The 57,671-nt window shown below is 47.0% G+C and carries 51 protein-coding genes (1 of these 51 running past the window's edge); 45 read left to right on the forward strand and 6 right to left on the reverse strand.

Translation table 11 applies throughout. The features are described 5' to 3' along the window. Positions 1-126: 126 nt before the first annotated feature. Both DW835_RS12010 and DW835_RS12015 read right to left on the reverse strand, forming a co-directional pair. Complete coding sequence (locus DW835_RS12010) at positions 127-1,755, reverse strand: ABC transporter substrate-binding protein (protein WP_118731229.1); 1,629 nt, start codon at positions 1,753-1,755, stop codon at positions 127-129. Positions 1,756-1,927: 172 nt separating this feature from the next. Continuing rightward, complete coding sequence (locus tag DW835_RS12015) at positions 1,928-4,054, reverse strand: glycoside hydrolase family 3 C-terminal domain-containing protein (protein ID WP_118731230.1); 2,127 nt, start codon at positions 4,052-4,054, stop codon at positions 1,928-1,930. 250 nt (positions 4,055-4,304) lie between these two features. Here DW835_RS12015 and DW835_RS12020 point away from each other — a divergent pair, with 250 nt between their 5' ends. The 9 genes from DW835_RS12020 to DW835_RS12060 all read left to right on the forward strand — a co-directional run bounded on the left by DW835_RS12020 (position 4,305) and on the right by DW835_RS12060 (position 14,869). After that, positions 4,305-5,138, forward strand: coding sequence for an AraC family transcriptional regulator (locus DW835_RS12020; protein WP_118731231.1), 834 nt, complete (start codon positions 4,305-4,307; stop codon positions 5,136-5,138). 118 nt (positions 5,139-5,256) lie between these two features. Continuing rightward, entirely contained in the window at positions 5,257-6,702 is a 1,446-nt protein-coding gene (locus tag DW835_RS12025) for a family 43 glycosylhydrolase (RefSeq protein ID WP_118731232.1), read from the forward strand. 90 nt (positions 6,703-6,792) lie between these two features. After that, complete coding sequence (locus DW835_RS12030; RefSeq protein ID WP_118731233.1) at positions 6,793-8,058, forward strand: competence/damage-inducible protein A; 1,266 nt, start codon at positions 6,793-6,795, stop codon at positions 8,056-8,058. A gap of 345 nt (positions 8,059-8,403) precedes the next feature. Beyond that, positions 8,404-9,432 (forward strand): recombinase RecA, encoded by a 1,029-nt coding sequence (recA, locus tag DW835_RS12035; RefSeq protein ID WP_022313233.1) that lies wholly within the window; start codon positions 8,404-8,406, stop codon positions 9,430-9,432. A gap of 4 nt (positions 9,433-9,436) precedes the next feature. Further along, positions 9,437-10,066, forward strand: a complete 630-nt coding sequence (locus tag DW835_RS12040; RefSeq protein WP_118731234.1) for a regulatory protein RecX — start codon at positions 9,437-9,439, stop codon at positions 10,064-10,066. A 233-nt stretch (positions 10,067-10,299) separates the two neighbouring features. Continuing rightward, positions 10,300-11,859, forward strand: coding sequence for a ribonuclease Y (gene rny / locus DW835_RS12045; protein WP_242993653.1), 1,560 nt, complete (start codon positions 10,300-10,302; stop codon positions 11,857-11,859). A gap of 367 nt (positions 11,860-12,226) precedes the next feature. Beyond that, on the forward strand, positions 12,227-13,513 hold the full coding sequence (locus tag DW835_RS12050) for an aminotransferase class I/II-fold pyridoxal phosphate-dependent enzyme (protein WP_118731235.1): 1,287 nt from the start codon (positions 12,227-12,229) through the stop codon (positions 13,511-13,513). 33 nt (positions 13,514-13,546) lie between these two features. Beyond that, positions 13,547-14,089, forward strand: a complete 543-nt coding sequence (locus DW835_RS12055) for an NUDIX hydrolase (RefSeq protein WP_022313229.1) — start codon at positions 13,547-13,549, stop codon at positions 14,087-14,089. A 180-nt stretch (positions 14,090-14,269) separates the two neighbouring features. Continuing rightward, on the forward strand, positions 14,270-14,869 hold the full coding sequence (locus DW835_RS12060; RefSeq protein ID WP_182430317.1) for a stage II sporulation protein M: 600 nt from the start codon (positions 14,270-14,272) through the stop codon (positions 14,867-14,869). Positions 14,870-14,913: 44 nt separating this feature from the next. Here DW835_RS12060 and DW835_RS12065 read toward each other — a convergent pair whose 3' ends face one another. After that, positions 14,914-15,942, reverse strand: a complete 1,029-nt coding sequence (locus DW835_RS12065) for a 3-deoxy-7-phosphoheptulonate synthase (protein WP_117466302.1) — start codon at positions 15,940-15,942, stop codon at positions 14,914-14,916. A 237-nt stretch (positions 15,943-16,179) separates the two neighbouring features. Between DW835_RS12065 and DW835_RS12070 the strand changes: the two genes are divergently transcribed. Together DW835_RS12070 and glf are read left to right on the forward strand one after the other, a co-directional pair. Further along, entirely contained in the window at positions 16,180-17,727 is a 1,548-nt protein-coding gene (locus DW835_RS12070) for a Na+/H+ antiporter NhaC family protein (RefSeq protein ID WP_022313226.1), read from the forward strand. Between the two features lie 43 nt (positions 17,728-17,770). Then, positions 17,771-18,886, forward strand: coding sequence for a UDP-galactopyranose mutase (gene glf, locus DW835_RS12075; protein ID WP_117466300.1), 1,116 nt, complete (start codon positions 17,771-17,773; stop codon positions 18,884-18,886). A gap of 99 nt (positions 18,887-18,985) precedes the next feature. On the opposite strand, the gene DW835_RS12080 is transcribed toward glf, so the two are convergent. Further along, entirely contained in the window at positions 18,986-19,669 is a 684-nt protein-coding gene (locus DW835_RS12080) for a phosphatase PAP2 family protein (RefSeq protein WP_118731237.1), read from the reverse strand. 130 nt (positions 19,670-19,799) lie between these two features. Beyond that, positions 19,800-20,759: a diacylglycerol kinase family protein gene (locus DW835_RS12085; RefSeq protein ID WP_118504553.1), complete on the reverse strand. Its 960-nt coding sequence runs from the start codon at positions 20,757-20,759 to the stop codon at positions 19,800-19,802. Positions 20,760-21,023: 264 nt separating this feature from the next. On the opposite strand from DW835_RS12085, the gene glyA reads away from it, so the two are divergent. The 5 genes from glyA to DW835_RS12110 all read left to right on the forward strand — a co-directional run bounded on the left by glyA (position 21,024) and on the right by DW835_RS12110 (position 27,314). Further along, positions 21,024-22,262, forward strand: a complete 1,239-nt coding sequence (gene glyA / locus DW835_RS12090; RefSeq protein ID WP_118504551.1) for a serine hydroxymethyltransferase — start codon at positions 21,024-21,026, stop codon at positions 22,260-22,262. Between the two features lie 137 nt (positions 22,263-22,399). Further along, positions 22,400-24,067, forward strand: a complete 1,668-nt coding sequence (locus DW835_RS12095; protein WP_118504549.1) for a sulfatase-like hydrolase/transferase — start codon at positions 22,400-22,402, stop codon at positions 24,065-24,067. 145 nt (positions 24,068-24,212) lie between these two features. Beyond that, entirely contained in the window at positions 24,213-24,656 is a 444-nt protein-coding gene (locus DW835_RS12100; RefSeq protein WP_022313220.1) for an ACT domain-containing protein, read from the forward strand. Positions 24,657-24,740: 84 nt separating this feature from the next. Beyond that, complete coding sequence (locus DW835_RS12105) at positions 24,741-25,952, forward strand: homoserine dehydrogenase (protein ID WP_118504547.1); 1,212 nt, start codon at positions 24,741-24,743, stop codon at positions 25,950-25,952. A gap of 42 nt (positions 25,953-25,994) precedes the next feature. After that, on the forward strand, positions 25,995-27,314 hold the full coding sequence (locus DW835_RS12110; RefSeq protein ID WP_117466294.1) for an aspartate kinase: 1,320 nt from the start codon (positions 25,995-25,997) through the stop codon (positions 27,312-27,314). 42 nt (positions 27,315-27,356) lie between these two features. Here the strand turns inward: DW835_RS12110 and DW835_RS12115 are convergent, their stop codons facing one another. After that, the gene (locus DW835_RS12115; RefSeq protein WP_022313217.1) at positions 27,357-27,908 is read right to left on the reverse strand and encodes a TetR/AcrR family transcriptional regulator C-terminal domain-containing protein; all 552 of its coding nucleotides are present in this window, start codon (positions 27,906-27,908) and stop codon (positions 27,357-27,359) included. A 241-nt stretch (positions 27,909-28,149) separates the two neighbouring features. On the opposite strand from DW835_RS12115, the gene DW835_RS12120 reads away from it, so the two are divergent. The 29 genes from DW835_RS12120 to DW835_RS12260 form a co-directional block, all read left to right on the forward strand. Then, a complete protein-coding gene (locus DW835_RS12120; protein ID WP_118504545.1) occupies positions 28,150-28,725 on the forward strand; it encodes a manganese efflux pump in 576 nt (191 codons plus the stop codon). Positions 28,726-28,771: 46 nt separating this feature from the next. After that, the gene (locus DW835_RS12125) at positions 28,772-30,136 is read left to right on the forward strand and encodes a radical SAM protein (RefSeq protein WP_118731238.1); all 1,365 of its coding nucleotides are present in this window, start codon (positions 28,772-28,774) and stop codon (positions 30,134-30,136) included. Between the two features lie 154 nt (positions 30,137-30,290). Continuing rightward, positions 30,291-30,683, forward strand: a complete 393-nt coding sequence (locus DW835_RS12130) for a hypothetical protein (RefSeq protein ID WP_118669042.1) — start codon at positions 30,291-30,293, stop codon at positions 30,681-30,683. A 74-nt stretch (positions 30,684-30,757) separates the two neighbouring features. Then, positions 30,758-31,615: a DUF5685 family protein gene (locus DW835_RS12135; RefSeq protein ID WP_117466291.1), complete on the forward strand. Its 858-nt coding sequence runs from the start codon at positions 30,758-30,760 to the stop codon at positions 31,613-31,615. Beyond that, positions 31,605-32,348, forward strand: a complete 744-nt coding sequence (locus tag DW835_RS12140) for a J domain-containing protein (RefSeq protein ID WP_117466290.1) — start codon at positions 31,605-31,607, stop codon at positions 32,346-32,348. Before DW835_RS12135 ends, DW835_RS12140 begins: the two co-directional genes overlap by 11 nt. Before the next feature lie 207 nt (positions 32,349-32,555). Continuing rightward, positions 32,556-34,682 (forward strand): anaerobic ribonucleoside-triphosphate reductase, encoded by a 2,127-nt coding sequence (gene nrdD / locus DW835_RS12145; protein WP_117466289.1) that lies wholly within the window; start codon positions 32,556-32,558, stop codon positions 34,680-34,682. A 32-nt stretch (positions 34,683-34,714) separates the two neighbouring features. Further along, a complete protein-coding gene (nrdG, locus tag DW835_RS12150; RefSeq protein ID WP_022313209.1) occupies positions 34,715-35,236 on the forward strand; it encodes an anaerobic ribonucleoside-triphosphate reductase activating protein in 522 nt (173 codons plus the stop codon). A 69-nt stretch (positions 35,237-35,305) separates the two neighbouring features. Then, positions 35,306-37,720, forward strand: a complete 2,415-nt coding sequence (locus tag DW835_RS12155; RefSeq protein ID WP_118731239.1) for an HD domain-containing phosphohydrolase — start codon at positions 35,306-35,308, stop codon at positions 37,718-37,720. Between the two features lie 388 nt (positions 37,721-38,108). After that, positions 38,109-38,612, forward strand: a complete 504-nt coding sequence (locus DW835_RS12160) for an SEC-C metal-binding domain-containing protein (protein WP_022313207.1) — start codon at positions 38,109-38,111, stop codon at positions 38,610-38,612. A gap of 96 nt (positions 38,613-38,708) precedes the next feature. Then, entirely contained in the window at positions 38,709-39,311 is a 603-nt protein-coding gene (locus DW835_RS12165; RefSeq protein ID WP_022313205.1) for a DUF308 domain-containing protein, read from the forward strand. A gap of 31 nt (positions 39,312-39,342) precedes the next feature. After that, on the forward strand, positions 39,343-39,777 hold the full coding sequence (locus DW835_RS12170; protein ID WP_117466284.1) for a CBS domain-containing protein: 435 nt from the start codon (positions 39,343-39,345) through the stop codon (positions 39,775-39,777). Between the two features lie 31 nt (positions 39,778-39,808). Beyond that, entirely contained in the window at positions 39,809-40,333 is a 525-nt protein-coding gene (locus tag DW835_RS12175) for an adenine phosphoribosyltransferase (protein ID WP_118731240.1), read from the forward strand. 28 nt (positions 40,334-40,361) lie between these two features. Then, a complete protein-coding gene (locus DW835_RS12180) occupies positions 40,362-42,677 on the forward strand; it encodes a bifunctional (p)ppGpp synthetase/guanosine-3',5'-bis(diphosphate) 3'-pyrophosphohydrolase (RefSeq protein WP_118731241.1) in 2,316 nt (771 codons plus the stop codon). Positions 42,678-42,733: 56 nt separating this feature from the next. Continuing rightward, complete coding sequence (locus DW835_RS12185; RefSeq protein WP_118731242.1) at positions 42,734-43,399, forward strand: MBL fold metallo-hydrolase; 666 nt, start codon at positions 42,734-42,736, stop codon at positions 43,397-43,399. Between the two features lie 68 nt (positions 43,400-43,467). Next, complete coding sequence (gene hemZ, locus DW835_RS12190; protein WP_118731243.1) at positions 43,468-44,913, forward strand: coproporphyrinogen dehydrogenase HemZ; 1,446 nt, start codon at positions 43,468-43,470, stop codon at positions 44,911-44,913. A gap of 165 nt (positions 44,914-45,078) precedes the next feature. Next, a complete protein-coding gene (locus DW835_RS12195) occupies positions 45,079-45,819 on the forward strand; it encodes a LytTR family DNA-binding domain-containing protein (RefSeq protein WP_117466280.1) in 741 nt (246 codons plus the stop codon). Beyond that, positions 45,816-47,105, forward strand: coding sequence for a sensor histidine kinase (locus tag DW835_RS12200; protein ID WP_172594721.1), 1,290 nt, complete (start codon positions 45,816-45,818; stop codon positions 47,103-47,105). The genes DW835_RS12195 and DW835_RS12200 overlap by 4 nt, the downstream gene beginning before the upstream one ends. Positions 47,106-47,287: 182 nt before the next feature. Continuing rightward, positions 47,288-47,446: a cyclic lactone autoinducer peptide gene (locus tag DW835_RS12205; RefSeq protein WP_117466278.1), complete on the forward strand. Its 159-nt coding sequence runs from the start codon at positions 47,288-47,290 to the stop codon at positions 47,444-47,446. Between the two features lie 3 nt (positions 47,447-47,449). After that, on the forward strand, positions 47,450-48,037 hold the full coding sequence (locus DW835_RS12210; RefSeq protein ID WP_117466277.1) for an accessory gene regulator B family protein: 588 nt from the start codon (positions 47,450-47,452) through the stop codon (positions 48,035-48,037). Beyond that, positions 48,024-48,194, forward strand: a complete 171-nt coding sequence (locus tag DW835_RS18040) for a hypothetical protein (RefSeq protein ID WP_181968706.1) — start codon at positions 48,024-48,026, stop codon at positions 48,192-48,194. The genes DW835_RS12210 and DW835_RS18040 overlap by 14 nt, the downstream gene beginning before the upstream one ends. A gap of 30 nt (positions 48,195-48,224) precedes the next feature. Beyond that, positions 48,225-50,219 (forward strand): vWA domain-containing protein, encoded by a 1,995-nt coding sequence (locus DW835_RS12215; RefSeq protein ID WP_117466276.1) that lies wholly within the window; start codon positions 48,225-48,227, stop codon positions 50,217-50,219. Positions 50,220-50,333: 114 nt separating this feature from the next. Beyond that, complete coding sequence (locus tag DW835_RS12220; RefSeq protein WP_117466275.1) at positions 50,334-52,502, forward strand: transcriptional regulator; 2,169 nt, start codon at positions 50,334-50,336, stop codon at positions 52,500-52,502. Between the two features lie 42 nt (positions 52,503-52,544). Next, positions 52,545-52,973 (forward strand): membrane-associated protease 1, encoded by a 429-nt coding sequence (locus DW835_RS12225; RefSeq protein ID WP_117466274.1) that lies wholly within the window; start codon positions 52,545-52,547, stop codon positions 52,971-52,973. A gap of 58 nt (positions 52,974-53,031) precedes the next feature. Further along, complete coding sequence (locus DW835_RS12230) at positions 53,032-53,460, forward strand: membrane-associated protease 1 (RefSeq protein ID WP_117466273.1); 429 nt, start codon at positions 53,032-53,034, stop codon at positions 53,458-53,460. A 100-nt stretch (positions 53,461-53,560) separates the two neighbouring features. Continuing rightward, positions 53,561-54,574, forward strand: a complete 1,014-nt coding sequence (locus DW835_RS18455) for a DnaJ domain-containing protein (RefSeq protein WP_243037162.1) — start codon at positions 53,561-53,563, stop codon at positions 54,572-54,574. A gap of 38 nt (positions 54,575-54,612) precedes the next feature. After that, complete coding sequence (locus DW835_RS12245; protein WP_117466270.1) at positions 54,613-55,110, forward strand: FHA domain-containing protein; 498 nt, start codon at positions 54,613-54,615, stop codon at positions 55,108-55,110. Next, on the forward strand, positions 55,107-55,949 hold the full coding sequence (locus DW835_RS12250; RefSeq protein WP_243037164.1) for a protein phosphatase 2C domain-containing protein: 843 nt from the start codon (positions 55,107-55,109) through the stop codon (positions 55,947-55,949). The genes DW835_RS12245 and DW835_RS12250 overlap by 4 nt, the downstream gene beginning before the upstream one ends. Further along, positions 55,950-57,599 carry a hypothetical protein gene (locus DW835_RS12255; protein WP_118504519.1) on the forward strand — a complete coding sequence of 550 codons (1,650 nt, stop codon included), beginning with the start codon at positions 55,950-55,952 and terminating at the stop codon, positions 57,597-57,599. A 22-nt stretch (positions 57,600-57,621) separates the two neighbouring features. After that, a protein-coding gene (locus DW835_RS12260) for a hypothetical protein (protein WP_243029064.1) crosses the window boundary here: on the forward strand, positions 57,622-57,671 show its start. It continues 2,458 nt past the right edge of the window; only the first 50 of its 2,508 coding nucleotides appear in the window; it begins with the start codon at positions 57,622-57,624; its stop codon lies off the right edge, out of view.

Raw genomic sequence — 57,671 nt, forward strand, 5'->3', positions numbered from 1 at the left:
ACGGGGATTTGATAGCATTTCTTTACTAACTTTCCAGTTACCGTAAAAAGCCGTCTCACATTTTTGTGAAGCGGCTTTTTTAGTGCGCCCGGCGGAGCAGGTTGCTAATCGGTTATTTTTTACTATTTAGTCTGCATTCAGCTGTCCGAGGATCTCGTCTACCATATCCTGGGTAGTCCTAACATAATTGTCCATAGCGGCATCTACATCTCCGCCCTTTACAACAACCTCGGCGATGACTACGTTCTTAGCATCATTGATCGTACCGCCGTAGTTGGTAATACCGTCACAGGAAGCAGAGTGGGGAGCGTCTACGCTGTGTTCGGAGAAGAACTCGTTACATTCCTTGGTCAGATCGGTAGCGGATTCAAAACCATTCTCTAAGGAGCAGATCATGGAAGAAGGATCGATAGCATTCTTTTTCCATAATGCACTGGGATCGGAAGGATTCAGACGCAGATGGAACTCACCGTCCTTGTATTCATAGGTCTTTTCCTTATCAGTGCCTTCGCCGGTGACAATGGTCTCAGCTTCGGTAGACCAGTGGTAGCCTTCTGCACCGTATACCCACAGGGTTTGTACAGTACCGCCGTCGAACATGGTCTCGAAGACTGCATCGAAGATTGCCTGTTCTCTGGAATCATCGCCGTCACCGTCATCAATGATGCAGTATACAGGAGATTCTCTGTTCAGGTAGCCATCCATTTCAGCGATGGGGGCCAGTCTTGCCAGTCCGGAATCTACACCGTTCTTATCCATGTTGTTAACCAGGTTATCGTTCCAGTAACCGGACCAGTAGGTGAAAGCACCGAAGGAACCGGACTGATCGGAAGACCACCATTTTTCACGGACATCCTTGGTACCCATGGTCAGGGATTCAGGATCAATGACGCCGTCAGCGTAAGCCTGCTGTAAACGAAGCAGAGCATCCTTGGTCTCCTGGGTGTTGAAACCGTCATACCATACACCATTTTCATCATAGGTGAAGCTGGGGTATGCGTTCTGCCAGAACTGAGGCAGATAGTTGGTGTAAGGAGCCTCGGAACCGATAAAGCCTGCTGCAGCTACGCCGTAGGTATCGTTCTTGCCATTGCCGTCAGGATCCTGCTCGGTGAATGCCTTTAACATTGCATAGTAGGAATCCCAGTCGGTAATATCCTCAGCCTTCATGCCGACTGCATCCAGCCATGCCTGCTTTACATAAGTGATACAACCGCCGCCAAGACCGGTGGACAGACCATACTGTCTGCCGTCGATACGGACATTCTCGTTTACTGCGGGCAGTACCATATGGCTCTGGAACTTTGCATTATCATAAGCAGCTGTCATATCCCACAGAAGACCTGTTTTTGCATATTCTGCATACTGACCGGCATTCAGCAGAATGACATCGGGGTAATCACCGCTGGCAAACAGACGGCCAACGCCATCTACATAGCTGGAATGGTCTAACTGCTGGATATTCAGACTGATGGGATGGCCCAGTGCTTCACTGACAGCTGTGTCCCATTGTTCGACGAATTTGTCCTGATAAGCATCCACAGATGCATTAAAGGTACCGTCTACGACGAGAGTGACCTTGTCCAGTACATAACCGTCATCAGAAGAAGCGGTACTCTCGGCAGCAGAAGAAGCGGTGCTTCCGCTATCGGTGGTGGATGCTGCGGGAGTATCGGAACCCTGACTTCCGCAGGCGGTGAGTGCAGTCAGCATGGAAACTGACAGCAACAGGCTTAAGATCTTGTTTCTTTTCATTGTAATCCTCCTTGTTTTCCGAAGGAAAATCCGAGCCCCTATGGCGAGGAGAGGATTTATCCTCCTTGTTTTCCGAAGGAAAATCCGAGCCCCTATGGCGAGGAGAGGATTTATCCTCCTTGTTTTAAAAATACATCTCTCTATAGCAAATGGTTTACCACCATAATGCTCATTATAAAGTGACCGCGAATACCTGGCCTCTGTTGCCTGTATAGATCTTCTGATCTTCTTCTGTGAAGTCCGGCTGGGAAAATCCCAGATAAAGTGTAGCAGAAGTGCCATCAAATACTCTGTTGCCGGAATTGTCTACCGTGGTAAAGGCCATGGGCGGAATGGTGATCCGGAATTCTTTGCTTTCTCCGGCATCCAGACGGATCCGTTCGAACGTAGCCAGCTTGTGGTTGGGAACTTCGTTGGAAGAACCGTTTACATGGGCATATACCTGTAAAACATCACTTAAGTCACGATCCGTGGGATTCTGGCAATGTATTGTGATTTGTGCGGAAGGAATCTCCTTCGTGTAATCAACTTCAGTTACTTTTGCTTCTGTGATCTGTAATTCTCCGTAGGTGAGTCCGAAACCAAAAGGCTTCCAGGGTCTGCCTTCAAAATAACGGTAAGTGCGTCCGGTCATATGATAATCGGTAATGTCTGGCAGCGGTCCGTCATTATAATAGAAGGTAAGGGGCAGCTTGCCGCCGGGAGATACTTTGCCGAACAGGATGTCTGCAATGGCCCGTCCGCCTTCTCCGCCGGGATACCAGGCATGCAGTATTGCAGGCACCTGATCTTCGTAAGCGGACAGATCGATGGGGCTTCCGGCCAGATCAATCAGAATCACCGGAGTACCGGTAGCGATGACCTGTTCTACCAGATCCCTCTGGATCTTGGGAAGCAGCAGATCTGGCTTGTCTCCACTGGCAAATGCATTACCCACATCTCCCTGTTCTCCTTCCAGTGTGGAGTCGAGACCGACACATACAATGGCGAGGTCACAGGATTCTGCCAATGCCACAGCTTCGGGGATACGGTAGTTCTGGAATACCTTTCGTACGGAAGGGTCATCATAGAGCAGACATCCCTCTGCATAATTGACATCCCAGCCGGTATCCTCGCAGATTCTCGTAATTCCTTCCACTACAGTGATGGAACGGGGCGGGGTACCGTTGTAGTTACCAACCAGTGCGGCATGACTGTCGGCATTGGGGCCGATGACAGCCATGCGTTTGTGATCTTTCAAGGACAGAGGCAGTGTACCGTCATTTTTCAACAGAACACAGCTTTCCACAGCGGCCTGATAAGCCAGTTCCCGATGTTCTTTACAGCCCACCACATTGTAGGGAATTTCGTCCAGGGAACTGTGATCGAAGAGTCCTAACAGGTATCTGGTGGTGAAAAGACGTTCTGCACTGCGGCGGATTTCTTCTTCGGTTACCTTACCCTGTTTATATGCCTGTAAAATATATTCATAGGTACAGCCGCAGTTTAAATCACAACCCTTTTCCAGGGCAAGAGCGGCGGAATCCTCCGGAAATGCAGTTACATGATGTCCCTCGTGGAAATCACGGATCGCCCAGCAGTCGGAAACGTAATGTCCTTCAAAATGCCATTTGTCGCGAAGCACCTCCTCCATAAGATAGGAGTGAGCACAGCAGGGTTCCTCGTTGGTACGGTTATAAGCACCCATGACAGCTTCCACATCAGCCTGTGTCACCAGAGCTTCAAAAGCGGGAAGATAAGTTTCCCACAGATCCTTCTTCGTAGCTTTGGCGTCGAAACTGTGACGCAGAGCCTCGGGACCGGAATGCACCGCAAAATGTTTGGCACAGGCGGCAGTGGTCAGGTAACCGTCTCTTTTGGTCTGTAATCCTTCCACAAAGGCACAGCCAAGGGAAGCGGTAAGTACGGGATCTTCTCCGTAGGTCTCCTGGCCTCTTCCCCAGCGGGGATCACGGAAGATATTGATATTGGGAGACCACATGGTCACACCTTTGTACCGGGTGCGGTCTCCGAGGCGGGAATAAGCGTTATATTTTGCCCGGGCTTCCAAAGCGATGGAACCGGCGATTTTCTGTAATAATTCACGGTCAAAAGTTGCACCCAGGCCAATCGCCTGCGGATAACAGGTGGCAGTACCGGCTCTGGCAACACCATGAAGGGCTTCACTCCACCAGTCATAGGCGGGAATGCCCAGACGGGGAATCGCGGGAGACGAGTGTAACAGCTGGGAAGCAGCTTCTTCTATTGTCATTTGTGTTACCAGTGCGGTAGCTTTTTCTCTGGCTTCTGTACGATTCATAGACTATCTCGTTTCTTTGTTTCAAGGTTATAGGTTTTAAGATTGAAACCTCTTTCATTTAAACTAATTGTACGTGAAAAATATGTGGACTGCACGACAAAAAGAAATTACATATGAGACAAAAATTGCTATTTATAGAAAAAACAGTGGAAATCTGAGACGGAATATGATATGTAGAATACAGAGAGCACAAATTTGATTCGAGATTCCTCCGACGGAAGGAATCGTCTGCGGAATTGGAGAGATTGGTATGAACACAGTAAAACCGTTTTATGAGAGCCGGAAAAAGGTCTATGACTGTCATGTCTGGTGGCACCCGAACTTCCCGTTTCATCTGCATAAACATATGGAATTCGTCCATGTGACGGAAGGGGAGATGGATGCCACGGTAGCTGGTGTGAATTATCATCTGATTACAGGAGACTGTCTGATGATCTACCCGAACCAGATCCATTCCTACAGTTCTGTGGGAGAGGTGGGAATGCTTCTGATCATTGCAGATATGGATTCGATTGGAGAATTTCAGAAGGAATTAACCTATTATGATATGGAATCTCCCCATTTTCGTAAGAACGCGCTCAGCAGGTATGGTCAGATGGTGTTAGACATTCTGTCGGATATTGGTCTGAATAAGGAGTTACGACCGTTCAGGCAGGACAAGGGACTTCTGATGGCGCTGCTGGCTGATATGTATGAAAATGTTCCGGTCATTAAGAAGGACAAGCCTTCAGACCTGAATATCACGCAGAAACTTCTGCAATATATTAACGACAATATTACCGGAGAACTGACGGCACAGAAGGTGGCAAAAGAGCTGGGAATCAGTCCGTATTATCTGTCCCACATTTTTTCTTCTCAGTTGAATATTTCATTTCCATCTTATGTGGCGCAGCAACGGATGATCATGGCCTGTAATCTGCTGAAGGACAGCAGGAAAACGGTGACCGAAATCAGTTATGAATGCGGATTCCCTAATATGCGGACATTCCATCGCTGTTTTCAGAAAAGGTATGAATGCACTCCTACCCAGTGGCGGGAGTGGAGTCACAAGGGAATGGATGAGAAACTAAGGCATCAGCTCTGAATAAAAGGTGGTGAATGAAAATCTGAAAGTGGGCAGACGGAAGCCGGAATTTCGAGAAAAAATAAATAGAAAATGAAAGATAGAAAACTGAGAGAGACGAAAAGAAAGGATAACTATTATGAAAAAACAGGTCTATAATCCTTATTTGCCAAGCTATGAATATATTCCAGATGGGGAACCGAGGGTGTTCGGTGAAAGACTCTATATCTATGGAAGTCATGATCGCTTCGGAGGTAATTATTATTGTGAAAATGATTATGTCTGCTGGTCGGCTCCATTGTCTGATCTATCGGATTGGAAATACGAGGGTGTAATTTTCCGGCACACAGATCATATAAAGGATGAATGCCATAAGAAGGCGGAAAAGAATGGACGCTATTACTTGTTTGCACCGGATGTGATCCAGGGAAGAAACGGCAGATTCTACATGTATTATTCTATCGCGGATTCCTCGATCATCTCTGTGGCAGTCTGTGATACCCCGGCGGGGCATTATACTTATTTGGGAGATGTAGTCTATCCGGACGGTCAGATTCTCGGGGAAGCAGCAGGAGAATATTTTCAGTTTGATCCCAGTATTTTTATTGATGACGATGGACGAATCTATCTTTATTCTGGGTTCTGCCCCACAAACCGTGAAGTGGATAGCTTTGGAAGAAAATTTGTGGGATGCCACATGTGTGAACTGGAACAGGACATGCTGACGGTACGGAGAGGCCCAATTTTGACCATTTCCAGAGAATCCTCCGCCGCAGCGGGGGCAGTCTATTTCGAAGCACCGTCCATGCGAAAAATAAATGGACGCTATTATCTTGTCTACTCCGCAAGAAATACGGGATTGTATTATTTTATCAGTGACAGACCAGACAAAGATTTTCGGTTCGGCGGCCGGATCCATTCCACTTCCGATGTGGGAATGAATGGCTATTCCGAGGAGGAACCTTGCTATCCCATGGGAAATACCCATGGAGGACTGGTGGAGCTTAACGGCAGATACTATATTTTTGACCATAGGCATACAAACAATAGTTCTTTCTGCAGACAGGGTGTAGCGGAACAGATAAACATTGATGCACAGGGGCTGATTGCCCAGGTGGAGTCTACCAGCTGTGGGCTGAACAACGGATGGCTTATAGGAGAGGGGACTTATCCGGCGTACATTGCCTGTGTATTATATTATGAAAAGACAGTACCAATAGATGATAGAACCGCATGCATCACACAGGATGGGGAGGACAGAGAGAGCCTGCCGGGACAGTACATTCGGGGAATAAGCGACGGTTGTATTGTGGGATACCGTTATTTTCAAGGAAAGGAGTTATCAAATATCCGTCTGACATTGCGGGGGAGGATGAAAGGAACCTTGTATGTCACCTGCCATGAGGAAGGAGGAAGGATGCAGGATCCCGAAAAAATTGCAGTAGGAAGCTGCATCTGCGACATTGCTGCTGGGGACTGGGAGGCGATTACGATTCCGGTACAAGTCAGGGCCGGAGTGTATCCTTTGTATTTCCGGTTCCGTGGGGAAGGCAGTTTAGATCTGGCTGAATTTACACTGGAGTAAAAGATTTCCTTTTCTCTGCTTTGGAAGTGTAGTATACTGTCTGTGGATAACTTTATGACAAGGATAATGTTAGCGAAAGGCGGTAAATCAATGACAGCGGAAATCATCTGTGTAGGTACCGAATTATTACTGGGGAACATTGTGAATACGAATGCAGCTTATCTGGCGGAAAAGCTGGCGGGAGCCGGACTGGACTGTTACTACCAGACAGTGGTGGGAGATAATGTGGAGAGACTGGCAGGTGTGTTGAAATGTGCCATGGAGCGTTCGGATGTGATCCTGTTATCTGGTGGACTGGGACCCACGGAGGATGATCTGACCAAGGAGACTCTGGCGGAAGTCTGTGGAAAGAATCTCTCGGTGGATGATCACAGCATGGAGCGCATTGCCGAATTTTTCGCAGTCAGAGATATTCAGCCCACGGAGAACAACTGGAAACAGGCCATGGTGCCAGAGGGAGCGAAGGTGCTGGACAATGATAATGGAACAGCGCCGGGCATTATTCTGGAGACGGAGAAGAACCGTATTGTGTTGCTGCCGGGCCCCCCTGCGGAACTGGTTCCCATGTTCGAACAGCAGGTGCTTCCTTATCTGGATACACTGACTCCCGGGGTGATCTGTTCTCAGATGGTAAAGCTTTGTGGTGTGCCGGAGAGCCAGGTGGAGGATACCCTGAAGGATCTGATCGACGGACAGACCAATCCTACGATAGCTACCTATGCCAAGACGGGAGAAGTACATATCCGTGTCACCGCTTCCGGGGAAGATACCAAGGCAGCTGGAAAAGCCATTAAACCTGTGGTGAAGGAACTGAAATCCCGTTTCGGAGCGGATATTTACAGTACCAAGGCGGAGACTACCCTGGAGATGGCGGTAGCAGATCTGCTGATGGCCAATGATCTGACGGTGACAACCGCGGAATCCTGTACCGGCGGCATGATCGCGGCAAGGATCATCAATGTCCCCGGGGTATCGGAGTGCTACAAGGCCGGACTGGTGACTTATTCCAATAAGGCAAAACGGAAATTCCTGGGAGTGCGTAAGAGCACGTTGGACAAATACGGTGCCGTCAGCAGCAAGACTGCCTTAGAGATGGCAAAAGGAGCCGCACTGTTAATGAAATCGGATGTGGCTGTGGCAGTGACCGGAATTGCGGGACCGGACGGCGGAACCGAGGAAAAGCCGGTGGGACTGGTATATATCGGATGCAGCGTAAAGGGAGAAGTTACGGTGAAAGAGTATCATTTCTCCGGAACCCGCAGCCAGATCAGAGAGGCAACTACCTCTGCAGCATTGATTCTTATGCGCAGCTGTATTCTGAAATACTTCAGTAAAGTTACTTTTGGTAAAAAGTAACAGAAAAATATTTTGTGAGATACCCTCAAAACGAAGGGGTAAAAAATTGTAGATAGTGACGAAAACACAGGAAATGTATCATGCGTCCTTGCGGGAAGCGGGGATGTGTGATACATTCTTTTTGTATCTTTTATCTCTGATTATCGACAGACATTTCAGGATGTTCAGGCATTCGCCAAAATTTCAGACGATCATCGGAACGAAAAAATAAGGGGGAATGCTTATGAGGGAGCTTTAATGTACACAAAATATGTATAATAAAAATAGACATTGACAAACACGAACAAATGTTTTATCCTAAATAAAAAGCAGAACATTTGTTCCTTGAACAAAAAGGAGATTGACATGGAAAAAGACGATAAGCTTAAAGCATTGGATGCGGCGCTGAGCCAGATCGAGAAGCAGTACGGAAAGGGCGCGGTAATGAAGCTGGGAGATCCCACGGCACAGATGAATGTGGAGACCATCCCCACCGGTTCTTTAAGTTTGGATATAGCGTTAGGACTGGGCGGTATTCCCAAGGGAAGAATCATTGAGATCTACGGACCGGAATCCAGTGGTAAGACCACCGTTACCTTACATATGATCGCAGAAGTACAGAAAAGAGGCGGTATTGCCGGATTCATCGATGCGGAGCATGCTCTGGATCCTGTCTATGCGAAGAACATCGGCGTAGATATTGACAACCTGTACATTTCCCAGCCGGATAACGGTGAACAGGCACTGGAGATCACGGAGACCATGGTACGCTCCGGAGCCATTGACATTATCGTAGTGGACTCCGTAGCCGCACTGGTACCCAAGGCCGAGATTGACGGTGATATGGGAGACAGCCATGTGGGTTTACAGGCACGACTGATGTCCCAGGCGCTGCGCAAGCTGACCGCTGTGATCAGCAAGTCCAACTGTACGGTTATCTTTATCAACCAGCTGCGTGAGAAGGTAGGTGTAATGTTCGGTAATCCTGAGACCACTACTGGCGGACGTGCGCTGAAGTTCTATTCTTCTGTACGACTGGATGTCAGAAGGATCGAAGCTCTGAAGCAGGGCGGTGAAGTGATCGGTAACCGTACCCGTGTCAAAGTCGTTAAGAATAAGATTGCACCTCCTTTCAAGGAAGCAGAGTTCGATATCATGTTCGGTGAAGGTATTTCCATGGTAGGAGATATTCTGGATCTGGCAGCCAGCTGTGACGTTGTGGCAAAGTCCGGTGCCTGGTATGCCTACGAGGGCAACAAGATCGGACAAGGCCGTGAGAATGCCAAGCAGTATTTAAAAGACAATCCCGCCATCTGCGATGAGATTGCCGAGAAGGTCAGAGAGCATTACGGACTAAAGGCAGATGTCACTGCCGCAGCAGAGAAGGAAGAGTAGATCCATGCTGGTAACACAGGTTACGGAACTTTCCAAATCGAGAAGCAAAGTATATATTGATCAGGAATTCGCCTTTGTATTGTACAAAGGCGAATTGCGTCTTTACCATATAAAGGAAGGACAGCAATTAAGCGAGGAAGACTATCGGACTATCATGCAGGAGGTACTTCCCAAGCGGGCGAAGCTTCGTGCCATGAACCTGTTGCAGGGAAGAGAATATACCACGGCACAGCTGCGGACAAAATTACAGCAGGGCTTTTATCCGGTGGAGATCATAGAGCAGGCTATCGCTTATGTGGCGGGCTTTCATTATATCGATGATCTGCGATATGCCGTGGATTATATTACTTATCACGAGGACAGCCGCAGCAGGCGGCGGATTGAACAGGATCTGCAGGGCAAGGGAATCCCGGCAGCTACCATGGAAGAGGCCTGGCAGGTCTGGCGGGAGAAGGGCGGAGAGCAGGACGAACAGGGTATGATCCGTGAACTGCTTCATAAGAAGCATTATGATCCGGAAGCAGAGACAGACTGGAAGGAACGCCAGAAGATCTACGCATTTCTGATCAGAAAGGGATTCTCCGCAGAAGCTATCCGCAAGTCCATCGGTGGCATGCATAGCGATGATTTCTGAGAATACCGGACGACGCATAACAGCAAGAAATAATGCACAAAGATTGTTTTGATATAGGAACTATTTTTGGACTAATTGCGACTTGTACTTGACATGGGTGTAATTTCAGTTTACACTAATACTGTTGTGAATTGCTTGTTAGAATGTACATAAATTGCATTCTATTATGAACGATAATTTGTATTATCGGAGCAAAATGTACAATGAAAATTTCATAAGGAGGTGCTCCTGTAGTGGACACTAATATTGTAATAGTATTAGTGGTTTCTGTTATTGCCATTATAGCTGCAGTGCTGATCACAGCAAAGGTTACCACGAACCGTCTGAAGAAGAACGCGGAGGGAACCATCGGCAACGCAGAGGAGAAGGCAAGAGAGATTATTGATGAAGCTCTGAAGACTGCAGAGAACAAAAAGCGCGAATCACTCCTGGAAGTCAAGGAAGAGTCCATTCGTACCAAGAATGAACTGGACAAAGAAATCAAGGAACGTAGAGCGGAAGCCCAGCGGTATGAGCGCAGAGTTCAGCAGAAGGAAGAGAACATCGATAAGAAAGCAGATGCCATCGAGAAGCGCGAGGCAAGTTTAGCATCCAGAGAAGAATCCCTCAATCGCATGAAGGAAGAAGTCTCCAGACTGAATGAGCAGCGTGTGCAGGAACTGGAACGAATTTCAGGATTAACCTCTGAACAAGCAAAAGACTACTTATTGAAAATTGTTGAAGATGAAGTGAAACATGAATCGGCCGTGATGATCAAGGAAATGGAGAGTCGGGCCAAAGAAGAAGCAGACAAAAAGGCAAAGGAATATGTGGTTAACGCTATACAGAGATGTGCAGCAGACCATGTCTCTGAGACTACAATTTCCGTTGTACAGTTACCGAATGACGAAATGAAGGGACGTATCATCGGACGTGAGGGACGTAACATCCGTACCCTTGAGACCATGACAGGTGTAGACCTGATCATAGATGATACACCGGAAGCAGTAATCCTGTCCGGATTTGATCCGATTCGTCGTGAGGTAGCGAGAATTGCGCTGGAGAAGCTGATTGTGGACGGACGTATCCATCCGGCCAGAATCGAAGAGATGGTAGAGAAGGCGCAGAAGGAAGTCGAAGTAATGATCAAGGAAGAGGGAGAAGCCGCAACTCTGGAGGTTGGTGTACATGGCATTCATCCCGAACTGGTAAGATTACTCGGTAAGATGAAATTCCGTACCAGCTATGGTCAGAACGCATTAAAGCATTCCATCGAGGTTGCACAGTTGTCAGGTCTTCTGGCAGCGGAGCTGGGACTGGATGTGAGACTTGCCAAGAGAGCGGGACTGCTGCATGATATCGGTAAGGCAGTAGACCACGAGATGGAAGGTTCCCATATTCAGCTGGGTGCTGAACTGTGTCGGAAATATAAAGAGAACGCTACGGTTATCAATGCCGTGGAATCTCACCATGGCGATGTAGAGCCTACTTCCCTGATTGCATGTATTGTACAAGCTGCTGATACAATATCCGCTGCAAGACCGGGAGCTAGAAGGGAAACACTGGAAACCTATACTAGCAGATTAAGACAGTTAGAAGATATCACAAACAATTTCAAAGGTGTAGATAAATCTTTTGCTATTCAGGCAGGTCGTGAAGTTCGTGTTATGGTAGTGCCCGAGCAGATTTCAGATGCCGATATGGTATTGTTGGCAAGAGATATTTCCAAGCAGATCGAAGCTGAATTGGAATATCCCGGACAGATCAAGGTAAATGTGATCCGTGAGAGCCGCGTAATTGATTACGCCAAATAACTGACCAGTCAGAAATGACAATTTCATACGAAGTAAGAAAAGCTGTTGTGCTGTTAAAGCACAGCAGCTTTTTTGATAAAATTTGTAACTATTCAGAGCCATGCAAAACTGCGTTCTGCGAATGCTTGCATTCAGGCAGATAAGCAGTTTTATATGGCGAAGTAACCACATGAGAAAAAAGAAAGCTACGAAGTAGCGGTTTTGCGAATGGGGTTCTGAATAGTTACTAAAATTTTATAAAAAAGGTATTGTACAAAGAACTTTCTTATAGTATGATATTCGAAGTGTATGATTGTATACGATTATCCAACGTCCACAGAAGAAAGCGTATTCCCTATGGGAAAAAACGAGAAAGGTATGGTACGAAATGAAAGCATATCAGGAATTATCCAAGGAAGAACTTTTAACATTGAAGGCAGAGCTGAACGCTGCATATGAAGATGCAAAAGGCAAAGGCCTGAAACTGGATATGTCCAGAGGAAAACCGGCAGTTAACCAGCTGGATATGACAATGGATTATCTCGATGTTGTAAATTCTCAGAGCGCTATGAAGGCTGAGGATGGAATGGATGTTCGAAATTATGGTGGCCTGGACGGTATTCCTGAGGCAAAGAAACTGATCGCTGACATTCTGGAAGTGAAGCCGGAAAATGTGATCGTTTGTGGCAATGCCAGCCTGAACATCATGTATGATACTGTATCCCGGGCTATGACTCACGGACTTTTGGGCAATACCCCCTGGTGCAAGCTGGATCATGTAAAGTTCCTGTGTCCCGTACCCGGATATGACAGACATTTTGGAATCACAGAGCATTTCGGAATCGAAATGATCAATGTGCCCATGACACCCGAAGGACCGGATATGGATCTGGTAGAGAAACTGGTGTCTGAAGATCCCGCTATCAAGGGTATCTGGTGCGTACCCAAATACTCCAACCCTCAGGGATATTCCTACTCCGATGAGACCGTAAGACGTTTCGCAGCCTTGCAGCCTGCTGCATCGGATTTCCGTATTTTCTGGGATAATGCTTATGCAATCCATCATTTATATGATGACAGACAGGATCAGCTGTTAGAGATCCTTTCCGAGTGTGAAAAGGCAGGACATCCGGACATGGTATTCGAGTTCTGCTCCACCTCCAAGGTAACCTTCGCAGGAGCCGGCATTGCGGCTATTGCATCTTCCAAGGCAAACCTGGATGATATGCGCAAGTCCATGACGATCCAGACGATTGGTTATGATAAGATCAACCAGTTACGCCATGTACGTTATTTTAAAGATGTCAATGGCGTACGTGAACATATGAAGAAGCACGCAGCTCTTATGAGACCTAAATTCGAGGCAGTATTACAGGTACTGGAAGATGAACTGGGAGGTCTGGGTATCGGTACCTGGACAAAGCCCAACGGCGGTTACTTTATTTCTTTTGATGCCATGGAAGGCTGCGCCAAAGCCATTGTGGCAAAGTGTAAGGAAGCAGGCGTCACTCTGACCGGAGCAGGCGCTACTTTCCCCTACAAGAAGGATCCCAAGGACTCCAATATCCGTATTGCGCCTTCCTTCCCCACACCGGAGGAGATGGCAATGGCTACGGATCTGTTCGTGCTTTGTGTCAAGATGGTGAGCGTTGATAAATTACTGGAAAACAGGTAAGTATTCGATTTGGATGAGAAGGGATGATAAGTTATGGAAGAATTCAAGCGTATCAGCCGTGATCTGGTAGCAAAGGGTGCTATTATCGACTATTATCAGGACACCATGCAGATTCCCAACGGTAATATTGCAAAATGGGATCTGATCGACCATAAGGGTGCAGCTGCGGTGGTAGCCGTGAGAGAAGACGGTAAACTTCTGATGGTGCGTCAGTACCGCAATGCCCTGGAGCGTGAGACGTTAGAGATCCCGGCAGGCGGACTGAACGGGAGAGAAGAGCCCACGGATCAGGCAGCTATGCGGGAATTGCAGGAAGAGACCGGGTATCATACTGACCATGTGGAACTGTTGACCTCTATTTATACCACAGTGGCATTCTGCAATGAGAAGATCGATATTTATCTGGCCAGAGGACTGAAAGACAGAGGAAACCAGCATCTGGATGAAGATGAATTCATCAATGTAGAGGCTTATTCCGTAGAAGAATTAAAGCAGATGATCTACGACTGCAGGATCCAGGATGCCAAGACAATCTGCGGCATTTTAACTTACGCGTCCAAATACCTGAGTGAGTAATTCCGTTACAGACAAAAGCAGCCACGACAGGCTGCTACATAATGATTTTAGGAAAGCCCATCCAGACAGGCAGTACCTGTCCGGATGGGCTTTTTCTTTTCTGAAAGACGAATAAGAAAGCATGATTTTCCATGTTGTCCGCATATATTACTAACAACGCCTGACGGGAGACGAGAATATATGAAATGGAACAGATCCATGTTGCCTGCGGGAAAACTCCCGCTGCACTTTTTGTTTTTGACGGGATTTGTGGTGGGATTGTTTGCGGTGTATTTCGGACGGGGAATTCTGTTAAACCGTGCGGGAATGCTGGATGAGGACACGTTATATCGCATGAAATATATGACCGTGGACAGCAGTATCCTGTTCTGGTACGTTCTGTGCAAAAGATGTCGGAATTTTCTGGTGCTTATTATCATGGCAACGACTTATCTGGGATGGATTTTCTGCGGAGGAGTCACCGTAAAATACGGATTCTCTGTGGGCTTTTTTCTGAGTACGGCAGTGTTTAGGTATGGAATCAAGGGGATCCTTCTGGGGATCGTGAGCATCTTTCCCCATTATCTGTGTTACCTGCCGGCTATGATCCTGTTACTCAGATGGTGTGAAGATATGCACCGGAGTATTTATTTTTACCATAACACAACCGGGCAGGGAAAAAAATCCCTGCCCGGCAGATTGGGAAAACTGGCGCTCATATGGATCGCACTGGTCTTCGGATGTTTATTGGAATGTTTTGTGAATCCTGCGTTATTAAAAGGATTCCTGCAGTTTTTTTGAAACTGTTTTAACTATTCAGCACCCCATTTGCAAAATCGTTCTTTTTATTCGTACTCAGCGATATCGTAGATCAGACGCTCACTGTCTTCCCAGCCCAGACAGGGATCGGTGATGGACTTGCCGTAGCAGCCGGCACCCACCTTCTGGTTGCCTTCCTCGATGTAGCTCTCGATCATGACGCCCTTGACCAGCTTGTGCAGATCGGGGCTGAGTTTACGGCTGTGCATGACTTCCTTGGTGATACGGATCTGCTCCCTGAACTGCTTGTTGGAGTTGGAGTGGTTCGCATCGATCACGCAGGCAGGATTCTTCAGATCCATTTTTTCATACATATCCCACAGACGGATCAGATCCTCGTAATGGTAGTTGGGGATATTGGCACCGTGCTTGTTGGTAGCACCGCGCAGTACGGTGTGTGCCAGATCGTTGCCGTGGGTATTCACCTCCCATCCGGTATAGATGAAGGAGTGGGGGTGCTGTGCCGCATATACGGAGTTCAGCATTACGGAGAAATCTCCGCTGGTAGGATTCTTCATACCGGCAGCTACATCGAAGCCGCTGACGGTCAGACGATGCTGCTGATCCTCTACGGAACGGGCACCGATGGCCACATAGGAGAGGATATCGGATACATAACCCCAGTTCTCCGGGTATAACATTTCATCTGCGGCAGTGAGACCGGTCTCTTTGATGGCGCGGATGTGCATTTTACGCATGGCCATCAGACCTGCCAGGAAATCCGGTTTCTTCTCGGGATCGGGCTGGCTGGTGATACCCTTGTAGCCTTCGCCGGTGGTGCGGGGCTTGTTGGTGTAGATTCTGGGCACCAGGATCAGCTTGTCCTTAACTTTCTCATTCACTTTGGCAAGACGATTGACGTAATCACATACGGAATCTTCGTTATCGGCGGAGCAGGGCCCGATAATCACCAGAAACTTATTGCTTTTGCCGGTGAGAACGTCACGGATCTCTGCGTCTCTTGCTTCCTTGATCCTGACTAATTCTGCCGGAAGGGGCAGCTCCTTGCGGATCTCCGCAGGAGTGGGCAGTTTTTTGATAAATTCGAAACTCATGGTATTCCATCGTGCGCAGGGCACGTCCTTTCTGCTAAATGTCATTGCTCATTATAGCCCAGATCGTGCGAGGATGCAAGAGAATTTAGCGATTTAAAGCGAAAAAGAGAAATGGAACGGATAAATTGCTGTGCTAAAGCGTTAATTTGGAAAATTATATTGACAGGTATACGGGTTTGCCATAAAGTAAAAATGTATCTGAAATGTTACAAAAAAAGTACGAGAGAGGGCAAAATTATGTACGGAACAATTTGGGCATTGCTGCCGCCTGTGGTGGCAATCGTATTGGCACTGATCACAAAAGAAGTATATTCGTCACTGTTTATCGGCATTGTTACGGGAGCTTTGATTTATACCGGATTTTCTCCTATTGCAACGCTGGATACGGTGATCAATGAAGGATTTATCAATTCCGTGGCGGATGCATGGAATATCGGTATTTTCATGTTCCTGATCCTGTTGGGCACCATGGTGGCACTGATGAACAAGGCAGGAGGCTCTGCAGCTTTCGGCGAATGGGCGAAAAAGCATGTAAAGACCAGAGCGGGAGCGCTGCTTTCCACCTTTTTATTAGGTGTTCTGATTTTCGTGGATGACTATTTTAACTGTCTGACTGTAGGCTCTGTTATGATGCCGGTAACAGACGGACATAAGATTTCCCGAGCAAAGCTGGCATACATTATTGATGCCACCGCAGCACCCATCTGTATGATCGCACCGATCTCTTCCTGGGCGGCCGCAGTATCCGGTATGGTGGATGAAGGTGTTTATTCCGGTATTGAACTGTTCGTAAGAGCTATTCCTTATAACTATTATTCTCTGTTGACCATCGTATTCGTCATCGGTATGGCGCTGATGGGCTTCGACTACGGCCCCATGGTAAAGCATGAGCGCAATGCCAGAGAAAAGGGTGACCTGTTCACCGAGGGAGAGCGCGTGGTCAATGCAGACAATGCACCCAAAGGTTCCACCAGAGGCAAGGTCTACGATCTGTTGATCCCGGTAATCGTACTGATTGTCTGCTGTGTCATCGGCATGATCTATGTCGGCGGCTTCTTTGAAGGCGTGGGCTTTATCGATGCATTCAGCGCAACGGATGCTTCCGTGGGACTTCCCTGGGGATCTTTGATTGCATTATTATTTGCCATTGTATACTATATGTGCAGAAGACTGGTATCCTTCAAGGAGGCCATGAACTGTCTGACGCAGGGCTTCATTGCCATGGTACCTGCAATGCTGATCCTGACCTTTGCTGTTACCCTGAAGACCATGACCGGTCTGCTGGGTGCGGATGTCTATGTGGCTGGTCTGATGCAGGGAGCATCAGCAGGGCTTACCAATATGCTTCCGGCCATCATTTTCCTTGTAGCATGTTTCTTAGCCTTTGCTTCCGGTACCAGCTGGGGAACCTTCGGTATTCTGATCCCTATCGTTACCGGCGTATTTACCGATCCCACGACCGGAGCTATTGTACCCGGAGCCGAGCATCTGATCATCATCGGCGTGGCTGCATGTCTGGCAGGTGCCGTTATGGGTGACCATTGCTCCCCCATCTCCGATACGACCATTATGGCTTCTGCGGGAGCGCAGTGTAATCATATCAACCATGTATCCACCCAGGTGCCTTATGTGCTGACTGTGGCGGCAATCTCTTTTGTGACTTATATCATTGCCGGTTTTGTACAGAATGTGGTGATCTGTCTGGTGATCGGTATTCTGCTGACACTGGCTACGCTGGTGGTTCTGAAACGTGTCTTCGGTGAGAAGGCTGTCGTACGGAAATAACGTAGGCGCAGGAACGCGACTGTGAGAAAGGAAATATATAGAAATGAAATACGACTATCTGGTGGTCGGCTCCGGATTGTACGGAGCGGTGTTCGCAAAAGAAGCGACTGACAGAGGGAAAAAGGTTCTGGTCATCGATAAACGCCCTAATGTGGCGGGAAACATTTATACGGAAACCGTGGAAGGAATTCATGTCCATAAATACGGTGCCCATATTTTTCACACCAATGATACAAAGGTGTGGAAATACATTACGCGATTTGCGGAGTTCAACCGTTTCACCAATTCTCCGGTGGCCAATTATCACGGAGAGTTGTACTCACTGCCTTTTAACATGTACACTTTTAATAAAATGTGGGGCGTGGTGACTCCCGAAGAAGCTGCGGCCAAGATTGAAGAGCAGCGGCAAACTGCCGGGATCACGGAACCGAAAAATCTGGAGGAACAGGCCATCTCTCTGGTGGGTAAGGATATTTTTGAAAAACTGGTAAAGGGCTACACCGAGAAGCAGTGGGGACGTGACTGTAAAGATCTTCCGGCCTTCATTATCAAACGTCTGCCGGTGCGTCTGACTTTTGACAACAACTATTTCAATGCGTTGTATCAGGGCATTCCCATTGGCGGTTACACGAAGCTGGTGGAACATCTGTTAGAGGGCATTGAGGTACGCCTGAACACAGATTATCTGGAGCAGAAAGAGGAACTGGATAAACTGGCAGAGACTGTTGTCTATACCGGCCCCATCGATGCCTATTTCGGCTACTCTCTGGGAGCACTGGAATATCGTTCCGTCAGGTTCGAGACAGAGGTGCTGGATATTCCCAACTTCCAGGGAAATGCTGCGGTGAATTACACGGATCGTGAGACTCCCTGGACCCGGATCATCGAGCACAAATGGTTCGAGTTTGGCAAGGACGAACAGGGACAGGATCTCCCGAAGACGGTCATCAGCAGAGAGTACAGTTCCGAATGGAAGCCGGGAGATGAGCCTTATTATCCGGTCAATGATGAAAAGAACGGCGCTTTGTATGCAGAGTATAAAAGGCTGGCAGATACGGAAAAGAACGTGATCTTCGGCGGAAGACTGGCGGAATACCGCTACTATGATATGGATGCGGTCATTGCCTCGGCATTGAAGAAGAGCGAAGAAGTATTGTAATGTAACAGATCATAAATGAGGGCAAAAGAAATGCAGTGGCGTAGGTAACGTCACTGCATTTTTATAGCTGCGCCGTCGGCGCACGTTTTGAAACAACCTTTAGCCGATCTGCGGTTTTGCTTTTCTCTTATTTCGGAACTCTCTGACAGCGATCAGCAGATCATAACGATATACCAGTGTGTACATCACAGCCGCCATGACGAAAGCGGTAAGCACATCAAATACGGAATGCTGTTTGATGAACATGGTTGCCATAATAATGGAGACAGCCAGGATCAGGGAACCGATGCGGATGCCCTTTTTCTTCTCAAAGCATTTGCTGCGGATAATGGCAAAGTGTGCACCCAGAGAATTATATACATGAATGCTGGGCCACAGGTTGGTAGGAGTGTCTGTCCGATACAGAGCGGCTACCATACGGGTGAAGATATTGTCTCTCGGCATAACAGCGGGACGAAGGTGCTGTCCGTTGGGCCACAGGGTGGATACGATCAGGAAAACCGTCATGCCAGTGAAGAGGAAGATACAGGTGCGGTAATAATCCTCTTTGTTCTTGAAAAAGAAATAAATGACCACAGCCGATACATAGGCAAACCACAAAAAGTAAGGGATGACGAACACTTCACAAAAAGGAATATAATCATCCGCCGCCATATGTATGATCCGGTAATGTCCGGTAGTATTTTTCTCCAGCCAGGCGAACCAGGTCATGTAAATAATGCCATATATAATAAGAGGAATGGCATGTTTATATTTCAAATAGAAGATCCGTAATTTTTCCATAAAAACCTCATTTCTCTAAAAACCTATGTTCTAAAATCAATTTTAGTATAGCTATCGGAACAAAAAAATCAAGGCTTTTTTGGAATACTTAAGCATTCTTAAGAAAATCTTTAGAGTGTGTTAAATCTGTTTAAGGTGTGATCATCCGGATGGCACCGGGGAGACATTCCACCCGGAAACCGCGGCTCTTTCTTGTCACTTCTCCGTCTGTATGCACCCACAGAGGAGCGGAAGCTGTTATGGACATCTGTGTGGCGGTATGGGCATTGATGCCTTTGACAAAATAATGTTTGCCGAAAAAGGCAGTGGGCAGGGCCAGCAGAACCAATCCCTTGGAAATATTGCCTACGGAACAGAGATCCAATACCCCGTCATGATCGACAGCGGGAGGGCAGAACATGAAACCGCCGCCCTCGTAACGGTGACTCATACAGGTCACGAACAGAAAACGGGGGAGTTCTACGGATTCCTTTTTGTCATGTACCTTGTCCTCCAGTGTCAGCGTGCAGGAGACCTTGCGGGCAGTGATCAGCTGTTTTAAGGCGATACCCAGATAGGTCAGCTTTCCTAAGCCGATCCGGTTCATGGTATCCTTGATCCGGGAACTCATGGCTTCCGCACAGACGGCGGCATCAAAGCCGATCCCGCAGCTGACGGCAAAAAGCCTGGATTCTTCCGGCTGGTCTTCGTCCAGATAGGTCAGTCTCCCCAGATCCATGGCTCTGGGAGTATTATTATGAAGGATCAGATTGAGAGCAGCCTTTGGATCCTTGGAAATTCCCAGATCTCGAGCCAGATCATTGCTGGAGCCGGTGGGAATGTAGCCGAGGATGACTTTGGAAGGATCTGCAATGCCCTGAAGGGCCTCGTTTATCGTGCCGTCACCCCCCAGAACGATGAGCGTTAAGTCAGGCTCTGCAGCATGCTCTGCGGTGATCTGTGCGGCCAGCTGTCGGACTTCTCCGGCTTTCCCGGAAAAATAGGTCTGATATTCGGTATTGCCTGCTTTCAGAGCCGGCTCCACCTGTTCGGCCCAGATCTTTGCCCCTCTTCCGGAGCGGGAGGCGGGATTGATAATAATATGATACATGAGGATTCCTCATCTTTCGTAAAGTTGTAACTATTCAGAGCCGGGAAAATTTGCATAAATTTGCGAATCCTGCTTGCATGAATGAGCATAATTTTGAAAATTTTTATGGCGAATGAGGCTCTGAATAGTTATGTTAAAGTTTATTCTAACACACCAGGGGGCTTCTGCCAACATTGTTCATTTTCCATCTTTGCAATTAAAAGGTTCTATGCTATACTAAACCATAAGTTTAGCGAATTAACGTAACATAAGGAGGAATGAGGCATGTATTCATTGGATGAAGTAAAAAAAGTAGATCCCGAAGTGGCACAGGCCATTATTGACGAGGAGAATCGTCAGAACAGTCACATCGAGCTGATCGCATCTGAAAACTGGGTAAGTAAGGCTGTTATGGCAGCTATGGGAAGTCCACTGACCAATAAATATGCGGAAGGATATCCCGGCAAGAGATATTACGGTGGTTGTGAGTGCGTGGATGTCATCGAGAATCTGGCGATCGAACGTGCCAAGAAGCTGTTTGGATGTGATTATGCCAATGTACAGCCCCATTCCGGAGCACAGGCAAATATGGCAGTGCAGTTCGCTGTGCTGAAGCCCGGCGATACCATTATGGGTATGAATCTGGATCACGGCGGACATCTGACCCATGGTTCACCCGTCAATATGTCCGGTAAATATTTCCATGTAGTACCTTACGGCGTGGATGACAACGGTTTCCTGGATTATGACAGAATGAGAGAGCTGGCCCTGGAATGCAGACCCAAGATGATCATTGCAGGTGCTTCTGCATATGCACGTACCATTGATTTCAAAAAGTTCCGTGAAGTAGCGGATGAAGTCGGTGCGGTACTGATGGTAGATATGGCACATATCGCAGGCCTTGTGGCAGCAGGCCTTCATCCCAGTCCCATTCCCTATGCGGATGTAGTGACCACCACCACCCACAAGACACTGCGCGGACCCAGAGGCGGTATGATCCTCTGCAACAAGGAAGCCAACGAGAAATTCAATTTTAATAAAGCTATTTTCCCCGGCATTCAGGGCGGCCCGCTGATGCATGTCATCGCAGCCAAGGCTGTCTGCTTCGAGGAAGCATTAAGCGACGACTTTAAGGTATATCAGAAGAACATTGTGGACAACGCACAGGCATTGTGCAAGGGCCTGATGAGCCGTGACATTAAGATTGTCTCCGGCGGTACCGACAATCATCTGATGCTGGTAGACCTGACCCCTTACGGGCTGACCGGTAAGGCAGTGGAGAAGCTGTTGGATGCAGCTCACATCACCGCCAACAAGAACACCATCCCCAACGATCCCCAGTCTCCGTTCGTGACCAGTGGTATCCGTCTGGGAACCCCTGCGGTAACTTCCAGAGGTCTGAACACCGAGGATATGGATCAGGTGGCAGAGGCCATTGCCATGGTCATCAAGGGCGGCGAGGAACAGGTTCCCGCAGCCAGAGCCATCGTTCAGAAATTAACAGATAAATATCCTCTGATCTAGGCAGAAGCTGTTTGCAAAGGTCAGCCCGTACATGCAAATGTGCAGGCTGGCCTTTATTTATGTTGGAGTTGAGTTTATACAGGCGTCGTGTTAAAATGTTGGACGGAATACAAAAGAACAGCAGATAGAGGGAACAGATGAAAAAAGAGAAATGGAAAACCTTTGTGACGGACAGGTGGAAGGTGGCAGCGCCGGGACTGCTGGCAGCTTTTGCTGTCTGTTTTATTTTTTTTATTTATGCACCGTTGGAATTGTATGTTACGAACCAGACAGAATTCTGGTTTGATTTTTATAAGATATTAAAAGCGGTTCTGCAGAATTTTGCACTTTTTTTTGGACTGAATGTGTTGGGAATCCTTTTGGCAGCCTGTATCTCCAAAGTTTTTTGCCGGTTCGTTACGGCAGCGGAACTGGTGGTTTTGCTTACTTTATATGTGCAGGGCAATTTTCTGGTGAATCATATGCCGCCTTTCGACGGCACGGAAATCGTATGGGAGGACTACCGGGGAGAAAATATAAAGACAGCGATAGTGTGTATTCTCATAGCGGCAGCGGTCGTGACCATGGCAAAGCTGCTTGGTGCAAAGAGATTTCAGGGAATCTGTATGGCTGTGAGTGCGGGACTTTCGGGAATCCTCATGATAACGCTTGTGACGATGACTGTGACCACAGGGGCTTACCGGGAGAGAACCACTTATTATGCACTGGAGAACGGACAGTACCGTCTGTCACAGGATCAGAATTTCCTGGTATTGCTGTTGGATGCGGTGGATGCGAAGACTTTTGAAGAAGTGATGGATTCGGATCCGGCCTATACAGAGACATTTGCTGATTTTACTTATTATCCGGATATGGTGGGAGCATATCCCTGGACGGCGTTTTCTGTTCCGTATATCTTATCGGGCAAATGGTATGAAGGAGAAGAATATTATCTGGATTACGCGGCGGCAGCTGTGGATGAATCAGGATTGTTCCGGGAACTGTCTGAGAGGGATTATGACATCGCATTGTATGAGTCTGATCCGTGGGTGACTTCGTATACCTATCAGTTTTCCAATATGGTGGAACTGCAGCATGAGGCGTATGTCTGGAAGTATTTCAGGCGGGCAATCTGCAAGCTGGGCGGCATCCGCTACGCACCGTTTTTCCTAAAGGAATACTGTTATCGGGCCATTGTACAGACGCAGGGGCAGCACAATGCCTTTGTGGACGAGAGCAATCCTCTGTATACCTGGGATCTCAAAGAATTTGCCACACATATGCAGGAAGAAGAGGTGACGTATCAGGAGGGAAAGTGTTTCCGGTATTATCATTTGCAGGGAGGGCATGTTCCTTTCCTGTATGATGCGGATCTGAATGCGGTAGGAGATTCTTCGTATACGGAGACGCTGGAGGCCAATATCAGGGTGATCGGTCAGTTTCTTGATAAGCTGAAACAGTCAGATCTGTATGACAATTCGGTTATTATCGTTATGGCAGATCATGGCTTTGATCCTCAGAATGAGGTCTCGGCATATGACAGACAGAATCCTCTGTTCCTGGTAAAAGGTGTGGGAGAGAGCCATCCGTTACAGACATCGCTTGTTCCTGCAGCTTACGAGGATCTTCAGGATGCATATGTGAGACTGATGGACGGAGCGGCGGGAGATGCGATTTTCCCATATCAGGAGGGAGAAAAAAGAGAACGCCGGTACATTTTTTATGAGAATACAGAACACGTCATGTATGAATGGTTACAGACGGGACCGGCATGGGATTTTAACGCATATCGGGAGACGGGGAACAAATATCCCCGCAAGAATTAGAGACAACCCCTGTTTTGAACTTTTTGGAATTTACAGCAAAAGGTTAAAAATGGGGGTTGTCTTTCATGCTTTACTGTGCTAGAATATCCCTCGGTGAAAAACAAGTGTCCGCACTACAGATACGAACCGGAAGAAAGGATAACATATGGGAGAAACGACCAAGTATTTTGTGGTGAAGCAGAAGGCAATCCCCGAAGTACTGTTAAAGGTAGTGGAAGCAAAGCGGCTTCTGGAGTCAGAGAAGGTTCTGACCATACAGGAAGCGGTTGATGCGGTAGGTATCAGCCGCAGTTCTTTTTATAAGTACAAAGATGATATTTTTCCCTTTCATGACAATTCCCAGGGAACGACCATCACTCTTACCTTTCAGATGGATGATGAACCGGGTATATTGTCGGATGTGCTGAAGATCATCGCAGAGTACCGGGCCAATATCCTGACGATCCATCAGAGTATTCCCATCAACGGAATCGCTTCTCTGACATTGAGTATTCAGGTATTGCAGACCACGGGGGACATTTCCCGGATGATTGAGCAGCTGGAGGGACAGCCCAGTGTACATCATGTAAAAATACTGGCAAAAGAATAAAATTTTTCACACGCAATTTGTGCCTGCGCAAGGTACTAAAGTACCTGAAGGTTTGCAGGCTATGAGAAAGGCAAGGGTTATGATATGATCAACGTTGCAGTATTAGGCTACGGCACCGTGGGCAGCGGTGTGGTGGAAGTTATCGAGAAAAACAAGGACATGGTGAACAAGAAGTCCGCACAGGAACTGGAGGTAAAATACATCCTGGATCTGAGAGATTTCCCCGGAGATCCTTACGAGGACAAAGTCATTCATGATTTCAATACGATCTTACATGACGACAGTGTGACTATTGTCTGTGAGACCATGGGCGGTGTCGGAGCCGCTTATCAGTTCACGAAGCAGGCTCTGGAACGGGGCAAGAGCGTCTGCACCTCCAACAAGGAGCTGGTAGCCAAGCACGGTCCCGAACTGCTGCAGATCGCCAGAGAACATAATTGTAACTATCTGTTCGAAGCCAGTGTGGGCGGCGGTATTCCCATTATCCGTCCGTTGAATTATTCCCTGACAGCAGAAAAGATCGAGGCTATCAACGGTATCTTAAACGGTACTACGAATTATATCTTAAGTAAAATGGAAAAAGAGGGTGCGGACTTTGCTGCGGTTCTGAAGGAAGCGCAGGACAAAGGCTATGCGGAGCGCAATCCGGAAGCGGATGTGGAAGGTTATGATGCCTGCCGTAAGATTGCAATTTTGTCTTCCCTGATGTTCAGTAAAAATGTGGATTCCGAGAAGGTTCCCACCGAAGGTATCACTAAGATCACAGCAGCGGATTTCGAATATGCCAATGCCACAGATCATACCATCAAGCTATTGGGCAGAAGCAGGGCCATTGATGATAATACCGCAGAGGTTATGGTAGCACCGTTTTTACTTTCCAAAGAACATCCGCTTGCCATGGTACATGGTGTATTCAATGCTGTATTTGTCACCGGCAACATGCTGGGAGATTCCATGTATTACGGACGGGGCGCAGGTAAGCTTCCCACCGCCAGCGCGGTAGTATCAGATGTCGTCGACTGTGCAAGACATCAGGGCAAGGTGATCATGTGCTTCTGGGACAAAGAGGAAGTAAAGCTGGCAGACATCGGCGAGGCCGAGAGAAGTTTCTTCATCCGGGCAAAGGCCGGAGCGGAAGATGCGGTTACAGCAGCGTTCCCCGGAGGCCGGGTGGTACATCTTAAGGACCGGAAGGAAGACTTCGGATACTTCACGCAGAGTATGAAGGAAAAAGATTTTCAGGCAAAATACGAGGCACTGGGCGAGCAGATGCTCGGCAGGATCCGTCTGGTATAAAAAGGATATACTATTATTAGATAGAGTTGAGGAGAAAATGTTATGTCAAAAGTAGTGAAATTCGGTGGAAGTTCTCTGGCAAGCGCAGAGCAGTTCAAAAAAGTAGGAAACATCATCCGGGCAGATAAGGAGAGAAAATATGTGGTACCTTCCGCACCGGGGAAAAGATTTTCCGATGACACCAAGGTAACGGATATGTTGTATGCCTGCTATGATCTGGCAGATCAGGGCAAGAGCTTCAAGGCAGAACTGGATGCTATCAAAGCCCGTTATCAGGAGATCATCGACGGACTGCAGCTGGATCTGGATCTTGTCGATGAGTTCAAGACTATTGAGAAGAACTTTAAGGCAAAGGCCGGCAGCAATTACGCGGCTTCCCGTGGTGAATATCTGAACGGTATTATCATGGCAAATTATCTGGGCTATGATTTCATTGATGCGGCAACCGTCATCTTCTTCGATGAGAACGGCGAATTTGACGCAGCAAAGACCAATGAAGTACTGCGTGCCAGACTGGCAGAGAGCAAGGAAGCAGTTGTACCCGGCTTCTACGGTGCCATGCCCGACGGAACGGTGAAGACTTTCTCCAGAGGCGGTTCCGACATCACCGGTTCCATCGTGGCCAAGGCTGCCAAAGCGGATGTCTATGAGAACTGGACCGATGTATCCGGTTTCCTGATTGCGGATCCCCGCATCATTGATCATCCCGAGGCTATTGAGACTATCACCTATCGTGAACTTCGCGAGCTGGCCTATATGGGTGCTACCGTTCTTCATGAGGATGCCATTTTCCCGGTACGTCAGGAAGGTATCCCTATCAATATCCGCAATACAAACGCTCCCGAGGACAATGGTACCTGGATCGTGGGAAGCACCTGTCAGAAGTCCAAATACGTGATCACCGGTATCGCCGGAAAGAAGGGCTTCTGCTCCGTCAATATTGAAAAAGATATGATGAACTCCGAGATCGGTTTCGGCAGAAAGGTATTGCAGGCATTTGAAGAAAATGGTATTTCTTTCGAGCATGTTCCCTCCGGCATTGATACCATGACGGTATTCGTACATCAGGATGAGTTCATGCACAAGGAACAGAAGGTAGTGGCAGGCATCCACAGACTGGCCAATCCCGACGCCATTGACATCGAATCCGACCTGGCATTGATCGCTGTCGTAGGCCGTGGCATGAAGTCCACCCGCGGCACTGCAGGCAGAATCTTCTCCGCACTGGCACACAAAAATATCAATGTCAAGATGATCGACCAGGGATCTTCCGAGCTGAACATCATCATCGGTGTGGCAAATGAAGATTTTGAGACTGCAATTCAGGCAATCTATGATATCTTTGTGATCACAAGATTATAAGTTTATCAGATATAAAAAGACAGGTCAGTTCGACCTGTCTTTTTATGGTTCCGGATATTGGATCATATCCAGTATCGGAGTTCGTATAATATATTGGTAGGCCTCAAAAATTTTCTCCGCAGGGACTTCTTTCGGAGAGGAGAGCCATAACTTTAGAATTTCAATTAATAAGAGGGCATTATAATGTGCCAGTGACTGCGGTGTGATAAGTTCGCAGGGCATTTTCCTCATAGGATGTCTGGACAGAATCCGGAAAAAGGTCTGTTCACAGTAGTGTGAAAAAAATTCTCCGAAGCAATTCTGGCCTGTGGTTTCAAAAAGTCGATGATAATATTCCTTATTTTTTTCAAAACAGATAAACATCAGCTTGATGGCTTCCTGTTCCATATCGTTTTCGATCATGACTTCGACTTTGCTGCCGATGTCCTGGTCGAACAGAAACTCAATCACTTCGTATTTATCCTGAAAATAGTTATAGAAAGTAGGGCGGATCACATGTGCACCATCCGTGATCATTTTGATGGAAATCTTCTGAAAAGGCATGGTAAGCACAAGAGAACGAAAACTGTCTGCCAATAATTCTTTTGTCTTCATCACAGGACTCCTTTTCCTATAAAAGAACCGAGATAGAAATATTATAACCAAAAAACTTTCTTTTCTCAACTTTAAACGACACTTTTGCCAAAATGTCGCGGAATATTTACAGTTATCGAAAAAATGTAAGAGCAGGAAAAACGCTGTGCAAGGGTTGTATCTTACCATATGCCGGAAAATTGTTTAAAGTAAAAAATGAAAAGAGATAAAAACATTATAACGGGAGAAAGGGGCTGCATGGATGGCATGGTATGAAATTTTCATTGTATCGGTGGGACTATCCCTGGATGTCTTTACCTATGCATTATACAAAGGCGCTATGCTTTCCAGACTGGACAAAAAGCAGATCCTGAAAATGATCCTGCTGTTCACAGGATGGCAGAGCGGTGCAATGCTTTTAGGAAGCCTGATTTCGGAACTTCCGTACATTGCAATGAACTATCAGCGGACAGAAAGACTGTTCAGGGCGGCATCGGCAGTTATTTTTTTCCTGATCGGGATATGGCTGATCGTCCGGGCACTACATATGCGGGACCCGCTGGAACGAAGGGAAGATGCCTTCGCCTGGAGACAGCTATGCATTTGGGCCATGCTTACCAGTGTGGACAGTTTTCTGACGGGAATTGGCATGGGCTTTTTAGACACCAGAGTAACGGTGCAGATCATTCAGCTGGCAATTATGGCTGCGCTGGCGGTCATCGTCGGCATCTATGCGGGATATCGGATCGGGTGTCATGGAAGAAACCGTGTACTGATCAGTGGAGCGCTGATCTTCCTGCTTGCCGGCGTGGATGTATTGTTTCGATATTACATCTGAAATACCGTGATTCATAGAATAAATAGACAAAAGTGAGGTAAATCGTATGGCAGACGCAAAACACAAAGTTGAGAGAGCTGCATTTGGCGCAGCAATCGACGGAATTCTGAAGTATGTGAATAAGGACGAAGCAGACAGAGAAAAGGCGTTCTTAAAGCTGGTAGATCTGTCGGAAAAATTTATGGGAGATACCTTCCGCAAGGAAAGCTATGATGCGGCAAGACGTATGATCCAGGATCCGGACAGCAAATGGATGCAGTATGTGAACCGGATCTTAAACGAAGTGGATCCCCATGTCATCAAAATGTCCGCACTGGACTATGGTTTTGAGGCGGCGTTCTGCGGTAAAAAAGAGATTAACGAGATGCGTGTGAAACATCAGTGCAATATCCCCTGGCTGATCCTGATGGATCCCACCAGTGCCTGCAACCTACATTGTACCGGCTGCTGGGCGGCAGAGTACGGCAATCGTCTGAACTTAAGCTTTGAAGATATGGATCGCATCGTTACCCAGGGTAAGGAACTTGGTATCTATCTGTATTTCTTCACCGGCGGCGAACCTCTGGTCAGAAAGGATGACATCATCCGTTTGTGCGAGAAACACGATGACTGTGGCTTCCATGCATTTACCAACGGCACGCTGATCGATGAGAAATTCTGCCAGGAGATGAAGCGGGTAGGCAACTTCTCCGTAGCTATCAGTCTGGAAGGCTTCGATGAAGTGAACGACTTACGCCGCGGCAAGGGCGTGTTTGATAAAGTAATGCATGCCATGGATCTGATGAAGCAGTACGGTCTGATCTTCGGAACTTCCATCTGCTATACCAGCAAGAACTATAAAGTAGTCACCAGTGATGAATTTCTGGATATGATCATTGAAAAAGGTGCCAGATTCAGCTGGTATTTCCATTATATGCCCGTAGGCAATGATGCATCTACCGAATTGCTCTTAGATCCGGACCAGAGAGAATATATGTATCACCGTATTCGTGAAATCCGTGCCATGAAGGGCGGAAAACCTATCTTTGCCTTCGATTTCCAGAACGATGGAGAATATGTGGGCGGATGTATCGCAGGCGGCAGAAACTACTGCCATATCAATCCAAACGGCGATGTGGAGCCCTGTGTATTCATCCATTATTCCGGTGCCAATATCAAGGAAGTAGATCTGCTGACTGCGTTGAAGCAGCCACTGTTTATGGCATACCGTGCGAACCAGCCTTTCAACTGCAATCACTTAAAGCCCTGCCCGATGCTGGAAAATCCGGAAATCTTACAGCGTATGGTGCATGAGACCGGAGCACATTCCACTGATTTACAGTCACCGGAGTCTGTGGAGCATCTGTGCGGAAAGTGCGCAGAATACGCGAAAAACTGGGATGAACGGGCCCAGAAACTGTGGAATAAATAATAGTTCTTTTACAAAAGTTTATACTTAGTTAATTGCTTTTTGCCTTTCGGCATACCATAATGTAGGTAACATTCAGAGGAGACTTCGCGAAGGAGACTCTGAAAGATTTGGATAATGTGTCCCCTGTATGGTGGCGGACGAAAGGTGGTACTTCATGAAAGAGAAGTTACAGCGTTTCATGTGGGGGCGTTATGGCAACGACCGCTTCAATCAGTTTTTGATGATTGTGGCTCTGGTCTGCCTGACGCTCTCTTTTTTTGGTCTGAGAATATTTTATGTGCTGGCTCTGGCCCTGTTAGTCTATGCGTATTACCGGATGTTTTCTAAAGATCTGAGTAAGAGGAGTGCCGAGAACCAGTGGTATCTGAAGAAAGAAATGAAGGTTCGCGGATGGTGGCAGCGAAAGAAAAAGGCTATTGCCGGTCGTAAGGAGTACAAGATCTATAAATGCCCGAAATGCGGACAGAAGATTCGGGTACCCAGACATAAGGGGAAGATCGCAATCCGGTGCAGAAAATGCGGTGAAGAATTTATCCGCAAGACCTGACGGGAAAATCCTGTGGCAGGATCACGGAAAATGAAAATTGGAATACAGAAATATAGGAAAGGGTGGTGAGCCAGATGTTCGGATATATTGTGATCAATCAGTCGGAAATGAAATTTAAGGAGTATGATGTTTATCGATCCTATTATTGCGGATTGTGTCAGAGCCTGAAGGAACGTTACGGTGTCCTGGGGCAGCTTTCTCTGAATTACGATATGACTTTTATCCTGATGCTGCTCACCGGCTTATATGAACCGGAGGAGCAGGAGGCCCAGTGCAGATGTGTGGCCCATCCTTTGGAAAAACATCCCACAAGAAGAAATCTGTTTACGGATTATGTGGCAGATATGACGGTACTTTTTTCCTGCTATAAAGCGGAGGACGACTGGGAGGACGAGCATAGTCTGAAGGGACTGGTGTACAGTTATCTGTTGGGAAGAAAATTCCGTAAAAAACCGTTATTATATCAGGAAAAAGTAAGAACTATCTCACTGGCCATGCAGGATTTTGCGGATGCGGAAAAGCAGGGCAATGCGGATATTGATACCATGGCGGGATTGTTTGGCAGAGTCATGGCACAGATTGTATCCTGTCGTGAGGATGAGTGGAAGGACAATCTGGAGAGACTTGGATTTTTCCTGGGAAAATTCATTTATCTGTTGGATGCCTATGAGGATATCGAGCAGGACCTCAAAAAAGGAACCTATAATCCGTTAAAGAAACGGTATGAGGAACCGGGCTTTGAGGAGGAATGCCGGCAGATCCTGACCATGATGATGTCGGAGTGCTGTAAGGAGTTCGAACAGCTTCCTATTTTACAGAATGTGGATATTCTGCGGAATATTCTGTATTCCGGTGTATGGTGCCGTTATGAGATCGTGCGGAAGAAACGGATGAAAGACAGTGCAAAAGAGGTAACGGGAAATGACTTATGATCCATACAGTGTTCTGGGAGTGAGCAGAGATGCCTCCGAGGAGGAAATAAAAAAAGCATATAAGGCACTGAGCCGGAAATACCATCCCGATGCCAATATCAACAATCCCAATAGGGATCAGGCGGAAGAAAAGTTCAAGGAGATCCAGGCAGCCTACCAGCAGATCATGAAGGAGCGGACCGAAGGCTACAGTTACGGTGGCGGATATGGCAGGCAGAGCTATGGTGGTAGCGGAAGCGGCTACGGTGGAAGCCAGGGATATGGCGGCTACGGTCAGGGATTTGGAGACTTCTGGCAGCAGGCAGGCTGGCAACAGCAGACTTCTGGCTATGAAGAAGAGCCCAGACTGCGGGCAGCCGGTAATTATCTCAGAAACGGCTATTACAGAGAGGCCAGAAATACGTTGGACGGCATGGGAGAACATGAGAAGACGGCCAGATGGTATTACTACAGTGCCATGGCACACATGGGCCTTGGAAATAATGTAGCAGCGCTGGAACATGCAAACAAGGCGGTGGCGCTGGATCCCCAGAATATGGAATACCAGATGCTCCTGCAGAGACTACAGAGCGGGGGACAGTGGTATGAGAGCAGACAGGCAGCCTATGGCTATCCCCATGTGGGTGGCAACGACCTGTGCCTGAAAATTTGTCTGGCCAATCTGTTCTGCAACCTTTGCTGTGGCGGTGGCGGTTTATGCTTCGGCGGTTATGGTGGAAGAGGAATGTTTTAAAAAAGATACTTGCTTTTTCCATGTATCCTCACTATAATATTAGATACAAGATGTAGATACGAAATTGCTTGAAAAACACAAAATCTAGTGAGACACTATGATTTGCAGAAAAAGTCGTGTCGGGAACTTGCTTCCGATGCGGCTTTTCTTTCGGCTTATGCAGAAATTCGTATCTTATGGGAATGATATAAAGTGAGGGAAACAGCAATGAAGATTCAGAAGAGAGACGGCAGAGTAGTGCCTTATGAAGAGGAGAAGATCCGGGAAGCAATCCATAAGGCCAACAATGAAGTGGAGGAGCGGTATCGTGCCAGTGAGGGACTGATCGAGGAGATTCTGGAGGATGTACAGCAGGAGGGCAGACAGACCCAGACCGTGGAGCATATCCAGGATATGATCGAAGAGCATCTGGTAGAGCACAATAAATATACTCTGGCAAAGAAGTATATTGTATACCGTTACCAGAGAAGTCTGCTCAGAAAGTCCAATACTACGGATGAATCTATTTTAAAACTGATCCGGAATGAGAATAAGGAGCTGGCGGAGGAAAATTCCAACAAGAATACCCGTCTGGCTTCCACTCAGAGAGACTATATTGCGGGCGAAGTGTCCCGTGACGTTACCAGACGTCTGCTTTTGCCGGAGCATATTGCCATGGCGCACGACAACGGTGTGCTGCATTTCCATGATGCGGATTATTTCATCCAGCCGATCTTCAACTGTTGTCTGATCAATATCAAGGACATGCTGGACAACGGCACTTCCATCAACGGCAAGATGATCGAGTCTCCCAAGAGCTTTCAGGTGGCATGTACCGTGACCACCCAGATCATTGCGGCAGTGGCCAGCAACCAGTACGGCGGCCAGAGCGTCAATATCAAGCATCTGGGGAAATATCTGCGTAAGAGTAAGGAAAAATTTGCAAAACAGCTGGAGGAAGAATTCGGGGATACCCTGGATCAGGCAGCCAAGGACAAGATCGTGCAGATGCGCCTGCATGACGAACTGAAATCCGGTGTGCAGACCATCCAGTATCAGATCAATACTCTGATGACCACCAACGGACAGTCTCCTTTTGTCACACTTTTCCTGCATATCGATGAGAATGACGAATATGTGGAAGAGACCGTGCAGATCATCATGGAGATCCTGCGTCAGCGGATCGAGGGGACCAAGAATGAGAAGGGCGTCTATGTGACTCCTGCTTTCCCGAAGCTGGTCTATGTATTGGATGAAAACAACTGCTTAAAGGGCGGAAAATATGACTATGTGACCAAACTGGCCGCACAGTGCTCTGCCAAGAGAATGTATCCCGACTATATCTCCGCGAAGAAGATGCGCGAGAATTACGAGGGAAATGTATTTTCCTGCATGGGCTGTCGTTCTTTTCTGTCTCCCTGGAAGGATGAAAACGGAGAGTACAAGTGGGAAGGACGCTTCAATCAGGGCGTTGTCAGCATCAATCTTCCGCAGATCGGTATTCTGGCAAAAGGAAATGAAGAGAAATTCTGGAAACTGCTGGACGAGCGTCTGGAACTGTGTTATGAAGCATTGATGTGCCGTCACAAGGCACTGGAAGGTGTGGTATCCGATGTGAGCCCCATCCACTGGCAATACGGAGCCATCGCCCGTCTGAAGAAGGGCGAGACCATCGACAAATACTTGCACAATGGTTATTCCACCATGTCTCTGGGATATATCGGACTGTATGAGACTACGTATCTGATGAAAGGATGCAGCCAGACCGTGGAACCCGGCAAGGAATTCGCCCTGCGTGTCATGGATTATATGAAGGAACGCTGCGCAAAATGGAAAGAGGAGACCGGTATTGCATTCAGCCTCTACGGAACTCCTGCTGAGACACTGTGTTATCGTTTCGCAAGGATCGACCGGGAAAAATACGGTGATATTTCCAATGTCACCGATAAGGGATATTACACAAATTCCTATCATGTGGATGTCCGGGAGAAGATCGACGCTTTCACCAAGTTCAAGATCGAGAGTGAGTTCCAGAATAAGTCGTTGGGCGGAGCTATCTCTTACGTGGAAGTACCGAACCTGACCAATAATGTGGAAGCCATCGAGGAAGTCATCCGTTTTATTTACGATAATATCCAGTACGGTGAGTTCAACACCAAATCCGATTATTGCCACGTCTGTGGCTATGATGGTGAGATCATGATCAATGATAATATGGAATGGGAGTGCCCTCAGTGTCACAACAAGGATCATGCGAAAATGAATGTCACCAGAAGAACCTGCGGTTATCTGGGAGAGAACTTCTGGAATGCCGGCAAGACCAAGGAGATCAAGGCAAGAGTTCTTCATCTGTAATATGCAGATAGTAAAAGGGAAGGAAATGTCCTATGAATTATGCGACGATCAAGAAAACGGACGTGGCAAACGGTCCCGGCGTGAGAGTATCGCTGTTTGTCAGCGGTTGTACCCATCATTGCAAGGGATGCTTTAACAGTGTGGCCTGGGATTTTCAGTACGGACAGGCTTACACGCTGGAAACAGAACAGGAGATTTTACAGGCACTGGCCCCGGACTATATCCGGGGCTTAAGCTTGCTGGGCGGCGAACCTATGGAACCGCAGAACCGTGCAACGGTGCTTTCTCTGGTAAAGAAAGTAAGGGAAATTTATCCCCGGAAGACGATCTGGTGCTATACCGGCTATGATTTTGATAAGGATCTTCTGGCCTGGATGGAAGCGGGAGATCCGGTGATCACGAAACTTTTACCGCTTCTGGATGTTATCGTGGACGGAGAATACAAGGAAGAGTGCCGTAATTTACGTCTACCTTTTCGCGGATCAGAGAATCAGAGGATTTTGGACGTACCATTGTCTTTAAAGGAAAAATGTGGTATAATTTTACATACATAAGAGGATTCGGGTTGAAAAAGGGATATCGGTTCGAAAATAAAAACAAAAGTGTGAGGGAGTAATACAAGTATGGAGAGCTTTCTGGATATGACATTAGATAGAAATCTCTACATCGGTGTTCCGGTGGGAGCCTTTTTGTGCTCCCTTTTTCTGTTATTCTGCTTTTTCAATACCATGAAGAGCCGGACAGTCCGTAGTCTGAGGGCAGTGCTGACTTCCTGCCTGGTGTGGACCGGTGGGGCGATTCTCATGCGGCTACAGGTATTTCCGGGAATTCGTTTCTGGCATAATTTTGCACTGTTTGGTCTGCTGGTGATTCCAGTGTTTATGTATGCATTTCTATTTGCTTTTCTGGAAATTACGGAGCATGATGCGCTGATCTATATCTATGGAGTCCTGACGACAGCTCTGGTTCTGGGCAATGCCTGGAGTGGTGCGATCCTGCCGGCACCGGAAGTGATGACCCGTGCCGATGGAACTTATGTCTATATGTATCATGCAACATCCGGAATCTGGGTGTTGACGGTATGGGAGGTCTCGGTATTGGTCTATGCCACTTATCTGGCTCATTGCAAGATCGGTGGAGACCTACAGCTGCGTAAAAAACTACAGCCGCTGTTGCTGGGAACCCTGTTTGTTTTGATGGGAAATCTGCTCTGCCTGATTCCGGGAAGCGTCTTTCCGTATGATATGCTGGGCGGCGTTGGTATGGCGGTGTGCATGGTCTATATCATGTACAAGCAGTATCTGTTTGATTTTTCCTATCGTGTAACGGTAGGTGCAGTATATTTTCTGGCAGTTGTGGTGGCATCCCTGCCGTTGGTCATCCTGTCTCATAATCTGGAAAATGTGCTGGGAAGTCTGGAGCGGGCGGTAACGCAGAAACTGCTGATCTATATCATTCTGCAATGTGCCTGGACGGTGCTGGTGGTAGCTTTTGCCAGAAAGCGTCTGGAGGATATCCTGAACCAGAAGCTGAAGCATATGCTGGAGGGACTGCGGAAATTCCAGGACAGAGCGGCATCCATTTTAAACCGTAAGGAATTGTTTGCCAATATGCATGACATTCTGGATGATGCAATTCCGGGCTGGGAATCCAGAATCTTTGAGAAGAATATAAATGATGACGGTTACCATGAGGTGGTACAGAGCGGACATATCCCGCTGGGCGAAGATGAGGTGGAGAGAGTCTGTGGCATCGTAGAGCAGGAAGAGACAAAAGAGACACCGGAGATCGCCCTGTTAAAATATGATAATATGGTCTGTGGATTTGTATATATGGAGCGTCTGCGGGAGAGTAAGCTCAATTACCGCGAGGCGGACTGCATCCGGCAGATGGCAAATATTGCTTCCGGCAGTCTGAAAAACATTGATGCTTATGAAAAGGTATATCAGGTATCCATTCATGACGAACTGACCGGCCTGTATAACCGCAGCTATTGTGGAGTGTATCTGCGCCGCGATGGTGCCTTGGGAGAAGAACGGGGCTTTTTATACATGGACATGGATAATTTTAAGTTATACAATGACCTGTACGGAGAACAGACCGGCGACCGGATTCTGCAATGGTGCGCGAAGAGATTTTTGGATCATGTGGAGAACGGAGAGGTATTCCGGGTAGGATCCAATGAGTTTCTGGTCTCGGTGCCGGAGACCGGAAAGGACGCACTGGTGGAGCTGGCGGAGAAGCTGACCCGGGCAGTACAGGAGAATGCTACAAATAAACCACAGGTCATGCAGCCCATTACATTCAGCGTTGGTGTGGCATGGTATCCCGGTCTGGCAGCGGATGCGCTGGAATTGTTCCAGCAGTCCAAGCGGGCGGCCTTTTATGCGAAGCGTAATGGTAAGGACCGGATCCAGGTATATGAAGGCGGTATCAATGAGGAGAGCCAGGATAAGGAGACCGGTTACGAGCAGGTGGCGCCTACGGTGTATGCACTGGTGGCGGCTATTGATGCGAAGGATTCCTTTACTTTCCAGCACTCCACCAATGTATCCCAGTATGCGGTATTGCTGGCCCAGAAGCTGGGCTTGTCCAGAAACGATATCCAGACCGTAAAGGTGGCAGGCCTTTTGCATGATATCGGTAAGATCGGTATCCCGGAGAGCATCCTGAAAAAGGCTGGAAAGCTTACGAATGAAGAATATGAGATCATGAAGAGCCATGTGGAGAAATCCATCGAAATGATCCACTATCTGCCGAATATGAACTATGTGATCCCCGCAGTCGTTTCCCATCACGAGAGATATGACGGCAAGGGTTATCCCAGAGGAATCAAGGGAGAAGAGATTCCGTTTCTTGGCAGGATCCTGGCGGTGTGCGACAGCTTTGATGCCATGATCTCCAAGAGAGCATATAAGGAGCCCCTGAGTGTGGAATACGCTATGGGGGAACTGGAGAAAAATAAAGGAACCCAGTTTGATCCGGAGGTGGCAGATGCTTTTATTGAACTGATCAAAGAAGGAAAAGTTCCCCTGTAGGAACTGATAGCAAAAAAAGAGGCACCCACGGGTGCCTCTTTTCAAAAGGGGAGGATTAAGTATTATCGTATCTTTCGTAAGATCAAAGGAGGGGGTCCGATGATAGTAGTAGTCTGTCCCGGATTTGTGGGTTTATACATCCCCGATTGATATTTTTTTGTTGTTTTTGAGGACGAGTTGTTATATACTATGATTAATAATTCTGCCAATAGGTGAACTGCCTGACTGCTTGCAGGCAAGGCAGTTCACCTATTGAGCGGATAAACAGACATGAGCATGGAGGACGCCAGTCCGAAATGCGAATGGATGTGACGATTTCGAGAGCCCGAAGGGCGGAGAAATCGTATTATTAAATATTTAATTATTATGTAAGGATGGTATTACAATTATGAATTTAATGGAACAGTGGAGATCAGTAGCATATAATGAGGCAACCGGCAAAGAGAAGCTGCAGCAACTCTGGGCAGCTTATTTCCAGGAGGAGAAGGAAATCTACGCACAGCTTCTGAAGAATCCCGATGAAGTAGTAAAGGGTACCGTGAAGGAACTGGCTGACAAGTTCAAAGTATCTCTGATGACCATGACCGGATTCCTGGATGGCATCAACGACAGCCTGGTAGAGCAGAACCCTATTGATGATCTGGAAGAGGATACTCAGGTAAACTTAGGCTTCGATAAGGCTCTTCTGTACAAGAACATGGTAGCAGCAGAAGCCGACTGGCTGTACAATCTGGAAGAGTGGAACGATATCTTTGACGAAGAGACCCGTAAGGAACTCTACAAAGAGCAGAAGTCTTCCACTACCATTGTGAAGGAGCAGAAGGTTTATCCCAATGATCCCTGTCCCTGCGGAAGCGGCAAGAAGTACAAGAAGTGCTGCGGCAGAAAGTAAATTGAACATAAAGGGGGTTTTCCGCAGGTTTGCAGAGAGCCCCTTTTTCGTTTTCCCTGAGTTTAACATTGTTTTACAGGAAAGGAAGGGTTACATATGAAAATGCTGAAAGAATTGAAATGGGAAGCAATTCTTACCGGTGTGCTGTATATTCTCTTAGGAATCGTGGCACTGGTGATCCCGGAGACCATGCAGAAGACACTGGGGTATCTGATCGGTATCGTATTGATCGTGGCAGGACTGGTATCTATTATCTGCTATCTGCTCAGGGATGCCAGAGAGAACTATTATCACAATGAGTTTGTATTCGGTATTCTCGGAATCGTGTTGGGAGCAGTAGTCCTGTACAAGGTAGAGATCGTCATCTCCCTGATACCCTTTATTCTGGGAGTACTGGTTCTGTGTAGCGGATGCAGCAAACTGCAGGATGCCATTGACCTGAAAAGACTGGATTACGGCAGCTGGCTGGGACTTCTTATTGTGGCGGCAATCAACATCATTCTCGGAGTGGTACTGATCTACAATCCGTTCAAAGCAGCGATTCTGTTGTTCCGTGTTCTGGGAGTGGTACTGATCCTCAGTGGTGCCGGCGATTGCTTTTCTACGATTTATTTTGCGCGCAAGCTCCGGAGATTCAAACAGGAGCAGGATGCCTTGGACAGTACCTTCGAAGAGGTCGATCCTAAGGATCAAAATTAACGGACACAAAAGAACAAGCAGGAGGAACATTGTGAATATTGCATCTTTTTTGTCCCCGAAGGAGGAGGTTACTTTTCTTCGGGACGATATGACTATCAGACAGGGGCTGGAGAAGATGAAACGCTACGGTTACACAGCGGTACCGGTGATCGATGCCGAGGACCGGTATGTGGGCGTAGTCAGTGAGGGAGATTTTCTGTGGAATATCTTGAACCACAATAGTGAGCTGGATACTATTACCATGAAGAGTCTGGAAAAGCTGTCCGTGAGGGATATCATACAGAGTGGCAAGATCCGGCCGGTATGTATCGATACCAACATGGAAGAACTGCTGGGACAGGCACAGATGCAGAACTTTGTACCGGTGATCGATGACAGAAATGTATTTATCGGCATTATTACCCGAAGCGAGATCATCAAATATTTTATCAAGAAACAGATTGAAATAGCAGAAAAACAGATATAATTCGTTAAAAAAGAGAAAGGTGTGTAGAAACATGAAAAAGTTGGAAGAATATGTAAAGAGCATTCCCGATTTCCCGGAGAAAGGTATTATTTTCCGTGATGTGACAAGCGTATTGCAGGATGCGGACGGACTGCATCTGGCGATCGATACCATGCAGGAGAAGATCAAGGATCTGGACTATGATGTGGTAGTAGGCCCTGAGTCCCGCGGATTTATCTTCGGAACCCCGATCGCATACAATAATCATAAGCCCTTTGTACTGATCCGTAAGAAGGGCAAGCTTCCCAGAGAGACTGTTTCCACCACTTACGATCTGGAGTATGGTTCCGCCACCATCGAGATGCACAAGGACAGCATCAAGCCCGGACAGAAGGTTCTGATTGTGGATGATCTGATCGCTACCGGCGGTACTACCGAAGCCATGATCAAGCTGATCGAGTCTCTGGGCGGAGAAGTAGCTGGTATCGTGGTATTGATCGAACTGGCAGGCTTAAAGGGCCGTGAGCGTCTGAGCGGATATCGTCTGGAGTCTGCGATCTGCTACGAAGGAAAATAAAAATATTTTATATGGAGCTGTTTCGTCTATGACAGAAGAGAAGAACGAAGTCATTTTTGATGATGACAAGATAAGTAAATCAGAAGAATTCGTGAATCCGGATGAATTATATCAGGAGCTTATTTGCTGTGTGCAGAAATATCACCCCAGTGATGATATTTCCATGATCGAGAAAGCCTACAAGGTAGCCAGCGAGGCACACAAGAACCAGTTCCGGAAGTCCGGGGAACCCTATATCATCCATCCTTTGAATGTGGCTATCATTCTGGCGGATCTGAAGCTGGATAAGGAGACCATCGTGGCAGGTATTCTGCACGATGTGGTGGAAGATACTGTGATGACGGAGGATGATCTCAGGAGAGAATTCGGAGATGACGTGGCGCTTCTGGTAGACGGCGTGACGAAACTGGAGAAGATCCCGCTGTCCGGCAATGGAGAGCAGTCGGATGCCAAGCTGGAGATGCAGGCGGAGAACCTGCGTAAGATGTTCCTCGCCATGGCGAAGGATATCCGTGTCATTATGATCAAGCTGGCGGATCGTCTGCACAATATGCGTACCTTAAAATACAAGACGCCGGAGAGCCAGCAGAGGATTGCCAAGGAGACGCTGGAGATCTATTGTCCCATTGCCCAGCGACTTGGTATCAGCAAGCTGAAAATCGAACTGGATGACTTGTCCTTAAAATATCTGGAACCGGACATCTATTATGATCTGGTGGATAAGATCGCGGTGCGTAAGAGCGTCCGTGAAAAATATATCCAGGGCATTGTGGATGAAGTCAGCGAACATATTAAAAATGCGGGGATCGATGCGAAAGTCGATGGCCGTGTAAAGCATTTTTTCAGTATCTACAAGAAGATGAAGAACCAGCATAAGACTTTGGATCAGATCTATGATCTCTTCGCTGTGCGTATCATCGTGGAGACGGTGAAGGACTGTTATGCGGCACTGGGTGTGATCCATGAAATGTATAAACCCATTCCGGGGCGCTTCAAGGATTATATTGCCATGCCCAAAGCAAATATGTACCAGTCCCTGCATACGACGCTGATCGGCAGCAACGGGCAGCCTTTCGAAATCCAGATCAGGACCTTCGAGATGCACCGCGTGGCGGAATACGGTATTGCCGCCCACTGGAAATACAAGGAAGCTTCCGACGGTAAGAAGCCGGAAGTCCAGGAAGAAGAGAAGCTGGTATGGCTGCGTCAGATCCTGGAGTGGCAGCGGGATATGTCAGACAACAAGGAGTTCATGAATCTGCTTAAGAATGATCTGGATCTGTTCTCTGACAGCGTGTACTGTTTTACCCCTACCGGTGAGGTCAAGAACCTTCCGGCAGGATCTACCCCGATTGACTTTGCTTACAGCATTCATTCCGCCGTGGGTAACAAGATGGTGGGAGCCAGAGTCAACGGGAAACTTGTGACCATCGATTACAAGATCAACAACGGAGACCGGATCGAGATCATTACCTCCCAGAACTCCAAGGGTCCCAGCCGTGACTGGCTGAATGTGGTAAAAAGTACCCAGGCCAAGAACAAGATCAATCAGTGGTTCAAGAATGAATTAAAGGAAGACAATATTTTAAAGGGCAAGGAGCTGCTTTCCACCTACTGTAAGGCCAGAGGTGTGAATCTTGCCAACCTGCAGAAGCAGGAATATATGGATGCCATTATGCGAAAGTATGGATTCCGGGACTGGGATTCCGTACTGGCAGCCATGGGACACGGGGCTCTGAAAGAGGGCCAGATCGTTAACAAGATGCAGGAACTGTACGACCGTGACCACAAGAAAGAGATGACCAATGAGGAGGTCCTGGCAAGCATTGCGGAGAACAATGCGGCAAATGCACAGAATGGTGCGGGTAAGCCGGTTCTCATGAAGTCCAAGAGTGGTATCGTGGTAAAGGGTATCGCAGATCTGTCGGTGCGTTTTTCCAAGTGCTGTTCCCCTGTGCCGGGGGATGAGATCGTGGGTTATGTGACCCGCGGAAGAGGTATCTCTATCCACCGTACCGACTGTATCAACATCATCAATCTGCCGGAGATGGAGAGGGCGAGACTGATCGATGCGGAATGGCAGCCGGAGGAGGCACATGCGGAGAAATATCTGGCGGAGATCAAGATCTATGCCAACAACCGTAACGGACTGTTAGCGGATATTTCCAAGGCCCTGACGGAGAAAAATATCGATATCATGTCCATGAACACCAGAACCAATAGGCAGGGGCTGGCTACTCTGCAGACGACCTTCGAGATCAGCGGCAGGGAGGAACTGAACCGTATTATTGACAAGATCCGGGGCATCGAGAGCGTCATTGACATCGAGAGAACCACAGGCTGATAAGGTGATGTCCGGAAAACGGCGGAACCTGTCGGGAAACAGAAAGTGAGATTATTATGAGCAATATCCGTATTGGACATATGACGCTGGGAATCTATCAGACAAACTGTTACTTTGTATACAGAGAGAACAGTGATAAAGTGCTGGTATTCGACCCCGCGGATCATGGAGAGAAAATTGAGGAGGCGCTTGGGCAGCACGGACTACATACAGCAGCGATCCTTCTGACCCATGGACATTTCGACCATATCGGTGGCTGTGAGGAATTGAAGGCGGCAGCGGATGCCTATGCCGGGGAGCATGGTTGGGAACCGGTGAAAATTTATGCCGGGGAGGCGGAGAAAGATTTCCTGCGGGATACGAAGAGCAACCTGTCGAAAGATATGGGGCGTCCGGTAACGGTTACTGCGGATGTGTATCTGCAGGATGGTGAGGAACTGAATCTGGACGGCATCCGGATCAAGGTTCTGGCAACTCCCGGACATACCGCGGGCGGTGTCAGCTATTATTTTCCGGAGGGTGGTTTCCTGATCTGCGGTGACACTCTGTTTCAGGATTCCGTGGGCAGAACCGATTTTCCCACCGGCAGTATGAGTACGCTGGTGCGTTCGGTGAAGGAGAAGCTGTTTACTCTGCCGGAGGAGACGGTAGTCTATCCGGGACACGGCGACAGCACCACCATCGGACATGAGAAGAAATATAATCCGTTTTGCGTTGATTAAATCAAAAAGTATTCGGGCACAGAAAGAGTTATCTCTGTGCCTGTATTTATGTAAATGAGGAAAATACAATGAAAGTAGTGAAATTATCCCATCCTAACTATGAATATGATGTACATTCTCTGGTGAAGGCTTTTTATGCGGAGGACCAGGTCACGGTCATCACCCCGGAGACAAAACCGGAGAAGCTGGCAGAGTTGGAACCGCAGGTCAGTCTGGAAATCGAACTGGGGGACACCGGGGCGAAGATTCGTGTGGGAGAAGAGATTTTTTTGTGGGAGGCAGCATCGGAGGCAATCGCGGATGGCTATAAGAACGGTCTGAAACGTTTCCTGTACCGCACCTTAAGCAAGGTGACCGGGCAGAAACTCCCATGGGGAAACCTTACCGGCATCCGTCCCACGAAGATCGCCTACGGTATGCTGGATGAGGGCAGAAGTGATGCAGAGATTCTGGATTTCATGGAGCAGAGCCATTACGTCAGCGAAGAGAAGGCACTTTTGGGAATCGATATTGCGAAGAGAGAGCGGGATCTGTTAAAAGAGATTCATTATGAGGGCGGCTACAGTCTGTACATCGGGATTCCGTTCTGCCCTACAACCTGTCTCTATTGCTCCTTTACCTCTTATCCGATCGCTGCATTCCGCAGGCAGGTGGACGCCTATGTGGACGCTGTGATCAAAGAGATGGATTATGTGGCGGAGAACTTTCAGGACAAGGTACTGGATACCGTCTATATCGGCGGTGGTACGCCCACCACACTGGAACCGGAGCAGCTGGACCGTCTGATCACGGCATTAAAGTCCAAGTTTGATTTCTCTACCGTGAAGGAATTCACTGTGGAAGCCGGTCGTGCCGACAGCATCACCAGAGAGAAGCTGGAGGTACTGTACCGTCATCAGGTCAGCCGCATCTCTGTGAATCCCCAGACTATGAAGCAGGAGACACTGGATATCATCGGCAGGAAGGCCAGCGTGGAACAGGTACTTACGGCATATCGGCTAGCGAGAGAGGTCGGATTTGATAATATCAATATGGATCTGATCCTGGGGCTGCCGGGAGAACTGGAAGCGGATGTACAGCGCACCATCGAAAAGATCGTGGAACTGTCCCCGGACAGCCTGACCGTGCATTCCCTGGCCATCAAGCGTGCATCCCGCCTGAACCAGTGGATCCAGGAGAACGGCGTCTCCATGCTTCACAACACCGACGAAACCATGAAGATCGCGGCGGCGGGAGCTGAGAAGCTTGGAATGAAGCCTTATTACCTCTACCGACAGAAGAACATGTCCGGCAATTTCGAGAACACCGGCTACGCCCGTCCCGGCAAATATGGACTGTACAACATCCTCATCATGGAGGAGAAACAGACCATCGTGGCTTTGGGAGCCGGAAGCATCACCAAGAGAGTCTTCCCCGACGGAAGAATCGAGCGGTGTGACAATGTGAAGGATGTGGGACTGTATATTGAGAAGATTGATGAGATGATCAAGAGGAAGAGGGAATTGTTTACGTAAAACAGGAGAAATCGTTTGTATAGTAATAATATCAAAAAAATAAGAATAGTTGCTGATGTTGCCAGTGTTTTTGCGGAAAGTCTTGAAAGGAGGAAACTATATTGGGCTGAACAGTTGCATACTGGCATCGTATTATAGCATGCGAAGGAGAAAGGGGAATTCTCAATGTTAAGAGTTGCTATATGTGAGGATGTTTTATCTGAGTTGCAGAAGCAAACACAGATCATACAATCCATCATGGCAAGGCTATCCAAAAATGTGAAATTTTTTTGCTTCCGGAGTGGGGAAGAATTATTAATGGAAACAGACACCACGGGAAATATGGACATCGTTTTTTTAGATGTGGAAATGCTTGGTATCAGCGGAATTGAAACCGCGCGTATCCTTAGGGAAAGAGACAGCAGGGTAATTCTGATTTTTGTATCCTGTCATAACCAGTACTGCAAGGAAATGATTGAAGTGCAGCCATATGCATTTATAGATAAGCCGGTGTCTGAAGAAAAATTGGAGAAGATCCTGAAACGGGTGTTTGAAACACATTTGAATTCCGATGACAGTTATTGCTTTTCTTATAATAAAAGGCAATACAATATTCCACTGAATCAGATCCGGTTTTTCCAAAGTGATAAAAGAATCGTACAGATCAATGCAGTACAGCTGGATATGCCTGAATTGGAATACTTATTTTATGGAAAATTGGAAGAAGTGGAAAGGAATCTGCGGAAAGCAAATGTAAAATTCCTGAGAATCAGAAAATCGTTGCTCGTGAATACTCGTTTTATTAAGGAGTATTCTGCGGACAGGGTTGTTCTGGATAATGGACGGGAAGTAGAAATCAGTAAAAATTACAGAGATCATGTAAGACAGCATTATATTTCAATGTTAAAGGGGAGAAGATGGGAATGATGCTTGTTCTGGCTATTGTGGAGATTTTTTCTGTAATACTGCAGCGTATTTTTTGTGACAGTACATTGAAAAAGAAGAAAATTCGCAGGTATACAGACTATCTGGTATGGGGAGGATATTTTGCGGTCTTCAACGGTGTTACATATGTTTTAACGTATCTGGGAGATGGCACGAGTAATATCTGGCTGAATATATTACTTTTTGTATGTATTTTTTTTGTGACGATCAGAATCCTATATACTGATTCAGTCAGAACATTGATGGCGACGACTATATTTATGTATATGAGCGGCATGTGTGCAGAATTGCTCGTGTATTACGGAAAAGAATTTCTGGCATGGACAGATGATGCAGAAGTAACCTTGCTGTGCACAGTGTTATCTAAAATTGTCTGGTATTTGATTATTAAATTTACCTCTCTCATTATAAAACTGAACAGAAAAGCGGAACTGAATCTTCAGGATTGGTTGGAAGTATTTATCGTTCCGGTCTGTAGTATATGGATCCTGATTTCCGTTTTTATCACAGGAACCCTTGAAAACTATTTCTGGGGATTTATTGTAGTATTCATGATCCTGCTGATCAACGTCTTTACCTACTATCTGTATGATAAAGCAAAAGAAAATATGGAAAAACAAATGCGGGAAGAAATCCTGAAAAATCAGTGTGAGTACTATATTCGCCAGAACCGGGAAAGTAAGGAATGGTGGGAAGAATTAAGGAAGCTGCGTCACAATATGAAGCAGCATTACATATTGGAAAATACTTATTTGGAAAAGGAAGATTATGAAGCCCTGAAAAGATACTGCAGTGAAAATCTGAAGTTTTTAGACAAAAAAGATTTTATTTCCAATAGCGGAAATCTTTATATTGACAGTGTGGTTAATTACAAGGCAGATATGGCGGAAAAGGCAGGAATAAAGGTGACAGCCAATACGGAAGTGCCGCAGGATGCGGAGATGAATGCAGAGGATATCAGTATTTGTCTGGGCAATCTATTGGATAATGCCATAGAAGCTGTAAAGGAACTGACCGAAGATAGGGTGATCAGGCTATGGATCACCACAGACGGTAATAATATAGCCATCAGTATTAAAAACCGGTATAAAAATGCATTGCATAAAAGCGGGGGACGATATCTGACAAGCAAGGAAGACGACAGGATGCATGGAATCGGTCTTTCGATCGTCAGACAGATCGTGGATCAATATGCCGGTGAGATGGAGATACGGGAGGAAGATAATGTTTTTGATGTAATGATATTAATGTATGATTTTTTAACATAAAAAGAATACGGAATATGTGAATACCCGGATTAAGATATGCTTTCCAAGAGAAACGTTTTGAAGCATATTTTAACCCGGGTATTTTTATCCAAAAGTTACATATAACCCGGTCGTTTTTGACATCTAAGGTTATGACTTGTCGATATGTGTTATAATCTGCAAAAAATAAGGAGGAAACACATATGAAGAAATTCAAAGAATTTTTCAAGAAGTACGCATGTAATGCATCAGCAATTTTGTTGACGGGAGTGTTGGCCGGAGTAGCAACAAGAGGATGCTATTTTGTGTACTATCAGCCTGAGGTACCCGAAAATCTGAAAAACTTTTCAAAAAATAAGTAAGCAATGGAACGATTTTTTGAAAAGATAACCAGGGCATTGGTTGAGAACGGTAATATCCGTGAGGAAGAAGAGGAAGTATATCAGTACGCCTTGAAAAGTATGCTGATATTAGGAGGAAATATTCTTCTGAGTCTGATGATAGGAGTTTGTATGGGAATGCCGGGATACTGTGTATTGTTTCTGTGTATGCTTGTTCCCCTAAGATCAGATGCAGGCGGATATCATGCTCCTAACTTGTTTATCTGTTATTTACTTTCTTTTGCATCCTTGATTTTGACAATGTTTTGGGCAAAAGAGACAAGTGTATTTCAACTTGCCATCGTATCAGCACTTGCATTGGGCTCATTATTATTAATTTTTCTGTTTGCACCTTTGGACAGTAAAAACAGACCGCTGGAAGGTCAGGAGAGAAAGTGTATAAGGAAACGAGCCAGAATAGTTGTGTGTCTGGAGTGGATCACAGGGGGACTGCTACTGCTTGTCAGCCCTCCTGCCGCCTATACAGTATGGAGCGCAATTGTGTGGAGTGGAGTGGGATATATAGCATGGTATCTGGAAAGAAAAATAGAGGCAAGAGATGAAAAGCATTAAAGGATATAAAAAGAGATGTTTACCTGTCTGTTTACTGCTTATGCTGTTCATAAATGTTTTGCCTGCTAAGGCAGCCTTGGATGCAGCGAAAAGGGCAGATTACACTGTATCAGAATTTGGTCTTTTTCAGCCTAAGAAGCCTAAAAAACAGAAGTAATAAGTAAGGTAAGAGAAGGGGAGGACGGAGATGAAAAGAATAGGGATATTGCTCTGCTGTATTGTCCTGTGTCTGCTCTTTCCTGAAAAGGTGCATGCAGAAGAGATAGTCTCCGAAAAGGAACCTGTTGATATTATTTTTGTTATTGATTGCAGCGGGTCCATGAAAACCAATGATGTATCACGAATGGGCCTGAGTATGGTACAGGCATTTGTGGATACAGTACAGGCTGAAGATATCCGTATTGGATATGTGGCTTACAATGACAGCATTTTATCTTATTCTGCACCGAAATCCATAGCATTGGCTGAAGAAAGAGAAGCCTTGAAGGAAGAAATAGGAGCAATAACTTATTCCCGGGATACGGATATTGGATTAGGAGTCTCCTACGCCTGTGAGCTGCTGTCTGCGGAGAAAAACACCAGAAAAATCATGGTGTTGATCTCGGATGGAGAAACAGATCTGCCGCAGGGTAAGGAACGTACGGAGGAACAGTCCAATCAGGAACTGGAACAGTGCGTCTGTCAGTGTCAGGAAGAAGGCATACAGATCTATACAGTGGCTTTTGGTCAATATGACGGTAGCAAAACGGTCTTAGAAGAAATAGCAATGCAGACAGAAGCAGAAAGCTATTCTGCACAAGGGCCGGAAGACCTGATAGAAATATTGTATGGAATTTTTCAGGACAATCTTATATACCAAATACAAAAATTTTCCAGTGGAACTTATGCGGGAGGAAGTCAGGAAATCAGGTGTGTGCTGGATGCACTCTATCTGGATGAAATTAACATAGTATTGATTTCCTCAAAACCTATAGGAGAAGCAACCGTTCAATATGGCGGGGAGGAAATCCTGCTGACAGGGCTGTCCCATTATGCCGTAGGAAAGATTGAAAATGTCGGAGAGAATCAGACAGGAAAAGAACTGATTATTCACTCGAAAACAGAGGAAGGACAGGATCTTCAGGTATATGTTATCAGCTACCGGGGGCTTACACCGGTATTGGAGATGACAACGGATGCCGAAAGAAATCAGCATCTGGAATATTGGGTTTACTTTAAAGACCGCAATGAAAACATTATAAAGAACACAGAGTTTTATAACAGCTTTCTTTGGAAACTTGCCGACGATGATGCGGACATGGTACAGGAATATGTGAATGTGTCAGAGGGTGTCCTGAAGGGGAGTCTGCAATTTCCTCATTCCGGTATTTATATGTTGAGAGGAACACTTTCGGATGATTTTGGAAACTATTCATTTTCAGCTCAGGTCAAAGTGATAAATGAGATTCCAAACGGGAGCATACCGGAAGAAGATTGTACGGTTTTAGACGGTGAAAGAATTCTTAATCTGGATGAATTTTTCACAGATCCTAACGGGGATATATTGACCTATTCTGTTACAGGTGTGCAGGAAGGTGTTGAAGTTGGCCTGGAGGGGAATCTCCTGACGATTACTCCAAGGAGTGCAGGGACACATATTGTCACATTGCAGGTCAGTGACGGTGAAGATGCGATACAGTATGCCTATCGGATAAAGGTAATTCCGATATGGCAGGCATATTGGTGGGTGGCTGCACTTATTCTTATAGTCGGCATATTTGTTTTGTGGAAGATTTTACATAAACCCAGGCCTGAATTGGAGCGCCTGACGGAAGAGAAAAAGCAATACCATTTCTGTGGGAAATTGGATGCCTATTTTGTATTGCAGCCGGAAGATGAGGAGGAGATTCCACCACTTTCTTTTTCCATGAATAAGGTGAAGGACGGCAGGGTATCATTGGGAGCGCTTTTTGGTACTTATCCGGAACAGGCAAAAGCACTCCAGTTGGAAGATATTTTTCTGATTGCTGATGAAAACCGCAACATAATCTTATACCACAGATCAAAATCCGGTGTCATGGTGGGAAATGCAATTGCATGTATGCAGATACAGTACAGTATTAGTTTTGGAGATATCATCTACATTACTTCATCCGATGGGAGATATGATCTGGAGATCCACTATGTTGCAGTATTTGAATGATATTTATAATATTACGGCATTTATTGTACCGAGAAGCAATTGTAGACATCAGTTGTGGACAAAAATTGCTCACAACTTTTCAATAAATCAAAGTAAAAGGAGGATGTGATAGCCATGGAGACAATCACACAGACAAACAGAACAATACTGTTTGCCGAAATTAATCCGGAACGACTCAATCTGCTGACTTTAGTAGGGGATGTGCGGGGAAAGAGCAGTCTGGATGACGACAAGATCAAAGAGATCAACGAAGAGCTGTTGGTCTCAAGCTTTGAGGAATTTCTGGAAAAGTTTACTCCGGTGGTATATTCCTGGTGCGACGCAGCCACAGGAACCATTCAGTACAGTCTGACAAAGCCGGAAAATATTCCCCAGAACTGTATCACGGAAATACCGCTGAATGAATCCAATGATCTTTTAAATATGTTGACGACACTGATGAGCGCAAGAGATGCGCAGGGCGTGGCCAATGCAGATTTCCAGTTCAGCAATATTCTGGAGATGATCTCCCCTAAGAAAATCATGGATGACATCCGGCAGGTCCGCAGGGAAATCCAGTATACCTACAGTAAATATGTAGAACTGGATGAGGAAGATCCCAAACGTCTGGATCTGGGCGATAAACTGAACTATCAGTTTGAACAGGCAAGTCAGAACTACAACAATGTTCTGGCCATGCTGCCGTTGGCGATAGAAGACATTAAGACCCGGTTGCTGCTTGGAGACAGTGAAGCAGGGCAGGGACAGTCTGAATTCAAGGCCGGACTTCTGAGTATGGGAGATGATGGAGAACTAAAGATTCTGGAGATGAAGCAGGAGGAGAGTACCCAGCTTGCGGTGGTGGATGATCAGGTTAATACAAGTCTTATGGAGACCTTCCGGGAGGATTATGATGCATTAAATGATAATCCGTCCGACTATGTGAGGGATCTGGTGGTGCGGACATTCTGCCCGTTAAACTCCACAATGGAGAGCAGCATCGACAGGGAGTTGGAAGTACGCAATTATAACAGCTATCTGGAGTTTTACAAAAAAAGTAAGGATGATTTTATAAAAGTTGTCAAGCCCCTGATGGAAAAAATATTGGGAGTGAAGACCTTTTTTGACCAGTATCAGGTCAAGGAAAGGGGGATGCAGCCGAAGCTTCTGATTACGAACCTGCCCCTTGAGATGATGGTAAAGGCCAGCAATCTGCCCCGCCTGATCACATACCTGAATACCACTAACGACAAGAATGAATTTGACAATACAATCTGGTTTGGAATCGTACCTGATGTGGAGTTGAATCAGACAGAAGGAGGCAGACTTCAGAGAGTTCGTTTTGCAGGCAACAAGCGGGAGGAGAAGAGCGGTAATAATACCATGGAGAACGTGGCAACGCTGATGAATGCGTTGCAGCCCTACCGCATTACAACCTTCTTCAGCTTTTGTTCCGGCGAAGAGTCCACCTTCAGTTATATTGCTACAGAAGGTGTCAACATCTATAAGGAAAAGTGTGCGCCTCTAATGAAGAAGGCATACAGTGAGTTTGCCGTGCCGTGCATTCCCAACGCAACCATCATTCCCAAGGACAAGTCCGGATTGGTTCTCGATAAGCGGATGGTCATGGATGAGGATGGAAATGTTTCTCTCTCTGCGGAGAAAGATGATGTGATGAAGATGTGGCTGGAAGGAGTCTATGTGGGTGCGGCCTATGAAGCGGCAGGCATTGTGGCAGCATGGCAGTGTCCGGAGTATCTGAAGCAGCGTTTCAGAAATACAAGCATGGAATATCCCGGTGTGCGGTTTGATGTGGAAGCCAATGACAATGCGCTTCTGGCGACCACCAGCATGACCAAAGAGATCTCCGGCTTTACCAATACCATCAAGAATGCCATCAACCGCACCGGCTTCGGCTTTGTATTCTCTTCTGACAATGCGCAATACAAGGGCCGGAATGTCAAGAACATAACGGTTTACAAGGCACGCAACCTGTTAAGTAACGGCAATGAGTTTGAACCCATCTATAAGACGCTGGTCGTTACATATATTGAGCGTATGCTGCGATTCTACAGTGGCGATTTTAAGCAGGATAAGATTCTGACATTTTTCAGCAATAATCCCAACAGCCAGAAGAGCAGATGGGATGCAGACCGTCAGTATGTTAATTCTATTCTTCAGGACGGGGATGAACTGGATTTCAGTATTGACGAGAAAAACGGTGTCTGCGATGTATTAGTGACCTTTGCGAATACCACTAAAAATCTGAAAGTACAGCTTACGAGAAAAGCTGGAAATGAATAATCTTGTACATGCCGTACAGATAAAAAATAGGAGGAAACAAAAATGGGAGTACGATTGAGTATCGAAGGAAGCGAGTCTATCAAGTTACAAGAGACCAGCATCACCGGCATTGAGTTTGGAGCGGATATCCCTCATGATTCCAATGCAAGATCTACGGATCTGGGGTCAACGGTATTGATCACGGGGAAGATTCTGGCAGCCGTAGACGGAGAAACAGCGGATGACACCAGCAAGCTTGCAAAGTGGTCTCTGGTTCCTGCTGAGAAATCCGACTGTTACCGTAAGGTGCAGATCAATGTGGTGAGTGCATCTCAGATTGTGCGTCAGATCACCATTCCCAATGCGTTCGTGGTGGGATACGAAGAGGATTTTACGGATGAGAACGGAGCAGGCACTTTCCGCCTTCTGATCAAGCAGAAGAAGGATAAGATGAGCAATCTTAAATTTGAGGGCGGCTTCGGTGAGGAGTAATCGGCAGGCCGGTAAAATAATACATAGATAGCGCATAGCAGATGAAAGGAGACCAATTATGGGATTTACATTAAAGGTGGAGGGAAACACCACGATTGAACTGGGAACCACAAGCATTACCGGAGTAAAGGTCAGCACTGACATTCCGCAGGACAGCAACGCCAGATCCACAGATCTGGGCAGCACGATCACTGTTACGGGAAAGATTCTGACCGCCGTGGACGGAGATCCGTTTGACGCAACCAGACAGCTGGGCTTATGGGCACTGGTTCCTGCAGAAAACTCTGACTGCTACCGTAAGGTCACTGTGGAAGTGATTGCTGCTTCACAGGTGGTCCGTAAGTATTCCTATCCCAACGCTTTTGTTGTGGATTACAAGGAAGATTACGGCGATGTGGAAGGCATCGGCACTTTTAAGCTGATCATGAAGCAGAAGAAGGATAAGATGGCGCAGGTATCCGTAGAAGGTGGGTACAGCATTAATTAAACAGGAAAATTCCGCATGCAGCTTTGGCGGAAAGACATAAAAGGGGGCTGCCTGCTTGCGGGTGGTCCCCATTGATAAATCTACTGACAGGCGGCAGTACATGAAAGATTACTATAAAATATTGGGCGTAGACAGACAGGCATCAACGGAACAAATAAAGAAGGCATATCGCAGTCTGGCTAAGAAATATCATCCGGATGTGGTAAAGGATGATAAGGCAAAGCAAGAGCGCATGTATGAAATTCAGGAAGCCTATGCATGTCTGGAAAATGAAGAACGCCGTAAGAAATATGATGCAGAGTGTCTGAAAAGCCCCCGAAACACTGTGAACGCAGGGGAGAAAGTGAAAAACGGCAGAACCTCTTTTGGAGAGAAGAGTCCGGATATGGGACAGTTCGAACGGTTTTTCGGATTTCAACCCGGCAGGGGGATGGAAACTTATCAGGACCATAGAAGCTCAAAGCCGGAGGGGCCTATCAAACCCGAGGAAATGTTTGCAGCCTTTTTCGGAAGAGGAAGCATACAGACCAGGAGGCAGAAAAAAGAAATGCGGCGGGAAGCAAAAGGAAAAAGAGTTAAACAGACGCTGGATGTTCTGATTATTTTATGCGGAGCAGGTGCTGTTTTCCTTGTCTTTAAGGAAATAGGGACATGGCGCTTTGCACCTGCGGTTTATTTTGTCATTGTTATCGGAATGGCAGCGGCGATATATGATCTTTTCCGGCTCAGCGGCAGCAAGAATACGGAAGAGATCATGCCAGAGGCGGAAAGAATACAGGGGATACAAAGGCTGATTCTGCTGGATGAGGAAGGAAAGCCCATTAAATCATGGGACTTGCAGGGAAAGATTTCCCTGATCATCGGAAAAGCCGGGCGGGATCAGGAGCTGGATATTGATCTGTCAGACTGTGAGTACAGCAGCTTTATTGACTTTCAGCATGCTGTGCTGAATTTCTGTCTGGATCAATGGTATGTGGAGGATCTTGGGTCTCAGAACGGTGTAAAAGTAGGAAAGGTGGAAGACGGGGAATGCTACAGGGTGATCCACCGCCCCTGTAAGGTTGTGGCAGGAGATGTTCTTTACATTGCGAATACGAAGCTGCTTCTGACGTAATGTGAAGTAGAGATAAAAAGGATAGGAGATGGGAGAAAATGGGTTTGGCGAAATGTCCGAATGGACACATTTATAACCCCAGACGTTATGGGAAGATCTGCCCGTACTGCAATATGAAAACGCAGGACGAGGCATTTGCGGAAAAACCGCTGGGATTTGAGCCTCCCGTGGAAATACTGGAGGAGACGGTGCGTCCTGTGTGCGGCTGGATCATCTGCATTGAGGGTGCAAAGGTAGGTATGGATTACAAGATTCATGAAGGTAAGAATTTTGTAGGCCGGGGGGATGAAATGGATATCCAGATTCTGGGGGATAATGAGATCAACCGCAGAAATCACGCTATCATTGTATATGATCCTAAGAACCTAAATACCATGATACTTCCGGGAGATTCTTCCGGTATTGCGTACCTGAACGATAAGCCTGTATATGTACCGCTGGAACTGAATCCCTACGATATCATCAATCTGGGGCAGAGCCGTTTTCTGTTTGTTCCTCTGTGCGGAAATAATTTCTCGTGGGGGGATCTGAAATGACGATGGGTATGCAGGCGTTGTCAGGTCTGGGGCTTGTATACATCATTTTGATCTTCTGCCGCTGCATTTTGAAATGGGGAGATGGATCCTGCGGAACTGATAAGCGGCCGGGGATCGGTATTGCGCAGACTACCGGCAGCCGGCAGGTACAGGCGGACGTTGCCCAGATATGGGACAGCAGTGCCGGGCTGATGGCGGTCATAGCGGATGGAATCGGCAGTGCCAATACGGGTAAAGTGTGTGCACAGGTGGCAGCGGATGCGATTCTGGATCGTTATGAGCCATATTGCGAGCTAAACGATCCGATATATTTTTTCAGGACATCGTTTCTGGAGGCAAGCCAGCGTATCCAGAGAACGATAGGAGAGCGCAGAGGCGGTGCCAGCACCGGCGCAGTGTTTATAAATCGCAGCCACCTGTATTATGCGGTGGCAGGAGATATCCGTGTCGCAGTCATGCGGGGCGGGGAGATGATTCCGCTGAGCAAGGGGCAGACGCTGGATGTTCTGGCGGCGCAGGCCTATGAAGACGGTAAAATATCCAGACAGGATACGCTTTGGAGCATGGAGGAGAAAAAGGTCTGGAGTTATCTGGGACAGGATGGCTTCCATGAGATAGAGGTATGTGAAAAGCCTGTGTTGCTAAAGCCGGAAGATAAAGTGTTATTGATGAGCAAAGGGATCTTTGAGGAACTTTCCTGGAGAGAAATAGAGGATATCCTGATCGACACGGATAATTCCCAGAAATCCGCAGACTGCCTGATCCGTGCAGCAGAGCAGAAGGGAAATCCCCAGAGGGACAATGGAAGTGTCATACTGATACAAAGGTTGGAGGCTTAAATGAGACGAATCAATTCTGATTTTCAGACGCTTCATATATCAGAAGAGGGACAGAAGCTCTCTAACCGAGACTATTTCGGTTATGTGGAGATGGATGATTTTGCCTGCTATGTATTGGCGGACAGTCTGGATGACGAACCGGCCGTTAACAGTGCAAGATTGGTAGTAGACAGTATTATCCGTGACTTTACGGAAGCACCCACGATGGGAAAGGGCACTCTCCGGCGATATCTGCTCAGAGCACATACAGAGCTCCTGAAGCAAAGAGCGGGAATGCATTTAAAGGTTGCTGTGGTGGTGGCAGTGACCGACTACCGGACGCTTCGCTATTGTCATGTGGGCAACAGCCGTCTGTACCTGATCCGGAACGCCCGGATTCTGGAACAGACGAAGGACCAGTCGCTGACGCAGAATCTGCTGGAACAGGAACGGATCCTGCTGGATGAGGCCGCAAGGCATGAAGAGCGCAACAATCTTTATTCCTTTCTGGGGGAAAGAGGAAAGCCGGAGATACAGATTTCCCGGAAAAAGAAGCTGGAAGCAGGAGATCTCCTGATACAGCTTACCAGAGGCGTATGGGAACAGTGTGGAGAGCAGGAACTCCTGCGGATCGTCAATGACGCCAAAGAGACAAAGGATATTCTGGATCAGGTGGAAGACTGTATCCTGATGGAGCAGAACAGTAGAAGTATCGACAATTACTCCATGGCTGTGACTGCTGTAAACAAGGTGTATCAGTCTCCGAAAAAATCGGTTTCCGTCAAAAAGGTTCTGATGATCGTCCTGCCTGTTCTGTTGGTGGTGATTACCGTCGGCGTGACCCTGTTTCTGCGGTACCGCAGTATTCAGAACAAAACGCAGTCCCTGTTGCAGTATATGGAAAGCGGTGAGGAGTACCTTGCCTGCAGTAACTTCCAGAAAGTGGCGGAAGAATATGAGGCAGCGAAAAAGCTGGCCGACAGCCTGCATAAGGAGCAGGAATATCGGGAGGCCGATTCCTATACGAAACTGGCAGAGCAGGTGATCTTAGCGGATGAAGCATTGAGCGCAGCGGAATATCAGAAAGCACAGGAACTGTATCTTGCAGCCAGACAGATGGCGGTGGAAAACGGAAATGTGGGACTTTCCTATATTGAGGGACAGCTTAACCGGACGGAAGGGTACATAGAAGTGTTTGATCTGATTGCTCAGGGAGAGAGAAAAGAGGAGTATGACAATCTGACAGGCGCCATTGCACTCTATCAGGAAGCAAAGGAAAAGGCTGCAGCGCTTTACTTCATGGATGGAAAGAAGGAAGCACTGGAGTTACAGATGGCAGCGGAAGAAACGCTGGAAAAGGAACAGTTAGCGGCGGAGAAACACCTGCAGGAACAGATCGAAGCAGAGGCGGTCAGCCGGGCACTGGATCAGGATCAGAAGACAAATGACCAGCAGAACGCCATAAATATGGAAAATCAGGGAAATGAACTGTTGGCCCAAGGCAGTTATGAAAGTGCCATTACCTTTTATCGTGTGGCCCAGGCCTCCTATAAGCAGCTGGGTCTGACGGAGCTGGCCGACGGAATTGATAAAAAGATGGAAGCTGCCCAGGCCGGAATTGCAGCAAAGGAAGCGCAGGCGGCAGAGGCGGAGAAGCAGAAATCAGAATAAGGATGTGTGGAAGGGGAAACAGATGGGAGAAAGCATGAGCCGGTATACTTATACCCTGAATCCCAGTCAGGG

The organism is Clostridium sp. AM34-9AC (assembly GCF_003480225.1).
Lineage (GTDB): Bacteria > Bacillota > Clostridia > Lachnospirales > Lachnospiraceae > Acetatifactor > Acetatifactor acetigignens.

Coding starts and splice junctions, on each gene's coding strand:
- DW835_RS12010 (WP_118731229.1), bottom strand. CDS start 1,755: ATGAAAAGAAACAAGATCTTAAGCCTGTTGCTGTCAGTTTCCATGCTG.
- DW835_RS12015 (WP_118731230.1), bottom strand. CDS start 4,054: ATGAATCGTACAGAAGCCAGAGAAAAAGCTACCGCACTGGTAACACAA.
- DW835_RS12020 (WP_118731231.1), top strand. CDS start 4,305: ATGAACACAGTAAAACCGTTTTATGAGAGCCGGAAAAAGGTCTATGAC.
- DW835_RS12025 (WP_118731232.1), top strand. CDS start 5,257: ATGAAAAAACAGGTCTATAATCCTTATTTGCCAAGCTATGAATATATT.
- DW835_RS12030 (WP_118731233.1), top strand. CDS start 6,793: ATGACAGCGGAAATCATCTGTGTAGGTACCGAATTATTACTGGGGAAC.
- recA (WP_022313233.1), top strand. CDS start 8,404: ATGGAAAAAGACGATAAGCTTAAAGCATTGGATGCGGCGCTGAGCCAG.
- DW835_RS12040 (WP_118731234.1), top strand. CDS start 9,437: ATGCTGGTAACACAGGTTACGGAACTTTCCAAATCGAGAAGCAAAGTA.
- DW835_RS12050 (WP_118731235.1), top strand. CDS start 12,227: ATGAAAGCATATCAGGAATTATCCAAGGAAGAACTTTTAACATTGAAG.
- DW835_RS12055 (WP_022313229.1), top strand. CDS start 13,547: ATGGAAGAATTCAAGCGTATCAGCCGTGATCTGGTAGCAAAGGGTGCT.
- DW835_RS12060 (WP_182430317.1), top strand. CDS start 14,270: ATGAAATGGAACAGATCCATGTTGCCTGCGGGAAAACTCCCGCTGCAC.
- DW835_RS12065 (WP_117466302.1), bottom strand. CDS start 15,942: ATGAGTTTCGAATTTATCAAAAAACTGCCCACTCCTGCGGAGATCCGC.
- DW835_RS12070 (WP_022313226.1), top strand. CDS start 16,180: ATGTACGGAACAATTTGGGCATTGCTGCCGCCTGTGGTGGCAATCGTA.
- glf (WP_117466300.1), top strand. CDS start 17,771: ATGAAATACGACTATCTGGTGGTCGGCTCCGGATTGTACGGAGCGGTG.
- DW835_RS12080 (WP_118731237.1), bottom strand. CDS start 19,669: ATGGAAAAATTACGGATCTTCTATTTGAAATATAAACATGCCATTCCT.
- DW835_RS12085 (WP_118504553.1), bottom strand. CDS start 20,759: ATGTATCATATTATTATCAATCCCGCCTCCCGCTCCGGAAGAGGGGCA.
- glyA (WP_118504551.1), top strand. CDS start 21,024: ATGTATTCATTGGATGAAGTAAAAAAAGTAGATCCCGAAGTGGCACAG.
- DW835_RS12095 (WP_118504549.1), top strand. CDS start 22,400: ATGAAAAAAGAGAAATGGAAAACCTTTGTGACGGACAGGTGGAAGGTG.
- DW835_RS12100 (WP_022313220.1), top strand. CDS start 24,213: ATGGGAGAAACGACCAAGTATTTTGTGGTGAAGCAGAAGGCAATCCCC.
- DW835_RS12105 (WP_118504547.1), top strand. CDS start 24,741: ATGATCAACGTTGCAGTATTAGGCTACGGCACCGTGGGCAGCGGTGTG.
- DW835_RS12110 (WP_117466294.1), top strand. CDS start 25,995: ATGTCAAAAGTAGTGAAATTCGGTGGAAGTTCTCTGGCAAGCGCAGAG.
- DW835_RS12115 (WP_022313217.1), bottom strand. CDS start 27,908: ATGAAGACAAAAGAATTATTGGCAGACAGTTTTCGTTCTCTTGTGCTT.
- DW835_RS12120 (WP_118504545.1), top strand. CDS start 28,150: ATGGCATGGTATGAAATTTTCATTGTATCGGTGGGACTATCCCTGGAT.
- DW835_RS12125 (WP_118731238.1), top strand. CDS start 28,772: ATGGCAGACGCAAAACACAAAGTTGAGAGAGCTGCATTTGGCGCAGCA.
- DW835_RS12130 (WP_118669042.1), top strand. CDS start 30,291: ATGAAAGAGAAGTTACAGCGTTTCATGTGGGGGCGTTATGGCAACGAC.
- DW835_RS12135 (WP_117466291.1), top strand. CDS start 30,758: ATGTTCGGATATATTGTGATCAATCAGTCGGAAATGAAATTTAAGGAG.
- DW835_RS12140 (WP_117466290.1), top strand. CDS start 31,605: ATGACTTATGATCCATACAGTGTTCTGGGAGTGAGCAGAGATGCCTCC.
- nrdD (WP_117466289.1), top strand. CDS start 32,556: ATGAAGATTCAGAAGAGAGACGGCAGAGTAGTGCCTTATGAAGAGGAG.
- nrdG (WP_022313209.1), top strand. CDS start 34,715: ATGAATTATGCGACGATCAAGAAAACGGACGTGGCAAACGGTCCCGGC.
- DW835_RS12155 (WP_118731239.1), top strand. CDS start 35,306: ATGGAGAGCTTTCTGGATATGACATTAGATAGAAATCTCTACATCGGT.
- DW835_RS12160 (WP_022313207.1), top strand. CDS start 38,109: ATGAATTTAATGGAACAGTGGAGATCAGTAGCATATAATGAGGCAACC.
- DW835_RS12165 (WP_022313205.1), top strand. CDS start 38,709: ATGAAAATGCTGAAAGAATTGAAATGGGAAGCAATTCTTACCGGTGTG.
- DW835_RS12175 (WP_118731240.1), top strand. CDS start 39,809: ATGAAAAAGTTGGAAGAATATGTAAAGAGCATTCCCGATTTCCCGGAG.
- DW835_RS12180 (WP_118731241.1), top strand. CDS start 40,362: ATGACAGAAGAGAAGAACGAAGTCATTTTTGATGATGACAAGATAAGT.
- DW835_RS12185 (WP_118731242.1), top strand. CDS start 42,734: ATGAGCAATATCCGTATTGGACATATGACGCTGGGAATCTATCAGACA.
- hemZ (WP_118731243.1), top strand. CDS start 43,468: ATGAAAGTAGTGAAATTATCCCATCCTAACTATGAATATGATGTACAT.
- DW835_RS12195 (WP_117466280.1), top strand. CDS start 45,079: ATGTTAAGAGTTGCTATATGTGAGGATGTTTTATCTGAGTTGCAGAAG.
- DW835_RS12200 (WP_172594721.1), top strand. CDS start 45,816: ATGATGCTTGTTCTGGCTATTGTGGAGATTTTTTCTGTAATACTGCAG.
- DW835_RS12205 (WP_117466278.1), top strand. CDS start 47,288: ATGAAGAAATTCAAAGAATTTTTCAAGAAGTACGCATGTAATGCATCA.
- DW835_RS12210 (WP_117466277.1), top strand. CDS start 47,450: ATGGAACGATTTTTTGAAAAGATAACCAGGGCATTGGTTGAGAACGGT.
- DW835_RS18040 (WP_181968706.1), top strand. CDS start 48,024: ATGAAAAGCATTAAAGGATATAAAAAGAGATGTTTACCTGTCTGTTTA.
- DW835_RS12215 (WP_117466276.1), top strand. CDS start 48,225: ATGAAAAGAATAGGGATATTGCTCTGCTGTATTGTCCTGTGTCTGCTC.
- DW835_RS12220 (WP_117466275.1), top strand. CDS start 50,334: ATGGAGACAATCACACAGACAAACAGAACAATACTGTTTGCCGAAATT.
- DW835_RS12225 (WP_117466274.1), top strand. CDS start 52,545: ATGGGAGTACGATTGAGTATCGAAGGAAGCGAGTCTATCAAGTTACAA.
- DW835_RS12230 (WP_117466273.1), top strand. CDS start 53,032: ATGGGATTTACATTAAAGGTGGAGGGAAACACCACGATTGAACTGGGA.
- DW835_RS18455 (WP_243037162.1), top strand. CDS start 53,561: ATGAAAGATTACTATAAAATATTGGGCGTAGACAGACAGGCATCAACG.
- DW835_RS12245 (WP_117466270.1), top strand. CDS start 54,613: ATGGGTTTGGCGAAATGTCCGAATGGACACATTTATAACCCCAGACGT.
- DW835_RS12250 (WP_243037164.1), top strand. CDS start 55,107: ATGACGATGGGTATGCAGGCGTTGTCAGGTCTGGGGCTTGTATACATC.
- DW835_RS12255 (WP_118504519.1), top strand. CDS start 55,950: ATGAGACGAATCAATTCTGATTTTCAGACGCTTCATATATCAGAAGAG.